Origin of the sequence: Streptomyces kurssanovii, assembly GCF_040677245.1 — a bacterium.
Taxonomy (GTDB): domain Bacteria; phylum Actinomycetota; class Actinomycetes; order Streptomycetales; family Streptomycetaceae; genus Streptomyces; species Streptomyces kurssanovii.
Window position 1 is genome coordinate 1 of record NZ_JBFAQK010000002.1, and the last position, 57541, is coordinate 57541.

The following is a 57541-nucleotide window of genomic DNA, read 5'->3' on the forward strand; positions in this document are numbered from 1 at the left end:
GGGGCTCATCGCCCGCGGCGCGCCGTTCCCGTAGGAAGAAGCCGCCCTCGTTCGAGCGAATCAGCCGCACGTCCCCCTGAGCGGCCGGGTGCGCGGCCGCGCCATGCTGCTCGAAGGCGGTGAGCGGCCTCAGAGCCACCTCCGGGGTGGCCGTGCGGAGACCGGAGACGTCGCCCCGATACCGGCGGGGAAGAGCAGCGCGAGACCCCATTTTCCCGGTTTGCACAGCACTGATCCGATCGCACCGCGATTCCATGGCTGCGCCATGAGCCTCTTGACCGGTAGGCTTTCCGTGTGATCTTCAAGCGCATCGGTAACGGGCGGCCGTATCCCGACCACGGCCGGGAAAGCACCCGGCAGTGGGCGGATGTCGCGCCGCGCCCGGTCCGCCTCGATCAGCTCGTGACCACCAAGGGACAGCTGGATCTCGAGACGCTGCTCGCAGAGGACTCGACGTTCTACGGGGACCTCTTCGCCCACGTCGTGAAGTGGCAGGGCGACCTCTATCTGGAGGACGGCCTGCACCGCGCCGTGCGCGCGGCCCTTCAGCAGCGTCAGGTCCTGCACGCCCGCGTGCTCGAGCTGGGCTGAGCCGGCCAGCGCCCCTCCCGGTCCCCGGCGACGGCCGGCGGCGCCGCGAGGGCGGTCGGCCACGGTCCGCGGCTGATCCTTTCGGGGTCCTTTCGACACCGTACGGACGCAATCAACTGATCGTTTAGTAGGCATAGCCACCGCACCGCACTACGCTGCGCCCATGAGCATGCTGACTCCCCCCGGCATGGGCGGAAAGTACCGCATCACGGGCGACAAGTACCCACGAATGCGACGCCCACGGAACCGCCGCAGGATCGTCCTCGCGGCTGTCGCCGCGGTGGTAGCGCTGGGCCTCGCCGGCTGGGGGACGCTGCAGCTCATCGACGCGTTCACGGGCGGCGGAGCGAAGACTTCCGCGAGCGGGGGCGGCACGCGGTGCAAGCCCGCCCCGTCCCCCTCCGCGGCGCCCCCGCCGCCGCTGCCCCGCCAGATCACGGTGAACGTCTACAACGCGACGCCGCGCGCCGGCCTGGCCAAGTCGACGGCCGACGAGTTGAAGAAACGTGGCTTCAAGATCGGCAAGGTCGCGAACGCGCCGGCGGACTACGACAAGAAGGTCCCCGGCACCGCCGTACTGCTCGGAGCGACCACCGCCCAGAACGGCGCCTTCCGGGTGCTCGGCACCCAGGTGCAGGGCTTCCAGGCGAAGACCGACACCCGCAGGACCACGGACGTCGACTTCATCATCGGCACCGCGTTCAAGGCCCTCGACGCGAAGGCGAGCGCGGACGTCGCCCTCGCGGCCCTTTCGCAGCCGAAGCCGGCGGCTTCGGGCAAGTGCTAGGGGGACACGGCCCAGGAACGACGGAAGGGCCGGAGTTCTCCGGCCCTTCGGGTGTCCTGCGGCGCGGTCGGCCGCATCACTGACGGGACCGCTACTCGGCCGACCCGTACATGCGGTCACCCGCGTCACCGAGGCCCGGCACGATGTACCCGTGCTCGTTCAGGCGCTCGTCCACCGAAGCGGTCACGACGGTCACCGGGGTGCCGGCCAGCTCGCGCTCCATCACCTCGACGCCCTCCGGCGCCGCCAGCAGCACGACCGCGGTCACGTCGTCCGCACCGCGCTTGATCAGTTCACGGATCGCGGCGACCAGCGTCCCGCCCGTCGCCAGCATCGGGTCCAGCACGTACACCTGGCGCCCGGAGAGGTCCTCCGGCATACGCGTCGCGTACGTCGAGGCCTCGAGCGTCTCCTCGTTGCGGATCATCCCGAGGAAGCCCACCTCGGCGGTCGGCAGCAGCCGGACCATGCCGTCGAGCATGCCCAGGCCGGCCCGCAGGATCGGCACCACCAGCGGACGCGGGTGGGACAGCTTCACGCCGGTCGTGCCCGTCACCGGGGTCTCGATGTCGACCTGCTCGGTGCGCACGTCCCGGGTGGCCTCGTAGGCGAGCAGGGTGACCAGCTCGTCGGCGAGCCGCCGGAAGGTAGGGGAGTCGGTGCGCCTGTCGCGCAGCGTTGTGAGTTTGTGCGCCACCAGCGGGTGGTCGACGACGTGGATCCGCATGGCGTCAACAGTAGCCCGCGCTCGCATCAACGACGGTTGCGGAGGGAAGGTGGAGGGGTGTCTCCCCAGGCCGCAGGGCTGAGGAAGTGCCCGCGGACAGGTCCCGGGGGGAGTACGGATACAGCCGTGGGGTGGTGTGGCCGATGCCGGAGCCCGAGCCGGAGCCGGAGCAGGAGATCGCGACCGACGGGGAGCGCCGCAGACGACGCGCCCAGTTCCTGCGCGAACTGAACGAGGCCAAAGCGCTGCGCGACCGTGTCCAGCCGCGACGCGCCCGAGCGGCCCGGATGCGGCGGCAGATGCGTATGCGGACCTTCCGCTGGTAGACCGTCTCACGAGCCCCTTAAGAACTGATGGCCGACGCAACGACGGAAGACCTCTCGCAACGCGCCTCTTTCTGCCACGATTCCGAGTGGGCGGGGCACGAACGCAGAACGCGCCGCCGGTCGTCACACCTCTGATCAGTGGGAGAGTCACGGTGTACTTCGCCGCACTGCTCGCGCGCACTCATGACGGGTGGGAAGCGAGCGACACAGAGCTCGACGATGTGGAGACCCTGTCGGATCTGACCGACCTGGCCCGCGAAGCCTCGGTGGACGAGGACACGGTCCTCGTCTTCATCGAGCAGGAGGACGCCTGGTTCGGCGTCCTCCGGGTCGAGGGCGAGGAGGACCCTCGGATCTTCGTCTCGGACGCGGCCGCTGCCGCACGCTCCTCCTATGGGGAGATCCTCACCAACGAACTGCTCGGCGGGGACGACGACGATCCTGCCGCCGACCTCGACGCGCTGGACCTCGACGGTACGGAGGACGGAGAACCGGAGGAGGACGGGACCGACACGGTGGATCTGCCCGCCCAGGCCGGCGAGTCCGTCCCGACGGGTCCGGCCGGCGACCGCGAGATCCTCGCCGATCTCGGCATGTCCGAGAAGGAGCTGCTGGCGCTGGAGACGGACGCGCTGTCGGAGATCGCGGACGCGCTCGGCGCGGGCGAGGTCCTGGAGACCGTGCGCTAGTGCCCCGCCCGGCAGACGAACAGGCACCGGCGCGCACGCCGGAACCGGTGCCGGGAAACGACCCTGTGCGCGGTCCGTGGGAGGCGTCGATGCGCCTCGCCCTCGGCGAGGCGGACCGCGCGGCGCAGGGCGGCGACGTGCCGGTCGGCGCCGTCGTCCTCGCCGGAGACGGCACGATCCTCTCCGTCGGACACAACGAGCGCGAGGCGACGGGCGATCCGACGGCGCACGCCGAGGTGCTGGCGATCCGCAGGGCCGCCGCCGTCCTCGGCGAGTGGCGGCTGACCGGCTGCACGCTCGTCGTGACGCTGGAGCCGTGCACGATGTGCGCCGGCGCGCTCGTGCAGTCGCGGGTGGCGCGCGTGGTCTACGGCGCGCGGGACGACAAGGCCGGCGCGGCGGGCTCCCTGTGGGACGTCGTACGGGACCGACGGCTCAACCACCGGCCCGAAGTCGTGAGCGGAGTGCTGGGCGAGGAGTGCTCGAAGCAGCTCACGGCGTTCTTCCGGGACCGGCCGGGCGACCGCTGAGCAGTGCCCGCCGGCACTCGGGAACGTGCTCGGCGGACGCTTGCCCATAACCGATTTCAGAGCACGGCCCACCTTGGGCTAAGCTCTCTCCCGGTAGCGTGTCCGAGCGGCCGAAGGAGCTCGCCTCGAAAGCGAGTGTGGCGCAAGTCACCGAGGGTTCAAATCCCTCCGCTACCGCTGGTAGATGAAGGGTCGGTCCCGATCGGGACCGACCCTTCGTCTCGTTCCGGCTCAGTTGGCCTTCACGAGCGCTCCGGTCGGCGCCCGAACGGCCGGGCCGGCTGCGGCTCGACCTCGAACGGGTTCGCCGGTCCGGCCGCGGGTTGCCGGGCAACCAATTCGGCCGGTCGGTGGTCGGATTGGCCGGGATGCAGCACTCTGCGTTCCGCCCGGTCTCCAGGAGGATCGTTCCTTGCTGTCACAAAGCTCCGGCCGACGACGCCGTCTTGGCGCTTCGATCGCCGCTGTTCTCGCCGCCACCCTCGGGGCCGGCGTGCTGACCTCCGCCCCTGTGTCCGCGGCAGAGGTCCCGGTCGCGGCAGAGGGGTCGGGCGCTCTGCTGCCGGCGGTGCCCGGCGCTCGGCTGGCATCCGCCGGCGTGAAAGGCTTCCTGACGTACGTCGAGCACGGCGGCGAGAGCGGGAAGCTCCGCTGGACCCCGTACGAGGGCGGCGCCACACGCGACACGCTCTTCTACACGATCGAGGGCATCGCCGAAACATCCGGGGACACGGTCGTGACGTCGAGCGACACTTTCGGGACCAAGGCGCTGGACATGTCCACCGGCACGTCGTTCCGCATGCAGCCGGTTCCCGACGCTCTGGACACCTTCTACGGCGGTACCGCGGGCCAGGCCCTGTTCGCCCACGGGGGGCGCCCGAAGCTGTGGCTGCAGACCAAGGACGCCGAGCCCCGCGCCGTGCAAGGCCTGGCGGACAACGCCTCACTCGACAGGGTGTGGCCGGGGGACGCCACGCACGCCCTGCTCAGCACCTGGACCGTGGAAGGCGAGCCGCGTGTCGGCCTCATCGACCTGAGCAGCGCCACCCTCACCTACCCCTACCCGTCCCACGCGCGGAGCTGGGTCGTCTCCGGGAACCGTCTGGCCTGGGTCGAGGACGACACCGCCGCGAACGCCCTCCGGGTGGTCGTTCGCGACCGGACCACCGGCGCCGACACGATCGTCCCGGTCCCCGGCACCACGGCAGGCAAGGGGCTGAGCATCAGCCTCCTCGGGGACTGGGTGATCTACGGCGGGACGGCCCTCCACAAGAAGACCGGCGAGACGTTCAGGTTCCTCGACCGCGTCGACGCCACCTTCGCCGCCCCTGACGGCTCGGCCCAGATCGTCCAGGGCGGCAGCGCCGCACAGGGCGAGGGCATCTTCCGCGTCACGCCCGGCGTGGACGGCCGGCCGACGGTCCGGCTCCTCGCGCACGCCGGCACCCCCACCTCCGCCCTGCACGACTTCGACAACAACGGTCTGGCCGACCTGCTGGGCCGGGACGCCTCCGGGGGACTGTGGCGCGACAGCGCCAAGGACGGACAGCAGCGGTCGCGGATCGGTGGCGGCTGGCAGATCTACGACAAGATCGAGTCCGTCGGCGACATCGCGGGAAGGCTCAGCCCCGGCTTCACCCCCGAGCTCGTCGCCCGCGACACGGACGGTGTGCTCTGGCTGTACGAGGGCCGGGAGGACGGCGGCTTCACCAAGCGGGTGCGGGTCGGCGGCGGCTGGCAGACGTACACGCGTCTCACCGGCGGCAGCGACCTCAGTGGCGACGGCCGACCCGATGTCGTCGCCGTCGACAGGTCCGGTGCCCTCTGGCTCTACCAGAGCACCGGCGACACCGCCCGCCCCTTCGATCCCCGCAAGCGCATCGGCACCGGCTGGAACATCTACGACCAGCTCGCCGCTGTCGGCAACCTCGCCGGAGGCCCCGCCGGGGACCTCGTCGCCCGCGACAAGGGGGGCGTCCTGTGGCTCTACCTCGGCAAAGGCGACGGCACCTACACCCAGCGCACGAAGATCGGCGGCGGCTGGCAGGCATACTCCCAGATCATCGGTGCCGGAGATGTCGACCACGACGGCAAGGCCGATCTGTTCGCGCACCACCCGGGTTCGAAATCCGTCTACCTGTACTCCGGCACAGGTGACCGCACCAAGCCCTTCAAGGCCCGCACGATCTCGGATGCCCACACAGGTAACACGTACAACCACATGAGCTGAAGGTTCGAATCCCTCCGCTACCGCTGGTGAATGAAGGGGTGGTCCCGATCGGGACCACCCCTTCGTCGTGCTCCGTCTCAGTTTCCGTCTCAGTTGGGCCATGGCTCCGGGTCTCGCCCTTGTCGGGTCACGAACCCGACCGTGAAGATGTTGCTTGTTCGCGGGGTGGAGGGGATGGCATTGATGCAGGTACGGCACCGCAAGTTCCTCACTTGGTCCATTTCGGGCATAGGTGCGATAGCAGTGATAGCGGTGACTCCGTTCTTGCTTCAGGTTGCGGCGCCTGCCGGCAAGGACTGGGACCACCTCAGCAACATCAGCCAGACCTACGGCGCCCTTTCCGTCCTCTTCTCCGCCGCAGCACTGCTGGGCGTCGCAGCCTCGCTGATGCACCAGTCCCGTCAGACCGAGATCGCAGCCGAGGAGGCACAGCGATCTTCACATCGTCAGCTTCTCCTGGTCTCCATTGAGGACCCCGAACTCATGGTCTGCTGGGAACCGATCCCGCTCGGGGTGACGGCGCAGGTACGGAAGCAGGTCGGATTTGCCAACCTCATCGTCAGCAACTGGTACGCCGACTATCGATTGAAGCGCGCAAACGATGACGTGGTGCGTCTGCAGATGGAGATTCATTTCCGCGGTGAGATCGCTCGCACGCACTGGCACCACTGCGCAGAGACCTGACGTCGGTATGCCGCTGCCGCTGGTGACCGCAGAGCACGACGATTCGTCTCGCTGACAGATGAGGTCTACGAACGGGCCGTGGCAGCAGGCCCGGCAATTCCTGCATCTGCCTACTTCGCGGCAACACCTGCGTGACTGCGGCGCTCGGCGTGTGGCGAGCTTCGCACTGGCTCGCCACACGGAGGCAGCCTGCGCCTTTAATGATTCTGGGCGCCGGGTGTCTCGTCTGCCCTCCAAATCGAACCGTCGACCTGCCGGGCGATGTCCGTGCGGACCGTGTCCACCATGTGTTGGTACCGCGCGGCCATAGCGGTGGACGACCAGCCCATGAGGCCCATGACCGCCCGCTCCGGGACTCCGAGGATGGGCAGCACCGTCGCGGCGGTGTGTCGCGCGTCGTGCAACCGGCCGTCGCGGATCTTCGCGGAGGCGAGCAGTTCCTTCCATTCGTCGTAGTCGACCGCCCGGCGGCCGGCGCGTGATTTCGTGTCGGCCGTCTCCGGATTGGTCCGCTTGCGCTGCGGGCAGTACCCCGCCTTGCGGCCGCACCCACGATCGGCCGGCGTGGCCCGCACACGGATCTCCAGGCACGCTGAGGCTGCCGGGATCCGGCGCCCGCCGGCGGCACGCCGAGGTAGCGGCTTCCGGTGGCCGGACACCGGTCCGGCCGGCCGCGGTCGCCGACGGGGCGGCGCGGCAAGCGCCGTCGAGCGGCTCGCGTGCCGCACGGCCGGACGCTTAAAAGGGGCACGGGCACAGTCTCTTGGCCGTGGAAAATCTGTCCGAATGCGCTCGGCTAGACTCACGCGACGCGTCGCCAGGGGCAGGACAGCAGGGGAGACAGGGGCCGATGGTGCAAGCCAAGAAGATAGCCGTGTACGTCGTGGTCGTCTTCATCCTGTACACGATCATCAACTCCCCCGACCGGGCGGCCGACCTGGTGGGGGTAGGGTTCGAGGGCATTTCGAGCGCCGCGCAGGGCGTCGGAGAGTTCATGACAGAACTCGTCAACTAGGGCCGCGCCAGGCATCGCGACCCCCGGCCAAGATCCGCCGGACAGGCCCCGGTCTGCCGGCCAACCAGGGAGTGCCCCTTGATCCGCCATCTGGTCCTCTTCAAGCTCAACGAGGGTGTCGAGCGCGACGAGCCCCGCGTCGCCGCCGGAGTGAAGGCCTTCCAGGAGCTGGACGGGGTCGTACCGGAGCTGGAGTTCTGGGAGTGCGCCTGGAACATCACGGACCGGCCGATCGCCTACGACTTCGCCATCAACTCGGCCGTGGCCGACAAGGACGCGCTGAAGCGGTACATCGAGCATCCGGCCCACCAGGCGGCCGCCGGACAGTGGCGTGAGTTCGCCACGTGGGTGATCGCCGACTACGAGTTCTGAAGGCCCCTCCACGAGCCCCTCGCCCACCAGGGCGGGGGGCTTGTCGGTTTTCCGTCCCAGCAGGACGTCAACACGGCGTTATCGGGTGCTTGCACACAGTGGACATGTCTTGTGATGCTATGACCGCTTTTGACGGATGAGTTGACCGTAAATGACCGCAAAGGGGTGGCTTGACCGTGTCGGCCAGTACTGCGCCTCAGGTGCCACCTCAGAACGAGAGGCCGGACGACACCGCCCCTGCCGCGAGGACGCAGAGGCGCGGCGCGGACACCCGGGCTCTGACCCAGGTGCTGTTCGGCCGCCTCAAGGGGCTCCAGGCGGGCACCGCGGAGCACTCCAGGGTGCGCGCCGCGCTCATCGAGGCCAACCTCCCCCTCGTGCGGTACGCCGCCGCCCGGTTCCGCAGCCGCAACGAACCGATGGAGGACGTGGTCCAGGTCGGCACGATCGGGCTGATCAACGCCATCGACCGGTTCGACCCTGACCGCGGCGTGCAGTTCCCGACGTTCGCGATGCCCACGGTCGTGGGCGAGATCAAGCGGTACTTCCGCGACAACGTGCGCACCGTGCACGTGCCGCGGCGCCTCCACGAGCTGTGGGTGCAGGTGAACGGGGCCACCGAGGACCTGACGACCGCCCACGGCCGGTCCCCCACGACCGCCGAGATCGCCGAGCGGCTGAAGATCGGCGAGGACGAGGTGCTGGCCTGCATCGAGGCCGGCCGTTCGTACCACGCGACGTCGCTGGAGGCGGCCCAGGAAGGCGACGGCATGCCGGGGCTGCTGGACCGGCTCGGCTACGAGGACCCGGCGCTGGCCGGCGTCGAACACCGCGACCTGGTGCGCCATCTCCTCGTCCAGCTGCCCGAGCGCGAACAGCGGATCCTGATGCTCCGCTACTACAGCAACCTGACACAGTCGCAGATCAGTCAGGAACTCGGCGTCTCCCAGATGCACGTGTCGCGACTGCTGGCGAGAAGTTTCGCTCGACTTCGTTCCGCAAACAGGATCGAAGCGTAGCTCGAACGGGTAGAGCACATCTGAGCCCCTGACGGGGGCTCAAAAGCCGTACACCCCCTGTTTACTGGGCATTTTTGCGCGATACTTGTCGACATGTCACTACAGCGTGTTGCCGACATGTGACATTCTGCTGGAACCGCGTTTGCCGCAGCCTCGCCGCCGGTATTCAGGTGGAGGCTGCGTTCCTCAGACGGTCGCGGCCACCGCGACCGTCCGCGACCTCAAGGGGGTGGCATGTCCGTAGAACAGGGCAGCTCGAAGGTGCTCACTCGCGCTCCAAGCGCGCCCGCACCCGTCGTGCCCGGCAGCTCGGAAGCCATCGACACCCGCACTCTCTCCCGCTCCCTGTTCCTGCGGCTTCGCGCCCTGGACAGCGAGGGCGCGGCCGACGACAGCCCGGAGCGCACCTACGTGCGCGACACCCTCATCGAGCTCAACCTCCCGCTCGTCCGGTACGCCGCGGCGCGGTTCCGCAGCCGCAACGAACCGATGGAGGACATCGTCCAGGTCGGCACGATCGGCCTGATCAAGGCGATCGACCGCTTCGACTGCGAACGGGGCGTGGAATTCCCGACCTTCGCGATGCCGACGGTCGTGGGAGAGATCAAGCGCTTCTTCCGTGACACCTCGTGGTCGGTGCGGGTCCCGCGCCGGCTCCAGGAGCTGCGCCTCGCACTCACCAAGGCGAGCGACGAGCTCGCCCAGAAGCTGGACCGTTCCCCGACCGTTCCCGAACTGGCCGCGGTGCTGGGCGTTTCGGAGGAGGACGTCGTCGACGGCCTCGCCGTGGGCAACGCCTACACGGCCTCTTCGCTCGACTCGCCCTCGCCCGAGGACGACGGCGGAGAAGGCTCGCTCGCGGACCGCCTCGGCTACGAGGACTCGGCGCTGGAGGGCGTCGAGTACCGCGAGTCCCTCAAGCCGCTGCTGGCCAAACTCCCGCCCCGGGAGCGGCAGATCATCATGCTGCGCTTCTTCGCCAACATGACCCAGTCGCAGATCGGCGAGGAGGTCGGCATCTCGCAGATGCATGTCTCTCGTCTGCTGACCCGCACGCTGGCGCAGCTGCGGGAAGGGCTGATCGCCGACTGACGATCCGGGCTTCGTCCGCTCGAGGCCCGTCTCGAAGTGAGACCGGGAGGTTCCTTCCTGACGGGCCGTCAGTCACACTGGCGCGATGCGACGGCGAACCGGTCCAGGGATCGTGGCGTTGGCGCTCTGCCTCGGCGGAGCGCTGACCGCGTGCGGCGGCAGCGGCGAGGGTGACGTGGCGCTCGGCGCCGCCGGTTCTGGACCGGACCGTGCGCCCACTGCCGCCGTGCCGCCGAAGGGCAAGGTCTCGCTCTCCCCGCTGGACGGGAGCGAAGGCCCCGTCGAGGACGGGACCACGGGCCCGGCGGGGAAGACACCCCGGCCGGACACCGGCGGACCGGCCACCGGCCCGAAGGGCGGCAGCGATCACGCGCGGAGCGGCCCCGGCGGCACGCCTGCGAGCGGCACGGGCGGCGCCGTCCCTTCCGGGAGCGGCGGACCGCAGCAGACCCCGGGCTCCGGCGGCACTCCCGGCACCTCACCCGCCCCGGCACCGTCCACGCCGGCGCCGGCCCCCTCCGTTCCGGAGCCGGGCCCGACAGGACCTGCCGTGCTTCAGCTCGGTGAGCCCGTCCGCGAGGCGCTCGATCGGCGGTGGTGCGAGAAGGTCACCGTGGAGTTCCGCAACACCGGCGGCACCGCGGCCGTGTCCGGCACCGTCACCTTCGCCACCCACATCATCGGCGCGCTCGGCGTCGACTGGGCCACGCGCGAGTCCCGTCAGGCCCTGCCCGCGCCCATCGCGCCCGGAGCCGTGCGGAAGCAGGCGTACACGGTCTGCGTGGACGCCTGGCGGGTGCCCCTGGGCATGCACATCGAGACCCAGGACGTCACCGCGACATGGAAGTGAGCGGGCCCGCCCGGCCCGGACGGGTTCCGGCGGACAGGGTCTAGCGGGCCCGGACGGGTTCCGGCGGACAGGGTCTAACCGAGGGCGAGCCAGGCGACCGCGCCGAGGATGACGACCGCCGCGACGACGCCGACGATGAGGCCGACGCGCGAGGAGGACGCCGCCGCGGGCGTCGCCGCCGCGCGGCCCTGCGGGGCGCCCTCGTCGACGAAGGCGCGGAACATCTGGGTGCTGCCCGCGGGGTCGTAGTTGCCCTCGGGGCCCTGGCCTTGGGGAGCATGGGGGTTGTGTGCCATGGGGCAGGACCCTAGCGAACGGCGTCGACGGCCCCAACCCCGGGCGGGCAGCCGATGGGCTCCGAGAAGGACATGACCCGCCCATGACTCCGCATATGCAAAGCCTTTTGGGTTCCTTTACCCGTTCAGGCCCATTTTCATTTGCCTGTAGCAACCAACGGCTTCTATCGTTGCCCTAAGCAACGAAAAGCTGGGAGGGGCCTTGGCCGAGCGGAGTCAGTACGAGGAGCTGGCCCGGCAGATAAGCGCGGTCGGGGCCGTGAAACGGAGCCTCTCGCGGATACTGCCCGCCGAGTGCCCTTCCGGGTCCGCGGCGGTGCTGTCGCTGATCGGCCGGCACGGAGAGATGCGGATGGGCCGCCTCGCCGAGCTGCTGGCCGTCGACATGTCCGTCACCAGCCGGCATGTGGCCCATGTGGTGGAGCGCGGCTGGCTGGAACGGTCGCCCGACCCGGAGGACCGGCGGTCCCGGATCCTCCGGCTCACCCCGGCGGGCAGGGACCTGCTCGACGACCTCGGCCGCCGGACCACGGACATGTTCGCCCACTACCTGGGGGACTGGTCCGACGAAGACGTCGGACAGCTGAACGCGATGCTGGCCCGCCTCCGCGAATCCGTCGGGGACTGCCGGGCCCACGCCACCCGTACACCCGTATGAAGAAAAGGAAGTTCATGGCTACGACCACACCGAACGGTGTGCGGGGCGGCCACGCCAAGCACGGCGGTGGATCCGCCTTTGACGGCGGGGCGCCGATGACGCACCGGCAGATCATGGAGGCACTGTCCGGGCTGCTGCTCGGCATGTTCGTCGCCATCCTGTCGTCGACGATCGTCTCCAACGCCCTGCCGGAGATCATCACCGACCTCGGCGGCGGGCAGAGCGCCTACACCTGGGTCGTCACCGCATCACTGCTGGCGATGACCGCGACCACGCCGCTGTGGGGCAAGCTCTCGGACCTCTTCTCCAAGAAGCTGCTGGTCCAGATATCGCTCCTCATCTACGTCCTGGGTTCGGTCGTCGCCGGACTCTCGCAGAACTCCGGCATGCTGATCGCCTGCCGTGTGATCCAGGGCATCGGCGTCGGTGGTCTGTCCGCCCTCGCGCAGATCGTGATGGCCGCGATGATCGCCCCCCGCGAGCGGGGCCGCTACAGCGGATACATCGGTGCCGTCTTCGCAGTCGCGACCGTCGGCGGCCCGCTGCTCGGCGGCGTGATCACCGACACCGACTGGCTCGGCTGGCGCTGGTGCTTCTACGTCGGCGTGCCGTTCGCGCTGATCGCCCTGTTCGTGCTGCAGAAGACCCTCAAGCTGCCCGTGGTCAAGCGGCAGGTGAAGGTCGACTGGTCGGGCGCGTTCTTCATCAGCGCCGCCGTCTCGCTGCTGCTGGTGTGGGTGACCTTCGCCGGCGACAAGTACGACTGGATCTCGTGGCAGTCCGGCGCGATGGTCGGCGGTTCCGTGCTGCTCGGCGCGCTCTTCCTCCTCGTGGAGTCGAAGGCGAGCGAACCGATCATCCCGCTGCGGCTGTTCCGCAACCGCACGATCACGCTGGCCTCGCTGGCCTCGCTCTTCGTCGGCGTCGCCATGTTCGCCGGCACGGTGTTCTTCAGCCAGTACTTCCAGCTGGCGCGGGACGAGTCGCCGACCATGTCCGGTGTGCTGACGATCCCGATGATCGGCGGTCTCTTCGTCTCGTCGACCGTCTCCGGCCAGATCATCACCAAGACCGGCCGCTGGAAGGCCTGGCTGGTCGCCGGCGGCGCCCTGGTGACGGCGGGCCTCGGTCTGCTGGGCACCATCCGCTACGACACCGAGTACTGGCACATCGCGGTCTTCATGGTCCTGATGGGCCTCGGGCTCGGCATGATGATGCAGAACCTGGTGCTCTGCACCCAGAACCAGGTCGACCCGTCGGACCTCGGCGCGGCCAGCTCGGTCGTCACCTTCTTCCGGTCCCTCGGCGGTGCGATCGGCGTCTCCGCGCTCGGCGCGATCATGGCCAACCGGGTCACCCACTACGTCAAGGACGGGCTCGCCGAGCTCGGCCCGCAGGGCGAGGCGCTGGGTCACGGCGGTACGGGCGGCGGCGGCATTCCCGACCTGGACAAGCTGCCGGTCCCCATCCGCACGGTGATGGAGACGGCGTACGGGCACGGGGTCGCCGACATCTTCCTGTACTCCGCTCCCTTCGCGCTCGTCGCCTTCCTGGTGACCCTCTTCATCAAGGAGGTCGCCCTGAAGAGCAGCTCGTCCGACGCCGAGGCGAAGACGAAGGAGGCCGTCGCCGCCTCCGAGGCACCGGAGGCGCTCGCCGCCGCCACGGCCCCCGCCCCGGCGCAGGCCGTCGCGAGCGAGCCGGTCACCTCCGTCGCCTCCGGTGTCGCGGTACGCGGAGTGGTGCGCGGCTCCGAGGGCGCCGCGGTGCCCCGGGCCGCCGTCACGCTGATCTCGCCGGCCGGCCGGCAGCTCGGCCGCTCCGTCGCCCAGGGGGACGGCAGCTACACGCTGGACGCGCCGGGCGCCGGATCGTATGTGTTGATCGCCTCGGCCGACGGCTTCCAGCCGCAGGCCTGCACGGTGAACGTCACGGACGAGCCGCTGGTGTACGACATCCTGCTCGCCGGGACGAGCGGCCTCGGCGGAGTGGTGCGGGCGGCCGACGGTGGCGGCCCCGTCGAAGGTGCCATGGTCGTCGTGACGGACGTGCGCGGTGACGTGCTCGCCACCGGAACGAGCACCGAGCAGGGCGAGTTCGCCTTCGCCGAGCTCGTCCCGGGAGCGGTGACCGTCGCGGTGAACGCCCCTGGCTACCGGCCGATCGCGCTGCCCGTGGAGATCGGCGGCCAGGGCGTGACCCGGGTCGAGGCGGAGCTCCTGTCCGGCGCCGTCGTGCGGGGCGTGGTCCGCGGGGCCGCGGGCCTGCCGCTGACCGACGCGCGCGTGATCCTCGTGGACGCCGCGGGGAACGTGGTCGCCACGGCGACCACCGGCGACGACGGGGCGTACGCCTTCGCCGACCTGGACGCGGGCGAGTACTCGGTCATCGCGACCGGATACCCGCCGGTGGCGGGCCAGTTGACCGTGACCGGTCGCGGCGTCGACGGACACGACATCGAACTCGCCCACCCGGGCGAGTAACGGACCCCCGGGCCCGGGCACCTCGTTCTCGGCGGAGACGAGGCGCCCGCCCGGCGGAGACGGGCCCCGGCGACGGGGCGGCAGGCAGGGGACGGCCGGTCGCCCCGCCCGGGGCCCGGACACTTCCTACGGCCGTGAGGGCCGGACACAGAAACGGGATCGATGGCATGGGACTTCGCGCACAGGTACGGACCCGCGACGGCTGGGCCGTCCAGCACGCGGTCGTCACCGTGACGGACATGACCGGCACCCAGGTGCTGCGGGCACAGGCCGGCGCGGACGGCGCGGTGAGCGACACGACCGACCTGCCGGCCGGGCCGTACACGGTGATCGTGACGGCCCTCGGCTACGCGCCGGTGGCGTCGACCGCGCTGGTCACGGCGAGCGGACGGGTGGACGCCGGCACGGTGGTGCTGTCCCGCCAGGGCGGGGCGGAGCTGCCGCCGCCCGGCACCTGGTCGCTCGACCCGGCGCACTCGTCGGTGGGCGCGACGGCGCAGCACCTCGGGATCTCCAGCGTGCGCGGGCGCTTCACCGAGTTCGGCGGACGGATCGAGATCGCGGAGGAAGTGGAACGTTCCCGGGTCGACGCGGTGATCGCGGCCGCGTCCATCGACACGGGCAACGGGCTGCGGGACAAGCACCTGCGGTCGCCGGACTTCCTGGACACCGAGCGCTTCCCCGACATCACCTACAGGTCCACCGCCGTGACCGCGGCCGGGCCCGACCGCTGGACGGTGCGGGGCGAGCTGTCCCTGCACGGCGTCGTCCGCGAGGTCGACCTCGACCTGAGCTACCTGGGCACCGGTCCCGACCCGTGGGGCGGGGTGCGCGCCGCCTTCCGCGCCACGGCGGAACTGCACCGGGACGACTTCGCCATGCACTACAACCAGATGGTGCAGACGGGTATCTCCGCCATCGGGACGACGCTGAAGGTGGAGCTGGACATCCAGGCGGTTCAGGGCGGCGAACTCCCGTAAGGTGCCGGCCATGGCACGACAGATCGCCACCAACACCAGGGTGGAACGCGAGCAGTTGCTGGAATTCGTACGGCCGCGACACCGCGCGATCCTGCTGACGCGCCGCGCGGACGGCTCCCCGCAGGGCTCGCCGCTCACCTGCGGGGTGGACGACTCGGGGCGGATCGTCGTCTCGACCTATCCGGAGCGGGCGAAGACACGCAACGCCGAGCGGGACGCGCGCGTCAGTGTGATCGTCCTGTCGGACGACTGGAACGGGCCGTGGGTGCAGGTCGACGGCACCGCGGAGGTGATCGACTCCCCCGCCTCTGTGGAGCCGCTCGTCGAGTACTTCCGAAACATCTCGGGTGAGCACCCGGACTGGGACGAGTACCGCGAGGCGATGCGGAAGCAGGGCAAGTCGATCATCCGCGTCACACCGGAGCGGTGGGGCCCCATCGCCACGGGCGGCTTCCCGGCGCGGCTCGGAGAGGACTGACCGGCCCGCCGGCAGCCCGGCAGCCGGCACGACCCCCTACGGTCCAGGGAAGGCGGGTTACGCCTTCGACCGCTCCACCATCGCCTCGATTCCCGCGATCAGGAGATCGAGGGCGAATCCGAAGTCCCGCTCGCGCATCTCCTCCACGGTGTCCCCGCCGCGCGCCTCCATCAGCTCGTCGGCCTGCGCGAACGTCTCGCGGTACTGGGGCCGTTCGCGGATCGTCCCCATGGCCTCGCGGAAGTACTCGTCCTGGTCGAGCCCCGCCGCCGCGCAGCGCTCGATGAAGTGGCCCTCGATGGTGCCGAATCCGTAGACGAACTGGAAGACGGCGGAGATGCCCCCCATCTGCCCGTGGGGCGGCAGGCCGGTGTTGCGCACGATCTGCTGGGCCGCCCGCGAGAAGGCCATCGAGTGCGGGCCGATGTTCAGGTACGTCCCGATCAGCGGCGACACCCACGGGTGCCGGACCAGCAGTGCCCGGTACCCGGCGGCCAGGGCGCGGAGCTGATCGCGCCAGTCGCCCGTGTCCGCGTCCGCGTCCGTGTCGGGCAGCGGTACGGTCCCGAAGACCGCGTCGAGGGCCAGCTCCAGCAGGTCGTCCTTGGTGTCGACGTACCAGTAGACGGACATCGCGGTGACATTCAGCTCGGCGGCCAGCTTCCGCATGGAGAACCGGGCCGCGCCCTCGGCGTCCAGGAGCCGGACCGTCGCGTCGATGATCTTGTCGCGGTCCAGTCCGGCCGGCTGTGCCGACCTGCGCCCCCGGTCCGCCTTGCCCTCCAGCCAGACACTCGTCCGCATGGGGCTCTTCGTGCGGTCGGTCGTACTCGCCATCGCACACCCTCTCGGTTCTTCCGGCCGGACGGGCGGTGCCGGAACGCTCCGGTCCGCCCGCCTCCGATGCTATGCCGCCGGGCTGTGCCACGGTGCTGTGCCCTGTGCGGCACAGCACCGTGCGCCCCGCGGGGTCAGGCCGCCGCCGGAGGGTCCGCCCGCTCCGCCCGCCGTAGCAGCAGCGCGGCCAGCAGACCTCCGGCCAGCACCGCCACCGCGCCCACCAGCTGGCTCGTCTCCAGCCCCGAGGCGAACGCCTCCGAGATCGAGGCACGCTCGCCGGCGTCGTCCGCCGCCGCCAGGGCGGCGGGCAGCGAGGTCGCTCCGACGGCCGCGGGCACGAGAGCGGCGAAGCGGGAGTTGAGCACGGCGCCCAGGACGGCGACGCCGAGGCCGTTGCCGAACTCGGCCAGGGTGCCGTTGATGCCCGCTCCCACGCCCGCCTTCTCCGGCGGGATGGCGCTCATGATCGCGTTGGCCATCGCGGGCATGGACAGGGCCACTCCGGCGCCCATGACGACCAGGCCGAGCAGCATCCCGTTGTAGCCGTCGGCTCCGAGGACCGCGATGGCGGCGAGGCCACCGGAGACCAGGGCCATGCCGAGGGCGATGGTGACCGGCGTCCCGAAGATCCGCAGCAGCCGGGCACCGATACCCGTCAGGTTGAGCGCGACCACCGTGAGCGCCAGCGGCGCCGTGCGAAGACCGGCGTCCAGGGCCCCGTACCCGAGCACGAACTGGAGGTGCTGGGTCAACAGGAACAGCGAGCCGGTCATGCCGAACGCCACCAGGATCGCGCCGGCGACCGCGCCGATGAAGCGCTGGTTGCGGAAGAAGTGCATGTCGAGCATCGGGTACGGGATCCGCAGCTCCCAGAACACGAACGCGCCGAGGAAGAGCGCACCGAGGGCGGCCGAGGCCAGGACCTGGGTGGAGGTCCAGCCGTGGTCCGGGCCCGAGATGATCGCGTACACGACGGCCGTCATACCGATCGTGGAGAGCACCGCGCCGAGCAGATCGGGCCGGTCGCCCTGCGGGTTCTTGGACTCGGGGACCATCACGACCACCGCCACCAGGCCGATCACGGCGACGGGAATGTTGATCAGGAAGATCGCGCCCCACCAGAAGTGCTCGAGCATCACGCCGCCGATCAGCGGTCCGGCCGCGAAGCCGAGGGAGCTGACGGTGGACCACAGGGCGATCGCCTTCACCCGCTCCGTGTCGTCGAAGACCTGCACGACGACGGCGAGGGTCGTGGTCATCAGCAGCGCCCCGCCCACGCCCATGCCGGCGCGCGCCGCGATCAACTGGCCGGAGGTCTGGGCGAGTCCGGCGGCGAGCGAGCCGATGCCGAAGAGGGCCAGGCCCGAGACGAGCATCTTCCTGCGGCCGTACCGGTCCGCCGCGTTGCCCGCGGTGAGCAGCAGGCCCGACTGGACCAGCGAATAGGCGTTGATCATCCACTGGATGTCGGCCGTCGAGGCGTGGAGCTCCCTCGTGAGGGAGGGGATCGCCACGGACAGGACGGTGTTGTCGAGCAGCACGGTGAGCTGGGCGAGACAGATGACGCCGAGGATCAGCCAGCGCTGCGGGTGACCGCCCGAGGGGGCCTTACTGGTCTCGGTCGTCGTTGCCGTCATGCAAGCTCCTTGTACGGTGTACGGGGGAAGGTCCCGTACACCGTACAAGAGTTTCCTGTACGCCGTACAGCGCTATTTCTCCGCAGTCAGGTCGCAGAAGGTGACGCGTCCACCGTGACCTCGGGGAACGTCTCGTGGACCCAGGCGGTGATCCCCGAACCCGAGCCGCCACCGGGCCCGCCGGCCGTCACGAAGTCCGGTGGCCCCATGCGGCATGTCCGGCGCTTCGCCTCCGCCCGACGCCCGCAGCGACCACGGCCGCCGCGGGGTCATCTCACTCACCGGGCTTGATCAGATATCCCGCGCCGCGCCGTGTGTGGATCATCGGCGGGCGTCCCGCGTCGATCTTCCGCCGCAGATAGGAGATGTAGAGCTCGACGATGTTGGCCTGGCCGCCGAAGTCGTAGCTCCACACCCGGTCCAGGATCTGCGCCTTGCTCAGCACCCGGCGCGGATTGCGCATCAGATAGCGCAGCAGCTCGAACTCCGTCGCGGTCAGGTGGATCGACTGCCCGCCGCGGGCCACCTCGTGGCTGTCCTCGTCGAGGGTCAGGTCCCCCACCGCGAGCAGCGACCCGCTGCGCACCGCCGCCGTGCCGGACCGCCGGATCAGGCCGCGCAGCCGTGCCACGACCTCCTCCAGCGAGAACGGCTTGGTCACGTAGTCGTCACCGCCCGCCGTGAGGCCCGCGATCCGGTCCTCGACGGCGTCCCGTGCCGTCAGGAACAGGACGGGCACGTCCGGCGCCTCACGCCGCAGCCGGCCGAGGACGGCGAGCCCGTCCATGTCCGGCAGCATGATGTCGAGCACCACGGCGTCCGGCCGGAACTCCCGCACCGTACGCACCGCCCCCGCGCCGTCGCCGGCGCTGCGCACCTCCCAGCCCTCGTACCGCAGGGCCATCGACAACAGCTCGCTCAGCGGCGCCTCGTCGTCCACGACGAGCACCCGCACGGGGCTGCCGTCCGGCCTGAGCATTTCGGTGCGCCCCTGGGGCGAGGTCGTGGTCATGTTCACCAGGCTGTGACATTGCCCTGAGAGGCTTCTTTCCCGAACCTGTGAATTCCCTGAGAAGGTGCGGCTGAGTCAACGGAAACGTCCGGGGGTCGCACAGGGAGCGGAACCGGAAGTCTGAAGGCGGTCGGCGTGGGCACGGCACACGAATCCTTCTGGCGGCTACGGCTGCGGCGGACACTCGCCGGGAACGGCGCCGCGCCCGTCCTCGTGCTGCTGGAGGGCCCCGCCGGTACGGGTAAGAGCCGCCTCGCGGAAGAGCTGACCGGACTCGCCGAGGGCACGGGAGCGGCCTGCCTGCGGTGGACGCCCGGCGAGGCCGGGACGATGCCGGAGCCGGCGGACCAGCCCGGGGACCGTCCCCTTCTGCTCGTCGTGGACGACGTGCACCGCGCGGACCATGAAGAACTGCGCAGGCTCCACCGGATCCTGGAGCAGCCGCGGCCGGGCCTGGCCGCCGTGGTCGCCTACCGTCCCGAGGAACTGGCCGCACCCGGCCTTCCGCTGGGTGCCCCGCCGCCCCGCTACCCGCCGGCCCTGGCCGTCCTGCGGCACCGGATACGGCCGTGGACGGAGGGCGAGGTCCGGCAGGCCGCGACGGCGGCACTCGGTGAGCGCTGCACGGCGGAGGCGGTGGCGCGGCTGCACGAGCGCTCCGGCGGAGTCGCGCAGGTCGTCGTCGACCTGCTCGCGGTGCTGCGCGACAGCACCCGGCAGCGGTGCACGGCCGCCGATGTGGACGCCGCGGGCGTGCCCGTGCGGCTGGCCGACCTGAGCCTCGGCCGGACGGCCGCCCTGCCGCCGGAGCACCGGCCGATCGTGTGGGCCGCCGCCGCGCTGGGCGAACCCGTGAGCCGCGACGAACTCGTCGCCGTGTCGGGACTGGGCCAGGCCCTCGGCAGGGAGGCGCTGCTCGGCGCGCTCGCCGGCGCCGCACTGACGGAGTCGGGGGAGGGCCGCTACGGACTGCCCGTCCCGCTCGCGGCCGTCGCGGTGCACGCTTCCGTGCCGGGGCCCGTACGGCAGGAACTGCACGGGCGGGCGGCCGACGTGCTGGCGCGCAGGCAACCCGTCCCGTGGACGGCCCTGGCCCGCCACCACCACGCCGGCGGACGCGTCCGGGGGTGGCTGCGCGCGGTGGAGCACGCCGCGCGGGAGGCGGCGGAGGCGAGCCGGCACCAGGACGCGATCCGCCTGCTGGAACAGACGCTGGCCTCCCCCTCCGTTCCGCCGCAGACCCGCGCGAGGCTGGCGCCGCTCCTGGCCCGCAGCGCGGTCCTCGGCCTGCGCTCCGACCAGACCGTCGAGGTGCTGGGACAGATCGTCGAGGACCAGGCGCTGCCCGCCACCGTGCGCGGCGAGCTACGGCTCGATCTGGGACTGCTGCTGTGCAACCAGGTCGGCATGAGCGGTCAGGGCTGGCGTGAGCTGGAACGTGCCGCCGCCGAACTGCGTGACGCCCGGCCCGACCTGTCCGCCCGTGCGATGTCGGCGCTCGCCATGCCCTACTGGCCCGGCTCCTCCATCGACGTGCACCGGGCATGGCTGGAAGGCGCGGCGGAGGCCGCGGCGGACAGCGGCGACGAGGCCGTCCGCACGGCCGTCGCCGCCAACCGGGCGGGCCTCGCCATGAGTTGCGGCGACCCGAAGGCCTGGGAACTGGTACGCGCGCTGCCCACGGACAACCCCGACCCGCGGACCCGCCAGCACGCGGCACGCGGCCTGTGCAACGCGGCCGACTCCGCGGTGTGGCTCGGCTACCACGAGCGGGCGGAAGAACTTCTGACCGAAGGTCTCGAACTGTCCGCGAAGAGCGGCTCCCCGTACACCCAGCACACGGCGCTCGGCGCCCGGCTGCTGCTGGAATGGTTCACCGGCCGGTGGGCCGGGCTCGCCGAGCGGTGCGAGACGTTCGTGACCGCGACCTCCGACATGCCGGTCATCTGCGCCGACGCGCGCATGGTCCGCGGGCTGCTCGCCCTGGCGCAGGGGGAGTGGGGGAACGCCCTGGCGTGGCTGTCCGGTCCCGACGGCCCCTCGCCCGAGCACGCGGCACCGCCGCTGGCCGCGGCGACGTCCGGCGCGCTGATCCGACTCGCACTGGCCCGTCAGGAGTTGCCCGCCGCCGCGGCGGAGGCCAGGAAGGCATGGGCGGGCATGGCGGCCAAGGGCGTGTGGGTGTGGGCCGCCGAGCTGGCGCCCTGGGCCGTGGAGGCCACGGCCCGCGCGGGTGACCGGGCGGCGGCACAGGCCATGGTGGACGACTTCGCCGCCGGCCTCGCCGGCCGGGACTCCCCTGCGGCATCAGCGGCGTTGACGTGGTCGCGTGCCGTGCTGGCGGAGACCGACGGCAGGGCGGCGGAAGCCGTGCCGCTCTACCGGCGGGCCGCGGCGGACTACGCGGCGCTGCCCCGGCCCTACGCCCATTCCCTGACCACCGAGTCCGCCGCCCGCTGCGCCCTGAGCGCGGGAGTGGCGCAGTCCGTCGCGGAGCGCGGCGACGGCACGGCGCCGGACGGACCGGGCAAGGCCGGTACGGACCGCGTGGACGCGTGCGGGTCTGCCGCAGCGGACGGGCAGGCGGCGGTCCCCCGGCCGCGCGACGGCAGCGGCGACGCCGACGGTTTCAAGACACAGGCCGTCGCCGAACTGACCGCCTGCGCGCAGCAGTTCTCGGACCTCGGCGCCGTATGGGACGCCGCCCGCGCCCGTGCCCTGCTCCGTTCCCATCAGCCCGCCAGGGATGTCCGGCCGCCGGGCAGGCCCTCGTACGGGGACCAGCTCTCCCCCCGGGAGCGCGAGGTCGCCGAGCTCGCGGCGACCGGGCTGACGAACCGCGAGATCGCGACGACCTTGCATCTTTCGCCGCGCACCGTGGAGCAGCACGTCGCCAGGGCCATGCGCAAACTCGGCACGCAGTCCCGGCAGGACCTCGCGGAGACGCGTGCCGTGAACTCCGCCGCCCCGATGCCGCAAACGCCGACCAATGGGACGAACCACCGGTCGGCCAGGGGTTAATCAGGTATCCGTAGCGCCCGGTACCCGTATAGGCGTGTCCGGGATCTGGCCGTAGGTTCCAGCCACTGGCCGACCGACGCGTATCCGTAGCGGGGGAGCTGCTGGGCCTCGCGTCGGCCGGCCGGTGCACGCACGGCGGGCCCCCAACCCGCCGTGCACCCGGCCGTCACCGTCAACCCCCCGCTTCCCTGTCGCGGCCACAGGCCGGCTTGTCATGACCCGAACCACCCACTCGGGTCCCCGCATGCCGGAACGAACTTGAAAGGCAGCACCTTGAACGGTTCCAGACCCTTTCGCATATCCCTCCTCGCGGTGACCACCACCGCCCTGCTGTGCGCCGGCGCCGCCACCTCCATCGCCGCGCCCCTCCCCGCTCCGGGCACGCCCGGCACGCCGGCCGCCCCCGCACCGGCCCCGGCGGCCCAGCCCGTCGAGCGCCTCATCGTCGGCTACACGTCGCAGGCCGCGGAGGCGAAGTCCGACGACGCGGCGGCCAAGGACGCCGAGGCGAAGGGCCGCAAGGCCGGCGAGTCCCTCGACTTCGACCGGCGCCTGGGCACCGGAGCCGCCCTGGTCGACCTCGGCGCCGAGCTGGACAAGGCGGACTCCGAGGACGTCATGGCCGCCTTCCGCGCCGACCCGGACGTCGCGTACGTCGTTCCGGACACGCGGATGTACGCCACGGCCGTGACGCCGAACGACTCCGAGTACAGCCGCCAGTGGGATCTCTTCGAGGCGACCGCCGGCATGAACGTCCCCGGAGCTTGGGACAAGGCGACCGGCTCCGGCGTCAAGGTCGCGGTCATCGACACCGGCTACGTCGCCCACTCCGACCTCGCCGCCAACATGATCGCCGGATACGACTTCATCTCCGACTCGTTCATGGCCAACGACGGCGGCGGCCGTGACAGCAACGCCGCCGACCCGGGCGACTGGGTCGCCCGCGGCGAGTGCGGCACCGACGCCAACGGCCAGCCCGTTCCGGCGCGCGACCAGAACAACTCCTGGCACGGCACCCACGTCGCCGGCACCATCGCCGCCACGACCCACAACGGCAAGGGCGTCGCCGGTATCGCGTACAACGCGACCGTCCAGCCCGTCCGTGTGCTCGGCAAGTGCGGTGGCACGACGGCCGACATCATCGACGCCATCACCTGGTCGTCCGGCGGTTCGGTGCAGGGCGTCCCCGCCAACCCGAACCCCGCCGACGTCATCAACATGAGCCTCGGCGGCGGCGGCGCCTGCGACGCCGGCACCCAGAACGCCATCAACGGCGCGGTGAGCCGCGGCACGACCGTCGTCGTGGCGGCCGGCAACAGCAACGCCAACGCGGCCAACTTCAACCCGGCGAGCTGCAGCAACGTCATCGCCGTCGCGGCCTCCGACCGCGAGGGCAACCGGGCGTCCTACTCCAACTACGGCACCGTCGTCGACATCACCGCCCCCGGTGGCGAGACCGCGCTCAGCTCCGCCAACGGCATCTGGTCCACGCTCAACACCGGCACCCGCAGCGTCGGCAGCGAGACCTACACGGCGTACCAGGGCACCAGCATGGCCGCCCCGCACATCGCCGGCCTCGCCGCGCTGATGAACCAGGCGAGCCCGTCGATGACGCCCGCCCAGATCGAGTCCGCGATCAAGACCAACGCCCGTACGCTGCCCGGCACCTGCTCCGGCGGCTGCGGCGCGGGCCTCGCCGACGCGGCCCGTACGCTCGGCGCGTCCGGCGGCACCGACCCGCAGCCGCCCACCGGCAGCGTGTTCACCAACGCCGCCAACGTGAGCATCCCGGACACCAACACCCCGGTCACGTCCTCCCTGGCGGTGACGGGCATCAGCGGCAACGCCCCGGCCGACCTCAAGATCGCCGTCGACATCAAGCACACCTACCGCGGTGACCTGCGCATCGAGCTCGTCGCCCCGAACGGCGCCTCCGCCCAGCTGAAGGCCGCTTCCTCCAGCGACAGCGCGGACAACGTCATCACCACCTACACCGTCGACGCCTCCGGCGTCGTGGCGAACGGCACCTGGAAGCTCCGGGTGACGGACGTCTACAGCGGTGACACCGGCTACATCGACTCCTGGGGCCTGACCTTCTGACAGGTCGCAGCCCCGGGCCGCAGCAGGGCCTGCCGATGTCGAGGAGGGCATCGGCAGGCCCTTGGCGTTCCCCGCGGTCGCGATCCCGCGGGCCAGGGCTCCTGTGGGTCCGGCTTCCCGCGGGCCAGGGCTCCTGTGGGCCGGGCCTCGCGTGAGCCGGGGCTTCCCGCGGGGCTCGGGGCGTTCCGTGAACCGGGGCCTTCCGTGAACCGGGGCCTTCCGTGTCCCCTGTTTCCCGTGAGCCACGCAATGCCCGGCGAGCCCTGCGACGCCCGCGATGCCTACGACGCCCGCGAGGGCGTTACGTGCTTCCGAGCAGCAGCCGGGCGCCGTTGTCGTGGCAGACGGCACGCAGCCAGTCGTCGCCGAGCCCGAGCCGCTCCAGCGCCCGCAGCTGGTGCGCATACGGATACGGGATGTTCGGGAAGTCCGTACCCAGCACGATCCGGTCCCCCAGCTCCGCCAGCCGCGCCCGTTCCCCCTCCGGGAAGGGCGCGAAGGCCTCGCTGAAGTCCGTGAACGCCATCGTCGTGTCCAGCCGCACCTCGGCGTAGCGCTCGGCCAGGTCCAGGAAATCGCCGTACTCGGGCATACCCATGTGCGCCACCACCAGCCGCAGCCGGGGATGGCGCGCCAGCAGCCGCCCGACCGGCTCGGGCCCGGTGTGCTTACCGGGGGCGGGGCCCGAACCGCAGTGCATCACCACCGGCACCCGCGCCTCCGCGAGCAGCCCCCAGACGGGATCCAGCAGCGGATCGCCCGGGTCGTACGCCCCCACCTGCAGATGGGACTTGAAGATCCGCGCCCCGCCGTCGACCGCCTCCCGCACATAGCGGTCCACGCCCTCCTCGGGAAAGAACGTCGCCGTGTGCACGCAGTCCGGCGTCCTCGCGGCGAAGGCCGCCGCCCAGCCGTTGAGCCAGGCCGCCATCCCGGGCTTGTGCGGGTAGAGCATCGACGTGAAGGCCCGCACGCCGAACTCCCTCAGCAGCCCGACCCGTTCCTCCTCCTCGTGCCGATAGGTGATCGGCCACTCCATGCCGGTCATCGGACCGACGGCGTCGAAGTAGGCCCACACCTTCCGCAGGACCGGCTCCGGCATGAAATGCGTGTGCACGTCCACGAGCCCGGGCACACCCAGCCGCTGCCAGAACCGCCGTACCTCAGCCGCGTCGTCCGCGGATCCGATGCTCATGGCAGCTACCTTCCGTCCCCGGTCCGCCCGGCGTCCAGATCGATCACCGAAGCACCCGACGATCGCCGGATACGCGGACGGGACCGCAGCTCCGTTGCCGGGAGAGGTTCAGAACAGGCCGCCCTGCACGCCGTCCTCCCGCACACCGGCCGTGGGCACGCTCAGCGCCTCGCCCTCGCCGGCGCCGACCAGGTCCCACCCGGTCATCAGCCGGGTGTCGACCACGACGATCCCGTCCCTCGCCGTCCGCAGATGCAGATCGGGTCCGGCCACGGCGACCAGCCGGCCCGCGACCGCCCCGCCGTCCACCAGTTCGCGCACCACCGCGTCGGCGGCCGGCAGCCCGTCGAGCCCGAACACCCCGACGTGGTCCACCGCCTCGAACGCGATCGGCTCCAGGGACTCCGCCCACCCCGGCAGCGCCAGCGCACGCCCGTGCAGCCCGGCCACTTCCGCGACCCGCTCCTCCGGCCCCGGCAACGCCGCCCGAACGGCACGCTTGCGCGCGTACGCGATCCGGTCGGGCACACCCAGCGCCGCCCGCAACAGCTCCTCCGTGCGCCGCGCCGCCATCAGCGGGCCCCGCCCCAGCCACGCGAACACCACGGCGCCCTGCTCGAGCAGCCGCGCCGGGCCCCGCTCCTCCGCGGTGATCCCGACCTTCAGCATGCCCGGCCCGAACCAGGCCAGGTATACGCGGTACGTACGGGGGTCGTCGGGCACGGCGTCGGCGGCCACCGAATGCGCCCGGTCCAGCCGCGCGCAGTCCGGGCATCGCGCCTGGGTCGCCCGGCCGGGCACCAGGGCGGCCACGGGGCACGCGTTCCCCCGCGCACCGACACAGCGGCGGGCGCCCTCCGCCCGGAAGCCGAGGCCCTTGCCGATGACGAGCGGGCTGACCCGGCCGCCCTCCCAGCGCAGCACACACACGCGCGCTCCACTCGGCCAACCGACCCCGGCGCACCGCCAGCCCATACGCACCTCCATAGCGTGAACGCCGGTCGCTCCCGCGTCCCCTGTGCGACGGCCGCCGTTTCGCACCGCCACGCGAGAGGCCCCCGGCTCTCCGGGGGCCTCTCGCCCGCTGCGCACTCGGCAGGACGTGAATCTGCGACCTTCTCGCAACCACAGGCGTGTGCGCCGTCCGATACAGGGCCCGGTGACGACCCTATCGACACCCAGTGACACGCGACCGGGCCGCACGGGCAGCCCCGACGAGCGCTGTCGATGCGGCGGCGGGGGCTTCATGTACGGAGCCGTGTCTCCCGGGCGCAACGGCCATACCGGCCGCTACGAGGCCCGGAGGGACGGCAGCGGGCCTGGAGCGGGCACCGGGGTTGCGGTATGGCGCTGCTGTACTGCTGTACTGCTGTCGCGGCCATCGACTCCGCCAGAGCCGCGACGTCCACGCAGGTGCCGATCACGGTCCCCGTCGTTCCCTCATCAGGTGCGCCACGGCCTCCCGTCCCGCCCGAGCGGCCGCGCACGCCTCGCGGGCGGACGGCGGCCCGGCACGGACGACCTCGTGCCTAGATCCCCAGCGCGCCCCGGGCCGCCGCGAGTCGGTCCCTGGCCTCGGCGAGCCAACCAGCCTTGAGATCGAGTGGCACGCGAACGCAGATCTGCGTGCTCGGCGCGTCGTGGATTTCGATCACGTACGGGTCATCGGCCACGAAGGTGAGGTACGCGGTGCGGCCCTCCCTGGGCCAGTCGCCGGCGAACAACTCGTCCTCGTCCCGCCCGGCGTCGGCGTCGTCCTCCTCGACGGCGTCGAGGAGCGAGCCCCACTCCTCGATGTCATCGTCATCGAAGCCCGTGTGCACGGTGGCGTTCACGAAGTCGCTGCGAATGACGATCTCGGCGTCGTAGTAGTCACCCTGCCGCGAGAGGATCCGCACGGCGACGCTTTGCAGGCCGTCGTCCAGCCGTATCAACTCCAACGGCTCGGCGCTCTCCACCACGGCTCCCCCTCCGGCTGACACGGCTGCTGTGCTTCGCTGCTGTACGCCCCAACGCGAGAGGCCCCCGAATCATCTCCGGGGGCCTCTCACCTGTGTGCACTCGGCAGGATCCGAACCTGCAACCCCGGTGCGGTCCCCGGCTGCTACTCCGCCGCGGGTGCCTCGGGCGTGACGCTGCTGTAGTCATCTCCCACAGGCTTCTCCATCCCCGGCGCCTCGGCGAACCGTGCGCTGTCGATGTCGCCCCGCTTGGCGACGATCCGGTAGCTGAATTCACTTCCGGCCGACGGTGTCTTCGAGCGCACGGTGAACCCCGAGCCGGTCCGGTCGCTCACGTACAGCGCGTTGTTGTCCCCGTACTCCGTGAGGAACACGTGGTACTCGTCGTTGCCCGTGACGGCCTGGAAGGTCTCGTCCAGCGCGACTTCCGCGACGCCGTTGTCGAGCCGGCCGGACCCGAAGTCCTCGAACCAACTCTCCGGGCTCTCCACCGCATAGAGAAGGCGCAGGCTTCCGTCTGCGAGCGGAACGGCAGAGGACTTGGCCCCGGTGACCGTGAGGGCTCCGTTGATACGGACGGGACCGTCGAATCGCGCCGCAAGTCCCGAGCTCGACCGGGCCCAAATGGCGAACGCCTGGGAGCCGTTATGCGCGTCCGCAACGACGGCGTTCCCGTTCAGCACGTTGGAGTTTCCATGGACACCGGCTCCGCCGGTGCCGGTTCCGAAACCGACCACCCCGTCGCCGTTGTTGCCCTGACACCTTCCGACGACGCCGGCGAGCGTGCCGTGGATCTCCGCTCCTGTGGTGATTCGTGTGGCGTGCGTTTTGAACCCGATGTCCGCGGGTCCCAAGGCAACGAATTGATTGTCCTGGCTGCTCACGCTCGACCTCCATCGCTCACACGGGCCGTTGTCGGCCAGCCCTTGGCCGTGTCGAGACTGGCACCGGTGACCTCCGGCGATCCAGCCGCCCCGCCACAGTTCCCTCGGCCGCGGATTCTTCAGCCGTATGGCTCTGACCGCACACGGGCGTGGACACCGGGCCCGGCCTGCTGTCGCGAAACCGGTGCCGAAGTCATGCTCTGCCCGCGGAGGCGCACGCGGAGGGAACTGGTGATCGTGGAAGCCGCGACAGCCGCCGACCGACCAGCCGAAGGAAACACGAGGCGCGGCACGATCACCATGACCCTCGACGCCCACGCGCACGTGATGAGACGACATTGCGTGCGGCTGCTGACCGGATGGACGACGCCCTAGGAGTGGATCACGACGGCAACGGCGAGATCTTGTGGTCGGAGGCTTTGATGAGAGCGTCCGACGCTCCGACACAGACGAAGCCCGGAACGGCAACACGAGCGTTCTTCGGCACGTTGATGTCACCTGCTGATGTCAGAAGCCCCCCGGGATGATCCCGGGGGGCTTCTGAGCTGTGTGCACTCGGCAGGATTCGAACCTGCAACCTTCTGATCCGTAGTCAGATGCTCTATCCGTTAAGCTACGAGTGCTTGTGCTTCCCGGGCTTTTCTGCCCGGTCGGCGTTGCGGGAACAACATTACATGACCTGCGCCGCGACGCGAAATCCATTAGCCGCACCCTGCCTGACCTGCGGAAACACCCGAACGGGTGTACGTGCGCGGGTCTCAGGACGACCCGAGCCCCGGCCGTTCGTGCCGGCCCCCGGGGCGACCAGCGCCCTGCCCGTGTGGGCCGGGCCCGGAACGACCGAAGCCCCGGCCGTGTGGCCGGGGCTTCGGTGATCAGCTGGCGGAGGCGGAGGGATTTGAACCCTCGATGGGCTTTAAAACCCAAACCGCATTAGCAGTGCGGCGCCATAGACCGGACTAGGCGACGCCTCCAGCACACTCACGCGGGCGCGAGTGGTGCGTGCAGATGATGACACAGCCCAGGGGCGTGTCACCAATCGCCGTCCACGGTACTAGCCCCTGGGCCCGCAGAGCAAAGCGCTTGCGGTTGCGCAACGCCGTGGCGTGAGCAGCGTTAGACATGCCGGGGGCCTGTCGTGGCCCCCGGCAGGACCCGTGAATCTTCAGGAGCCCCCATGCTGCGCCGCCTTGTCTTCACCGCAACCGTGTCCGCCGCCGCCCTGGCCGCGGCCGTACCGACCGCCGGGGCGGTCGTCCTCTCGCCGCCGCCGCTGCCCCTGCCGCTGCTGGAGAGACCCGCCCCGGAGCAGCCCGACCGGCTGACAGTGATCGTCTCCGCGACCGGGAACACCCGGACGGACGGCAGGTACGAGCTCGAGTGCGGACCGGCCGGCGGGACGCACCCCTCCGCCGAGTCGGCCTGCAGCCGCCTCGAGGAGCTCGCGCGGGACCAGCAGGACCCCTTCGCCCCGGTGGCCGAGGACCAGATGTGCACCCAGCAGTTCGGCGGGCCGGCCACGGCGCGGGTCACCGGTACGTGGCAGGGGCGACGGGTGGACGCCACCTTCGACCGGAGCAACGGCTGCGAGATCTCGCGGTGGCAGACACTCGAGCCGGTGCTGCCGAACACCAGGTCATAGGCCGACGGCGTACGTCATGTGCACACAACCTTGGTGAGAGCTCCCCCTCATCCGCCGTCCGAGCCCCGGTCGGTGCCCTTAGACTCCCTTCAGTGACAGGCCGAGGCCCGAGGGGCACTATGGGACCGGCCGTCCGCAATACGCAGTAGGTCAGGGAGGAACCGTCGTCGTGAGCAGCAGGCCATCCCGAGGCGCTGCTCGCCTCGCAGCCATACTCGACGCCCTTCCGGACGGGCTCGTGCTCGTCAACGCCAACGGCACGGTCGTCAACGCCAACACCATCGCCCTCGAGCTTTTCGAGACGCCGGGGACCGCTCTGGTCGGACGGGGTCTTCTCGATCTGCTGCCCGAGTTCGACTCGCGGCTGATTCCCGGGTCGATGCGCCGGCCCGACTCCGCCGACCAGCGGGGGCGCACCAAGCCCACCCGCATGATCGCGCGGCGTACGGACGGCGGCGAGTTCCCCGTCGAGGTGACCAGCGCGAGCCTGGAGGACGGGCGCGAGGCGTACGACTCCTTCAACGCGTACACCGGCGACGAGCTGCTGATGCTCGTGGTCCGCGATCTGTCCGGCACCGTCGACACCGAGGCGGAACTGGCGCGCTCGCAGCGGCAGACCGAGATGATCCTCCGGGCGGCCTCCGAGGGCGTCGTGGGCACCGACACCGACGGACGGGTCGTGCTGGTCAACCCGGCCGCCGCCCAGATCCTCGGGTTCCGCGCCAGCGACCTCGGCGGCCAGGAGCTGCACCCGCTGATCCTGCACTCGCGCGCGGACGGCGAGCCGTTCCCGTACGAGGAGTCACCGCTCGCCGACACCCTCAAGTCCGGGCGCAAGCACCGGGTGCGCGGCCAGGTGCTGTGGGCGAAGAACGGCTCCAAGGTCGCCGTCGACCTGACGACCGCGCCGGTGCGCGACGGAGACCAGCTGGTCGGCGCGGTGATGACGTTCACCGACCGGCGGCCGTACGAGGAGCAGGCCGAGAAGCACGCCGCCGAGCTGGCGGAGACGACGGAGCGGCTCACGGCGGAACTCGCCGCCACCACCGAGCGGTACGAGGCCGAGCTGGCGGAAAAGGTCGAGCGCTACGAGGCCGAGCTCGCGGACAAGGCCGACCGCTACACGGCCGAGCTGGAAGCCGGCTCCGAGCGGTACGCGGAGCTGACCGCCCGGCACGCGCAGCTGACCGCGGTGCTCGGGGAGTCGCTGCGCGGCCCGCTGGAGGAACTGCGCACCGAACTGGGCACGCTGGCGGCCGACCCGGCCGGGCAGCTGTGGCCGGAGGCGAACCAGATCCTGCACCACCTGGCCGCCGGCTACGCCCGGATGACGACGCTCGTCGACAGTGTCCTCGGCTACCAGCGGCTCGACACCGGCGCGGAACAGCTGGCGAAGGCCAACGTCCTGCTCGACGCCGTCGTCGCGGCCGGCGTCGAGGGGGCGATCGAGCTCATCGGTCCCGGACGCGCCCAGTTCGCGGTGCACGCGCCGCCGATAGAGGCGGAGGTCGACGGGGCACGGCTGGCCACGGCGCTCGCGCACCTGGTGGCGGACGTGGCGGGCGTCGACTCGACCGGCAAGGCCAAGCTGCCGCCCGGTGGCGGCTACGTCGACTCGACGGTCGTCGTCGCGGCCGCCCAGCGCGGTGACGTCGTACGGATCGAGGTGCGCGGGCCGTTCGCCGGGGGAGACCCGGTGCACGAGCCGATCGTGCGCGGGATCGTACGGGCGCACGGCGGTGTGCTGCAGACGCACGAGGTGCCGGGGATGAGCGGCAGCGCGTACGTGCTCGAGGTACCGCTGGGCGAGGGCGCGGGAACGGTCGCCCCGCCCGCCCCTGCCGTGGCTCAGCTGCCAGCGCTGCCGGCGCAGCAGTCGTCCGGGCCGTCCGGGCCCGTCATGGCGTCGGCGAACACGACGACCGGGGGCGGCGGACGCCGACGGGCCCGGCGGGCCTCTACGGACGCTTTCCTGGAGAGCCCCGTGGCCATGGAGGACCCGGTGGCCGCGACGCAGCCGACCGGGCGACGCCGGGCGACGCAGCCGGACGCCGAACTCATCCCCGCGCAGGACACGGGTGAGGGACCTGCCCGGACCAGCGTCGACGCCCCGGCCGAGGGACAGGGCGGCAGCGGGGGCACCGGGCGGCGGCGTGGCCGCCCCAGCCCCGCCGAGAACGCGGCCGTGGCCGTGCGGCCCTCGGAAGGCTCCGTGGTGACCGCCGCCGAAGGCGCGGGCGGACGTGCCGCGCTCGGGGAGACCGTGCCGCCGCAGGGGGTACCGGTCGACGCCCACGGCATGCAGGCGGCGCCCTCGGGGCGGCGCGCGCGGAGGGCCGTCGAGAGCGGCCTGCCCTCACCGGCGGGCGCCGAACAGACCCGGCAGGCGTCGCAGCCCAGCGGCCGGCGCGCCAGGCGGGCGCTGGCGGCGGCGCCGGCCGAGGCCGAGAGCGCGGCACCGCGGAGCGCGTTCGCACTGCCGCCGGCCGAAGCGGACCGGATCCCCGCCGGAGCGGTCAGGCCCGAGGGCCCGACGGCTGAACGGCACGACGCCGTGGCGGCGGCGCCGGACACCACGCACCACACACCTCCGCAGCAGCACCCGGCGCCGACCGGGCGCAGGCGGGCCCGCAACGAGGGGCAGCGGACCCCGCCGCCGCAGGCCCAGGTTCCCGGCGAGGTTCCTGCCGGGCCCACGGCGGCCGGTCAGGCCGCGTGGGGACAGGAAGCCGCTCTCCCCAGCGGTCCTGCCGACACTCCTGCCGGCGGCAGCCCTTCCGCCGGCAGTCCCTCCGTCGGCAGTCCCTCCGTCGGCGGCACGGACGGCATCGGCACGGACGGTGCCTCTGCCGCCGCCGAACCGCCCGCCGCAGCCGGGCACCAGTCGGCCGGCCAGGGCTTCGCCGCGCCCGTTCCGGTGTCCGACACCGGTTCCGTGTCACTGCCCCTGCCCCCCGCCGCACCGGCTCAGCCGCAGGAAGAAGCGGGGCAGGACCAGGAGGGGAACGCCCCGCAGGCCGGAGCGATGCCGCCTGCCCAGGCGCCTCGGCCTGCGGCCTCGCGGGTCGCCCAGCCCCTCCCGGAGGAGCAGCCGGTACCCGCCGACTCCACGCAGGGGCGTGCGTTCAGCGTGCGCACGCTGGGTCAGGGCGTGCCGTTCGCCCAGCACCTCACCCAGCAGCAGAACCAGACGCTCGGATCCGGCCGGCGCAGGAAGCTCGGCACTCGTCCCGACAGCGAGCAGCCCGAACTGGCCGCCCGGCCCCATCCCCAGCCCACCGCCGCACCCGTGCCCGCCCCCGTCCCCCCCGTCGTGCCGCAGCCGGGGCCCCGGCTCGCCGCCGACCGCGCGGACAGTCGCTCCGAGGGGCGGTCCTACGCGATAGGGGCGCCCGACGAAGGCGCGGAGGGGCCCGAGCCGCTGGACGGGCCCGGAGGTGCGGTCGAGGTCGCCAACCAGCCGCAGCCGCAGCCTGTCGACGACGAGCTGCCTCCGGAGCCGCTGGACAATCCCCGTCGGCTGCTGGTGTGGCCGGCACCCGACGTCTCCACCCAGCAGGCACTGAGCGACCGTGGCTACCGGCCCGTCGTCGTGCACTCGCGCGAGGAGGTCGACGCGCAGATCGCGGCGTTCCCGGCCGCCCTGTTCGTGGACCCCCTCACCGGGCCGATCACCCGGACCGCGCTGCAGTCGCTGCGCCAGGCCGCGGTGGCCGCCGAGGTTCCGGTGCTGGTGACGGCGGGTCTCGGGCAGGCGACGCGGGAGGCCGCGTACGGTGCCGATCCCGCCGTACTGCTCAAGGCACTGGCGCCCAGGGACAGCGAACAGCACCCGTCGCGAGTGCTGCTGATCGAGGAGCACGAGGAGATCGCCCTCGCGCTGACGTCCACGCTGGAGCGGCGCGGCATGCAGGTGGCACGCGCCGGCGCGGACGCGGACGCCGTCACCCTCGCCACACAGATGCGGCCGAACCTGGTGGTGATGGACCTGATGCAGGTGCGACGCCGTCGTGCCGGGATCATCGACTGGTTGCGCGCGAACGGCCAGTTGAACCGCACCCCGCTGGTCGTCTACACCTCGGCCGGCCTCGACCCGGCGGAGCTGCCGCGGCTGTCCTCCGGGGAGACGGTGCTCTTCCTCGCGGAACGCTCGACGAGCAACGAGGTCCAGGCGCGCATCGTGGACCTGCTGGCGAAGATCGGCACCAACTGACGCGAAGGGGCCGGCGGTCCCGACCGCCGGCCCCATCTGCTCCCGCTGTTCACCGTGCTCCCGGAGCGGCTGTAGCCCCGTGCCTTGAGCTCTGAGTCCTACAGCTGCCTGTCCTACAGCTGCGTGACGTCGAGCTCGCCGTCCGCGAACTGCCTGCGGATGACCTTCTTGTCGAACTTGCCCACGCTCGTCTTCGGTACCGCGGGAACGACCGCCCAGCGCTCCGGGAGCTGCCACTTGGCGATCTTCCCGGCCAGGAAGGTCTTGAGCGTCTCGTAGTCCGCGGTCGACCCCTCCTTCAGCACCACGGTCGCCAGCGGCCGCTCGCCCCACTTGTCGTCGGGTACGGCGACGACCGCCGCCTCCGCCACCTCGGGGTGTGCCATGAGTGCGTTCTCGAGCTCGACGCTGGAGATCCACTCGCCGCCCGACTTGATGACGTCCTTGGCCCGGTCGGTCAGGGTCAGGAAGCCGTCGGGGGTGATCACACCGACGTCGCCGGTCTTCAGCCAGCCGTCCTCGCTGAACTTGTCCTCGGGCCGGAAGTCCTCGCCGCCCGCACCGCCGTAGTACGCACCCGCGATCCAGGCGCCGCGCACCTCCAGCTCACCGGCCGACTCGCCGTCCCACGGCAGGATGTCGCCGCCGGGGCCGACCAGCCGCCCCTCGACGCCTGCCGGGAAGCGGCCCTGCGTGATGCGGTACGGCCACTCCTCCTCGGCCGTCAGACCGGCCGGCGGGTGGGCCATGGTGCCGAGCGGGGAGGTCTCGGTCATGCCCCAGGCCTGACAGAGCCGGACGCCGAGCTTGTCGTACGCCTCCATGAGGGAGGGCGGGCAGGCGGCACCGCCGATGGTGACCTGCGTCATGGAGCTCAGGTCGCGGGGGTTCGCGGTCACCTCCGCGAGCAGGCCCTGCCAGATCGTCGGGACCGCCGCGGCGTGCTGGGGCTTCTCACGCTCGATCATCTCGGCCAGCGGGGCGGGCTGGAGGAAACGGTCCGGCATCAGCATGTTTATGCCGGTCATGAACGTGGCGTGCGGGAGCCCCCAGGCGTTCACATGGAACTGCGGGACGACCACCAGGGTGGTGTCCTTGTCGGTCAGGCCCATCGACTCGGCCATGTTGACCTGCATGGAGTGCAGGTAGATCGAGCGGTGGGAGTAGACGACGCCCTTGGGGTCGCCCGTGGTGCCGGAGGTGTAACACATGGCGGCGGCGGAGCGCTCGTCCAGCTCGGGCCAGTCGTACGTGGTCGGGCGGCCGGCGATCAGCTCCTCGTACTCGTGGACCTGCGCCTCCGTGTCGGCGAGGAGGGAACGGTCGCCCGGGCCGGAGACGACGATGTGCTCGATCGTCGGCAGATGCGGCAGCAGCGGCGCCAGAAGCGGCAGGAGCGAACCGTTGACGATCACGGCGCGGTCCGCCGCGTGATTGACGATCCAGACCAGCTGCTCGGCGGGCAGCCGCAGGTTGAGCGTGTGGAGCACGGCGCCCATGGAGGGGATCGCGAAGTACGCCTCCACATGCTCGGCGTTGTTCCACATGAGGGTGGCGACTCTCTGGTCACCGTCGATGCCGAGCTCGTCGCGCAGGGCGTTGGCCAGCTGGGTGGCCCGGCGGCCTGCCTCCGCGAAACTGCGCCGCTGCGGCTCGGACTCTCCGGTCCAGGTGGTGATCTGCGATTTCCCATGGATCGTCATCCCATGCTGGAGGATGCGGGTCACAGTCAGCGGTACGTCCTGCATGGTGCTCAGCACGGCGTCCTCCCGGTGGGCGCGTTGCGCTACGTGGCAGAAAAGGTGGGAAGATTCTGCGCACATACCACGCGGTATGTCACTACCCGGAGGTAATGAATCGTCGTACATCACCGCGCAGCACCGCACAGCACCGCACACGAACCGGCCGACCGCGGGCGGCCGGCATGCGGGAGGCGCCCCCGGGCAACTGCCGACGCGTGCCGCCGCGTGCCGGATGGTGCGGCCGGGAAGGGATCGTCGGAGGCCGGTCGGCAGGGGCTGATGGCTGATCTCAGCGGACCGGTGACAGCTCCGGATCCTCGCGGAGCTTCCCCAGCGCCCGGGACACGGCGCTCTTCACCGTACCGATCGACACCCCGAGCACCTCCGCCGTCTGGGCCTCGCTCAGATCCTCGTAGTAGCGGAGCACGACCATCGCTCGCTGACGGTCCGGCAGCTTCATCACCGCGCGCCACATCGCGTCGTGCAGCACCTGCTGCTCGGCCGGGTCGGTGGGCGGAACCGTTGCCGGCTCGGGCAGCTCGTCGCAGACGAACTCGTCCACCTTGCGCTTGCGCCACTGCGACGTCCGCGTGTTCAGCAGTGCCCGGCGGACGTAGCCGTCGAGCGCCCGGTGGTCCTCGATCCGCTCCCAGGCGACATACGTCTTGGTCAGCGCCGTCTGCAGCAGATCCTCCGCGTCGCTCACGTTCGACGTCAGCGAACGGGCGGTGCGCAGCAGCACGGGTCCCCGCGCCTGGACGTACGACGAGAACGAGGCGTAGGGCGTGTACGACGGCATCGGCGCGGCGGCCTTGGAAGCGCTCGTACAGACTGGCGTGGTCATGGCTCAACGCTAGGAGCGCACCCCGCCGTCGCGGATCGGCCCCAGGTCCCGAAGCGTTGTCCCCCTCAGGTTGTAGGGGCGCCTCGGGCTCCACCTCCTGAAGGTGGAGGACACCCTCAGGGGCTACTCACCGTCGGCCCCGAGAACCAGCCCCGAGGTGGGTACGCCCGTGCCCGCGGTGACCAGAGCCCTGGCCGCACCGGGTATCTGGTTCACCGCCGTGCCGCGAAGCTGTCTGACCGCCTCGGCGATGCCGTTCATCCCGTGCAGATACGCCTCTCCCAGCTGCCCTCCATGAGTGTTGAGCGGCAGGACGTCCGAGGCCACGAACGCGGCTCCCTCCCCCGGCTTGCAGAAGCCGAACTCCTCGAGCTGCATGAGCACGAACGGCGTGAAGTGGTCGTAGACGATCCCCACGTCGATGTCCCTCGGGCCGAGCCCCGAGGTCCGCCACAACTGCCGGGCGACGACTCCCATCTCGGGGAGGCCGGTGAGGTCGTCGCGGTAGAAGCTGGTCATCTGCTCCTGGGCCCTGCCCGCTCCCTGGGCGGCGGCGAGGATCACGGCGGGCGGGCGCCGCAGGTCGCGTGCCCGCTCGAGGCCGGTGACGACGACCGCCTGGCCGCCATCGGTCTCCTGGCAGCAGTCCAGCAGCCGCAGCGGCTCGACCGTCCAGCGGGAGGCAGCGTGATCCTCCAGGGTGATGGGGCGGCCGTAGAAGTACGCGGCGGGGTTGGTGGCCGCGTGACGCCGCCCGGTGACCGCGACATGGCCGAACGCCTCCGGTGACAGTCCGTAGGCGTACAGGTAGCGCTGGGCGGCCATAGCCACCCACGATGCGGGCGTGAGCAGCCCGAACGGGAGATTCCAGCCGAGCGCGGTGCCTTCCGCGGACGGCTCCCTGTGCTGAACGCCGGAACCGAAGCGCCGACCGGACCGCTCGTTGAACGCCCGGTAGCAGACGACGACCTCCGCGATGCCCGCGGCGACCGCCAGTGCCGCCTGCTGCACGGTCGCACAGGCCGCGCCGCCGCCGTAATGGACGCGCGAGAAGAACGACAGCTCTCCGATGCCGGCGGCCTGTGCGACCGTGATCTCCGGGTTGGTGTCCATCGTGAAAGTCACCATGCCGTCGACGTCCGCGGGGGAGAGGCCCGCGTCGTCCAGCGCGGCACGCACAGCCTCGGCCGCGAGCCTCAGCTCGCTGCGGCCGGAGTTCTTCGAGAACTCGGTCGCCCCGATACCGACGACGGCCGCCCTCCCGCCGAGGGCGTCCTTCTCACGGATGCTCATACGGCGGCCTCCGGAATCGTCACCGTCACCGTGCCGGTGACGTGGTTGCCGAGACTGTTGGCGCCGACGACCCGCACCTCGGCGGTCGTTCCCTCCAGCGCGCCGATCGTGCCGCTCAACACCATCGTGTCTCCCGGGTGGTTGGGGGCGCCGAGCCGTATGGACACCTTGCGCAGGACGGCGTGTTCCCCGAAGAAGTCGGTGATGTACCGACCGACCAGACCGTTGGTCGTCAGGATGTTCATGAAGATGTCCGGCGACCCCTTCTCCTTGGCGATCTCCGCGTCGTGGTGCACATCCTGGAAGTCGCGTGAGGCGATGGCTCCCGCGACGATCAACGTGCGCGTGACGGGGACAGCCAGCGAAGGCAGGGCCGCTCCGACGCGCAGGGCGGAGGACGGATCCGGGCGGAGGCCGTGTCCGGGGGCCGGATCGGGGCGGAGGCCGTGTCCGGGGGCCGGATCGGGGCCGGCTACCGGGCCAGATGCCCTGGCCTGAGCCACGTCGGGCTTCGAGAAGTCCGTGTCGGCCGACGCGCCTGACACTCCCCGGAAGACGGGAAGCTCGTACTCCCCGCCCACACCGAGGAATTCGAGCTCGACCGGCATACCGATGCGCACCTTGTCGGGCGGCACACCCACGATGTTGCTGACCATCCGCACACCCTCGGCCAGCTCGATCAGCCCCACCGCGAACGGCGGGTCGAACGCCGGGAACGGCGGGTGGTGCATGACCACGTAGGAGAAGACGGTTCCCGAGCCGCTCGCCTCCAGCGTGTCCCATTGAGGCGAGCCACAGGCTCCGCATCCCGGCAGCCAGGGAAACCGTGGCTTCCCGCATCCGCCGCAGCGCTGAATGAGCAGTCGGTGCTCGGCCACGCCCTCCCAGAAGCCGGCGTTGTCCCTGTTGATCACCGGACGCGGTCGGCCGTCCTTCGGTTTCCGGTTCCTGGGTGCGTACTTCAGGACCCGGAAGCGGTGCCTCCCTGCCGGCTCCCCACCTGCCCGCACGTCCGTCCGCGTGGTGATGAAGTAGCCGGTCCCGAGCTTGGTCGTCTTACGCTCGGACACGGACTCGATCACCGAATCGAAGGTGATCCGGTCGCCCGGACGTAACGGCCGGAGATACTCCTGCTCGCAGTCCGTCGCCACCACCGAGGTGCACCCGGCAGCGTCGAGCAGCTCGAACAGCTCGTCCTGGGCCACACTGCGGCCGGCGTGACCCGACAGACCGCCCATCGTCCATGCCTGGAGCATCGTCGGCGGAGCGACGGCGCCCGGCCCGGCATAGGCGGGGTGCGTGTCCCCCATCGCCTCGCACCAGTGCCTGATCATCGGCTCGTTGACCAGGTCCTTGCCCACGCCGGAGAGTGTGGTGCCCCGCCCCTCGTACGTCCTCAGCCGTGCGTACAGACCGTCGGTCACCTCTCCCCCTTCTTCACGCGCGTCGCATCGCACGCCACGGTCCTCCGCTGCAATCACTCACCCTTCCCCGAGGTGTTGATCCGCGCGGCCTCCGATGGCCCCTGCCTCCTTACGCTCCGCCGGGCTTTCGCCATGTACGTGAACCGACCGGATCTGACTGTCCGTCAGCTCTTTGTCTCTGTCAAGGTCATGCGGACGGACGGCCCGGACACGCCCCCACGCTCGCGGGCCGCCACGCCACACCTCGAGCCCGTCTGCGCGACGGCGCCCCCAAGCGCCGCCGCCCAGACCGTCGTCGTCCCCCAGCTCACGCTCCCCTCGGGCCGGCCGTCACCAAAGTGGTGAGAAGTCCACGGTGACGTTGTCCTGGTCGATGACCGTGAAGCCCAACCCGTTGACGCCGGCGGTATTGCTTTGATTACTCGCCCCCGATCCGGTCGCGACCTGTTGAGTGGTGGACGAGTTGCCGAAGTTGGCGCCACCGACGCCGCTGCCGGTCATGGTCGCCACCGACACGTTCGACCCGTCGCTCCCGAAGCCGCCGTTGTCGGCGTGGGCCACCCCGCCGAGGAGCGCGACCGTGAGAGGCAGGGCGGCCGCAGCGGCGAGAACGCGGGCGGAACGGATGCTTGCCATGTCATTTCCTCCATGAACCGGAACTGCACAAGTGCTTCGGATTCCGGGGCGGTTGGCCTGCCGCCCCGACTCGATCACGACGTCGCAAGATCAGATTTGCCCACGCGATCCACCACCAATCGCCCCGGTAGGCGCGGTTCGCTCGCAAGCGTGAGGACTTGTCGATAAACCATCTTCCTGCCCGAAGATCGACCGATTGGCACCACTGCTTCCGGGACGGGCGCCGCAAGAGGCGATACGATTCGGCAACTTTTGCGCCATATCTCCACCTTCCCTTCGTCGAACGTCTGTACGAAAATGGATTCATGGCCATCACCGACCGGCAGACCGCCACCCTGGCCCTCGCCCACGCCCTCTCCGCCGCTGAGCGTGGGCTCCCCGTCATCCCCCTGTCCGCGACGAAGCTCCCCGCCCTGCGCTCCCCCCATCGCGACGACCCGCAACCCGTCCTGTGCCGGGGCGAATGCGGTCTCCCCGGCCACGGGGTCCACGACGCCACCACCGACCCCGCCGCTGTACGCGCCCTCTTCGCGGCCGCGCCCTGGGCCACGGGCTACGGCATCGCCTGCGGCCGTCCGCCGCACCACCTCATCGGCATCGATCTCGACACCAAGTCCTCGACCGACTCGATGGCGGAACTGCAGCATCTGGCGCTGCGCCACCTGTTCACCATCCCGGAGACGGTCACCGTCCTCACGCCGAGCGGCGGCCGCCACCTCTGGCTGACCGGGCCGCCCGACACCGTCGTCCCCAACTCGGCGAGCCGGCTCGCCCCCGGCATAGACGTCCGCGGCACCGGCGGATACCTCGTCGGCCCCGGCTCGGTCACCGCCAACGGCGCGTACCGCATCGCCCCCGGCACGGCCCACCTCGCGCCGGCGCCCTGCCCCCGCGCGCTCCTGCGCCTGATCACGCCCCCTGCGCGCACCCGTTCCCACGCCGGTTCACCACACGGCCATGGGCACGGCCTGGTCCAGTTCGTCCTCGCGGCGCAGGAGGGACAGCGGAACACCCGGCTGTTCTGGGCGGCATGCCGTGCCTACGAGAACGGCCTCGGCGACTCCCTGACGGAAGCCCTCACCGACGCGGCGGTCCGCGCCGGCCTCACTGAGCGCGAGGCCCGCGCCACGATCGCCTCCGCCGACCGCCTCACGTCGAACCGCGGCATCCGCTGACCGCGGCCTGTCCGGAACCGTCCCGGCATTGCGTGGCCTGCCGGCGATGGCGGTACCCCTTCAACCGCCGCCACCGGCCGGTTCAACCGGCTCAGGGCGCAACGATGAACGCGGAGGGCGCGGCTCCGAACCGGAGCCGCGCCCTCTGACCTGCTACTTCTCTGACCTGCAAGCGGTGGGTGTGGGATTTGAACCCACGGTGACTCTCGCCACGACGGTTTTCAAGACCGTTCCCTTAGGCCGCTCGGGCAACCCACCCACGCCCCGCCTCACCTGCTGCGGAGCGGGCTACAGACTACCGGGCCCGCGTCGTCGGGCGCAGCAGCGTTCCGGGGACGGGTGAGAGGTTCGGGGAGAGCGGGGTCAGCTGTCGCCCTTGCGTTCGCCCAGGACGAGCTCCACCTTGTGGGACTCTCCGTCGCGTTCGTAGGTCATCGTGACCTTGTCGCCCGGCTTCTTGGTCCAGATCTCGCTGATCAGCGAGGGCCCACTGTCGATCGGCTTGCCGTTGAACGTGGTGATGACGTCACCCGGCTTGAGCCCGGCCTTCGCCGCCGGTCCGTCCGGAGTCACCGCCGGGGTGCCGCCGGAGCCCTCGTCGGTGATCCGGGCGCCCGAGCCCTGGGCCGACATGTCGACCGTCGCGCCGATGACCGGGTAGACCGGCTGGCCCGTCTTGATGAGCTGCTCGGCGACCGTCTTGGCCTGGTTGATCGGGATGGCGAACCCGAGGCCGATGGAGCCGGCCTGGGTCTGGCCGAAGCCGCCGTTGCCCGCCGACTGGATGGCCGAATTGATGCCGATGACCGCCCCACGCGAGTCCAGCAAAGGGCCACCGGAGTTGCCCGGGTTGATCGAGGCGTCGGTCTGCAGCGCGCTCATGTAGGAATTGTTGCCGCTGGACCCGTCGCCGGAGGCGACCGGCCGGTTCTTGGCGCTGATGATTCCGGTGGTGACGGTGTTCGACAGCCCGAAGGGTGCGCCGATGGCGATGGTCGAGTCGCCGACCGCCACCTTCTCCGAGTCGCCGAGGGCCAGCGGATCGACGCCGGAAGGGGCGTTCTTCAGCTTGAGGACGGCCACGTCGTAGCCTTGGGCCCGGCCGACGACCTCGGCGTCGTACTTCTTGCCGTTGGAGAAGATCACCGACAGAGTGCCGCCCTCCGCGGCGGAGGCGACCACATGGTTGTTGGTGAGGATGTGGCCCTCCTTGTCGTAGACGAAGCCGGTGCCCGTTCCGCCCTCGCCCTCACCTTCGGAGCCTTCGATGCCGCCGCCGCCCGACTTGGCTTCGATGGTGACCACGCTGGGCAGCGCGTTCGCGGCGACCGCGGCGACCGTGCCCGGGTCACGCTTGAGGTCCTGCGGGCTGGCCGCGGAGACCGTGGTCGAGCTGGAGCTGTCGTCGGCGCGCTCGGCCGCCCAGTAGCCGATGCCGCCGCCGACACCGCCCGCGACGAGCGCCGCGGCGAGCACGGTGGCCGCCAGCCCGCCCGCGCGCCGGCGCCGGGGTTCGTGCGCCGGGACAGGCGCACCCCAGGCGGGTCCGCCGCCGCTGCCGCCTCCGTAAGAGGGGAGCGTGGGCGGCGGCGGGGGCCAGTCCGCGCCGGCGTGCTGCGCACCCGCGGGAGCGGCGGCCGGAGGTGCCGGTGCCTCGCCTCCGTGGCCGGGGACCGGCGCCGCGGCAGGTTCGGGCCGCGGGGCGTGGCCGGGCTGCTCCGCCGAGGCCGCCGGCTCATGGGCCGGCGGCGCGGGGTGGGAGGGGACAGAAGCAGAGGGGGAACCGGCGGACGCGTCCTGCGGCCCCTCTCCGGGCCCGGGAGACGTCGATCCCTCGGGAGCGGCGCCCGGCACAGGAGGTACGGACGGGGCGGCAGGGACCGCGTTGCCCTCGTTCTCGGTGCTCACAGCTCTTTCTCCTCAGGTTCCACGTCGGTCTCCGGCGAGCGGCGGGGTCCGCACGGTCCGGCAGTACGTCACGTCATGACTTCCGCTGTGCAAGTGTCCGCGGCCAGCTTTTCCCACTGCACGTCAGGCCACTGTAAGCAGGACCTGTGTGTATTCCGGCAATCCTTTACTTCCGACAATAAGGGCGCACTTCCACGGCGCCCTCCGGGGTCGTTCCGTCGGGTCATTCCCAGCGGCTCCTCCCCGACGGAACGGCTCTCCTCACTGACCGCGTCCACACCGGTGCCAGACGTTTCTCCGGCACCCTGTACGCCGCCTACCCCGCGGCGATGACACCATGACGCGGTGACCCAAGCACGGCAGCACAGCATCCAGGTCGTCGCCCACCGCGGCGCCTCCGAAGACGCCCCCGAGCACACCCTGGCCGCCTACCGGAAGGCGATCGAGGACGGCGCGGACGCCCTCGAATGCGATGTACGGCTCACCGCCGACGGTCATCTGGTGTGCGTCCACGACCGCAGGGTGAACCGCACGTCCAACGGGCGGGGCGCGGTCTCGGCCCTGGAGCTCGCGGATCTCGCGGCCCTCGACTTCGGTTCGTGGAAGGACGCGGCAGAGAGCCCCGACTGGAAGGACCCCTCCCTCACCTCCGTGCTCACGCTGGAGCGGCTGCTGGAGCTGGTGGCCGACGCGGGACGCCGTGTCGAGCTGGCCATCGAGACCAAGCACCCCACACGCTGGGCGGGACAGGTGGAGGAGCGGCTGCTCCAGCTGCTGGGACGGTTCGGGCTGGCCGCGCCGGAGTCGCCCACCGACTCCGCGGTCCGGGTCATGAGCTTCTCCGCCCGCTCCCTCAGCCGGATCTCCGCGGCCGCGCCGACGCTCCCCACCGTGTACCTGATGCAGTTCATGACGCCGCGGATGCGGGACGGACGGCTGCCCGCCGGTGCGCGGATCGCCGGTCCGGGCATCCGGGTCGTACGCAACCACCCGGGCTACGTCGCCAGGCTGCACCGCGCGGGCCACCGCGTCCATGTCTGGACCGTGAACGAGCCGGAGGACGTCGAGCTCTGTGCGCGACTCGGCGTGGAGGCCATCATCACCAACCGCCCCAAACAGGTGCTCGAACAGCTGGGCCGCCTCTGATCCGGCCCGCTGGGCCTTCCGCCCGCGGGCGGCTCCGGGGCTCCTCGCGGGGAGTGCACCGGCGCGTTCAGCGCGTACGCGATCGTGTCGAGTACGTCACTGCTCCACCCTTGGCCGGTTTCCGGTCCAGTCCATTGGGGCATTCACACCGTGGCGTGGGGCAAAGGAGGTCTCGGGGGTGGCGTTTGTGGTGGCACAGGAGGTGCCCACGTCGTCGAGCATGGCCGTACCCCATGGCCCTGCGGGCGTGGGTGAGGCGCGACACAGGATGCGCGAACAGCTGAACCGCAGTGGTGTCCCGGAAACGGTCGTCGACGACGCAGTGCTGATCCTTTCCGAGCTGCTCAGCAACGCCTGCCGGCACGGCAGGCCGTTGGGGAACGGGGACGCGGGGGACGGTGACGTACGGGCCGCGTGGCGAGTCGACAAAGCGGGGCGGCTCACGGTCGAGGTGACGGACGGAGGCGGTCCCACCCGCCCGGTTCCGGCCACGCCCTCGGTCACCGCACGAGGCGGCCGTGGGCTCAACATCATCACGGCGCTGGCGCAGGAGTGGGGAGTGCGTGACAGCGCGGCCGGGGAGGTCACCGTCTGGGTGATCGTCACGGAAGGGCACCGCCGCGAGGACTTCGCTACGCGCGTCGGCGGTCCCGCGTTCGACTTCGCGGACGCTTTCGACGATCTCGACTGACGTCTGCCCGTAGGGCATTCGACAGGTCCGCGCGGAGGCCCGGATCGGACCGGGGGAGGACCACGGCCTGTGCCGGAGCGGACTTGCCGCGCCGGTTCGGCCGAACGGTTCGGGCGGCCTCAGGGGGCTTCAGCGGTTCCGGTGACTTCAGCGATTCCGGCGGCCTCCGGTGGTCTCAGCGGTGCCGGCCCGCTCCGGTGGCCGACGCCGCCGACAGCCTCAGCGCCATCGGAGTCCGCGGCGACTTCAGGCGCCACCGGCAGCTTCGACGACCTCGGCGGCGTGGACTTCCGGGGCGGCTCGCCCCGCTGCTCCCCCACGGAGGCGGCGTACGGCTAGGCTCGCGCCCGACACAGCACCGCCGCAATCGGGAGAAAGCCACACCATGGCCAAGAAGCGCCCCCAGACGAAGGCGACGAAGCCTCAGCTCAGGAACGGGGCCCGCACCGCAGGCGTCGACGAGCCGGTCCCGGTGGTGGGAGCCCGCGAGCCCTGCCCCTGCGGCTCCGGCCGTCGCTACAAGGCATGTCACGGCCGGGCGGCGTCCCACGCCGTGACGGAGCTGGTCCAGCGCCCCTTCGAGGGGCTGCCGGGCGAGTGCGACTGGGTGGCCCTGCGCGAGCTGGTGCCCGCCGCGACCGTCGAACTCACCCTGAAGGGCGGCCTTCCCGAGGGTGTGCCCTCCGTGACGCTCGCGACGGTACTGCCGATGGCATGGCCCGCCCTGCGGCGCGACGACGGCTCCGTCCTCCTCGGCCTGCAGAACGACACCCCCTCCGGTGATCTCAGCCGCGACCTCGCCGGAACGCTGCAGCGTGCGCTCACCGCCGAGCCCGGCACCCCGGTCACGGCCGCCGCCGCCCCGGCCGAGGGCGTGCGGCTCCAGGACCTGCTCGACCCGGACGCCGCTTTCGAGCCGACCGTCCACTCCGGTTTCGAGTTCTGGGTCCCGGCTTCGGCCGACCAGGCCTCCCCCGAGGTGGCCGCCTCCCTCGAGCGCGCCAACGCGGCGGCGATCCCGACGGTGAAGCTCTCCGGCGTCGACGCCGCCTACTGGTGCGAGACGCCGGACAAGAACCACCTCCGCTGGGTCATGCCGCACCCCGAGGAGCAGTTGCTCGACGCGCTGGCGAGGCTGCACGCGGCGGGCACCTCTTCGCTCGGCGAAGGGACCCGTCTGGTGGGCTCCTTCCGTGCGCACGGGCTGATGGTCCCGGTGTGGGACCTGCCGACCACGATGGGCGCCGAGGAGTGCGAGAAGCCCGCCGCCGAGTTCGCCGAGCGGCTGACCACCGCGCTGGAGAGCGACGCCCCGCTCACCGCCGAGGAACGCCGGTCACGCGGTGGTCTCACGAACCGCCAGGTGACGCTCAGCTGAGCGTGACGATTACCGGCGCGAGACGGGTGACACCTGTCACAACTCGCTCATTCGGAAGGTAAATCCCTGTCCGAATACGAGAGATCGAATTTGCGAACCGCAGATCTCTTGTTACCGTTCTAGAAGCCCGGTCGCTGGTGCATCCCCCGTCGCCAGCGATCGGGCGTTTCCATTTCCCGGAGGCCTCCGGCGCTTCAACGGCCCGTGAACTCTTGGGAGTTGCTCCCGGAGCGGAGCAGCAGCGGCCCGTCTCCCGTTCCGTCGTGAACGGCGAACTCGGCGATCGCCCTGTAGTCGGAAGCACTGCCGGCCGAAGGCTCACGAGGAGTTTCGCAAGCGCGTGGCTCATCGTCCGCCTCGACCTTGCAGTTGGTCTGCACAGTGCGTCCGTCCGGTGCCATCAGAGCGAGTACGGACGTCAATTCCTCACCGGTCGCATTGCGGTAATAGGTGCGGGCCCAGGTCCGGTCGCCCCGGGTGAGCACACAGGTCTGCGCCTCGATGCCGTCGGCAGAGGCGAGTTCCGGCCCACATCGGGAGTCCGTCCGCGGGACGGCGTCCCCGTCGCCGCCGGCCTCTTCGCGTCCCGCGACCTCGCCAGGCTCGTCCCGGGCGCCGGCGGCGCCGGCCGCTTTCACGTCGTCGCCCTCGGACGCCTCGAGCCCCGGCAGCAGACCGGGTCCGGTCGTTCGGGGGCCCTTCGCGTCGTCGGCGGCGGTGGTTCCCGTTCCGGTCGCCGGTCGCGGCCCGGCCGCCGGTCCGGCCGACGCGACGATCGGTACCAGCGTGGCCGTCACCACGACGGCGGCGAGCCCGATCATGCGGAGATTCATGGGCCACCTGCCGACTGCGGGGTTCGGACACGACTGCCCGAAGATATCGGCGGACCGTGGCCCCACGGCCGCCGCGCGCCCATGTCCCTGCCGACTCGGCCGACCTGTACCCGTACGAGTGAAGAGCCGGGCCCGGCGTGGCAGCCGTGACGGCCGCCCGCGCGGCAGTTCACGACCGCGCCGGCGGGCCGGTGTTCAGTGCGTGAGCGAGCCGGTGTTCAGTACGTGAGCCGGCCGGTGTTCAGTAGCCGGCCGGTGTTCAGTACGTGAGCCGGCTGCCCTCTCCCGCCTCCGGCGGATAGAGCCCGCTGCCGGGCGCACTGCTCGCGCTCGCCTCGACAAGAGCGTCCACGACCGCCTCGACGTCGGGCAGCCACGGTGCCGCGGAACCGGGCAGCGGCGCCCGCTCCCACCGCACCTGACCGGTTCCGGTCTCCGAAGGGGGCAGCACCAGATAGCCGCCGCTGCCGTGGAAGCGCAGCGAACTGGGCACGCAGTCCTTGACGAAGAGCAGCTCGCCGAGCTGCTCCAGGGTGTACGGGGCCACCAGCAGCGACCAGCGGGTGGGGGTGGCGACCACCGGTCCGAGGCGCATGTCCATCCGGTCCAGCACCGACAGCGCACGCGAGGCGGCCACCGCGGGCAGGCTCACGGCACACGGCGCACGGCCTTCGCCGGAGCCGGTGGCCCGGGACGGGCCACCGGTGGCCAGCATGATCGGGGCGGTGGGCCGGTTGGTCCACCACCAGCGGATCATCCGCTCGTCGGTGGTCGCGGCGAGGAGGCCGGGATCGAAGGGGTGGGCGCCGGGGACGACGCACTCGGGGTCGGGGCAGGCGCACCCGCGGTCGCCGCGGCTTCTGCCGCGGCCCTCGGACCGGTCACCACCGGCCGATTTCAGTCCTGCACCGGGGAGCACGGGCCATTGCCACTCGACGGCGAAGGTCAGCGCCGCTTCAAGCTGAACAGGCCCCTTCTTGCGCCGGTACCGGAGCCTGCGTCGCCTTCCGAGGATCTCGCGCATGAGCGCTCGTTCCTTTCCGTTGAACGCCGGGGTCCACATCACATCAGGTGTGCAGCTCATTACTGTGCGTACAAGTGCGCGTACTGATCGGCGTCATCGCCCCTTGCCGCCGGCATGGGCGGGCCCCCGGTTTCGCCGGCGACAGGATCGTCGCCCGAGGGCCGAACGTGGGCTGTGGTCCATTAAACGTGTGGCGAGGGGTGGCGCGCGCCTGGCGCTTGCTGTCCCGCTGTACTTCTTCCCCGCCACTCGGGGATGAGGCGCGGCCTCCGGCTGTTAGGACGCCGGGGCCCGCGGCCAGGTTCCGGGGCGGTTCCAACTGCCCCTGGTCATCACCGTTTACGTACCCAGCACGCTTGCAATGACGCTTTCCCCCCGGGCCTTCGCCCTGGAGGACCCCCCTGCCGAACGCCCTCAGTCGACCCCAATCGACCGCCATCAGGTGCATTTTTCGGCCAAGTTAACGGGTACCCCCATATACCCCGGACACCACCAATCCCACCGGGACAGTGCTGGACATCACCTTATGTGTGCGTGTAGATGTGGATGCACTGATAGCGGCGCAGAATGACATGGGGGTTTGCGATGCTATTGAGCGAAACGCACCTGCCGGAAAGCCGGCTGCCATGAGCGCCCCTCACCTGCCGAAAGTGGCTGGAATCGACTCAACGGTTCCTGCCCCCGCGCACACTCCCTCAACCCTGCCCCCCGTCCCCGCCGCGCCCCCCGCGGCCGGAGCGGTGCTTCAGGACCGCCTGGCCGGCTGGGTCTCGGACCTCACCACGCTCCATGAACTCACCGAGCGGCTGATCAGAACCGGCACCCTCGACGACGCCCTCGAGGAGTTGCTCGGCGCGGGCGCCGCACTCGTCGGTGCCCGCCGCGGCCTGGTCGTCCTCGAACCGCCCCGGGACGCCGCCCGCGACAGTCCGCTCGAGGACGACCGCGGGCCCGGCATGGCCAAGGGCCTCGGCCTCACCCGCTCCGACCTCGGCCATATCGAGACGGTTCCGCGCGGCGCGACGGCGTACGGCCGCATCCTCGAAGGCGGCCGCTCCGGCGTACCAGGAGCCGTCGCCCATCCCGACCTGCTCGGCGACGACTCGCTCCACCCCCTGCACCGCGAGGTCGCCGTCCGCCTCGGCTATTCGGCCAGTTACACGGTGCCGCTGGCCACAGAGGACTCCGGCACACTCGGCGCGGCCGTGTGGCTCTACGACGAACCGGCCGCACCCGTCGAGCGCCAGTGCCACCTGGTCGGCCTCTACATGCGCTCAGCCACCGAACACCTCGCCCGCCTGCTCGAACTGGAGCAGGCGCGCGCGACCGTCGCGACCGTCGCCGAGGAGTTGCTGCCCAGCCGGCTGCCCCGGGTGCCCGGCGTCCAGCTCGCCGCCAGGCATCACAGCGGCCCTCGCGGCGGCGGTGACTGGTACGACGCGCTGCCGCTGCCGGAGGGAGCCCTCGGACTCGCGGTCGGCTCGGTCAGTGGGTGCGGCCCCAGCGCGCTCGCCGCGATGGGCAGACTGCGGGCCTCTCTGCGGGCGTACGCGGTGATGGAAGGGGAGGATCCGGTCGCGGTCCTGTCCGACCTCGAACTGCTGCTGCGTCTCACCGAGCCCGCGCGCACGGCGACCGCGCTCTTCGCCTACGCCGAACCCGCCGAGCGCAAGATCGTGCTGGCCGGCGCCGGCCACACGCCACCGCTGGTGATCGGCGACCAGCGCACCGAGTTCGTCGAGACGTCGCTGTCGGCTCCGCTGGGGATGCTCGCCTGCTGGGAGGCGCCGAGCGTCGAACTCCGCCCCCGGCCGGGAGAAACGGTGCTGCTCTACACGGACGGACTGCTGCGGCGCACCGGCGACCCCATGGACCGTGCCTTCACCCGGCTCCACGCCGCTGCGGCGGGCGTTCCGCGCGCGCTGCGTGGCGACCCTGCGGCGATCGCCGACCACGTCCTTGGGACCATGCTCCCCGACGGACCGGAGGGCACCGGCGACGGGGAGGACATCGTCCTGCTCGCTGCCCGATTTGACTGATTCCTCACATGCTTTCCGGGCTCTTCCGGTCGCACATACGATGGAAGCGTCCCCTCGCCGACCCGGCGGAGGGGGCAAGGTGTCGTAACGGTCAAGGCCGACAAGCCCAGGAGGCAGACGTGGCTGAGGAGCTCACCCCGGCGGAAACCGATCTTGCTGCGGACGCAGCAGGCGCGGAGGGCGAGGAGCAGCCGATCAAGCAGCGCAAGAACGGCCTGTACCCGGGCGTGTCCGACGAGCTGGCCGAGAACATGACCACCGGCTGGGCCGACACGGAGCTGCACGGTCTCGAGCCCATCGCACAGGCCGCGCACACCGCGGCCCGCCGGGCCGCACTCTCGGCGCGCTTCCCCGGCGAGCGACTGGTCGTCCCCGCCGGCAACCTGAAGACCCGCTCGAACGACACCGAGTACAGCTTCCGCGCCTCGACCGAGTACGCGTACCTGACCGGCGACCAGACCGAGGACGGCGTCCTCGTGCTGGAGCCCAGGGGCGAGGGTCACGTCGCCACCATCTACCTCCTGCCGCGCTCCAACCGAGAGAACGGCGAGTTCTGGCTGTCGGGCCAGGGAGAGCTGTGGGTCGGCCGCCGCCACTCCCTCGCGGAGGCCGAGCAGCTGCTGGGCATTCCCGCCCAGGACGTCCGGGAGCTGGCCGGCAAGCTGAGCGAGGCCACCGGCCCGGTACGGGTCGTCCGCGGCCACGACGCCTCCATCGAGGCCGCGCTCACCGACAAGGTCACCAAGGAGCGCGACGAGGAGCTTCGCGTCTTCCTCTCGGAAGCCCGCGCCGTGAAGGACGAGTTCGAGATCGGCGAGCTGCAGAAGGCGTGCGACTCCACCGCCCGCGGCTTCGAAGACGTCGTCAAGGTCCTCGACAAGGCGCAGGCCACCAGCGAGCGCTACATCGAGGGCACGTTCTTCCTGCGCGCCCGGGTCGAGGGCAACGACGTCGGCTACGGCTCCATCTGCGCCGCCGGCCCGCACGCGACCACCTTGCACTGGGTGCGCAACGACGGCCCCGTCCGCTCCGGCGACCTGCTGCTGCTCGACGCCGGTGTGGAGACCCACACGCTCTACACCGCGGACGTCACCCGCACGCTGCCCATCAGCGGCCGGTACACCGAGATCCAGCGCAAGATCTACGACGCCGTGTACGAGGCCCAGGAGGCCGGTATCGCGGCCGTCAGGCCCGGCGCCAAGTACCGCGACTTCCACGACGCCTCGCAGCGGGTGCTCGCCGAGAAGCTCGTCGAGTGGGGCCTGGTCGAAGGTCCCGTCGAGCGGGTGATCGAACTGGGCCTGCAGCGCCGTTGGACGCTCCACGGCACCGGCCACATGCTCGGCATGGACGTCCACGACTGCGCCGCCGCACGCACGGAGGCGTACGTCGACGGCACCCTCGAGCCGGGCATGTGCCTGACGGTCGAGCCCGGTCTGTACTTCCAGGCCGACGACCTGACCGTGCCCGAGGAGTACCGCGGCATCGGCGTCCGCATCGAGGACGACATCCTCGTCACCGAGGACGGCAACAGGAACCTCTCCGCCGCGCTGCCGCGCCAGGCCGACGAGGTCGAGGCCTGGATGGCCTCGCTCCAGCAGAGCTGATCCGACGGGACACGCCCCGGGTGAGGGCGCGCTGCTCACGACACGTCGAGCAGCGCGCCCTCACGCCATTTGAGGATCTTGTCGAAGCTGACCACGGCACCGCGCCCGGGCCTGTTGCGGACGTGGACATGATCGGCGAGCTGCTCGATCAGGCACAGACCCCGGCCGCTCTCGGCATGGTCGGGGGCCGGGGCGGCGCTGTGGCCGCGCAGGGTGGCGCCCCCGACGGGGAAGCCGGGGCCCGAATCGGCCACCTCGATGCGGCACTTCTCGCCGTCCAGGTAGGCGGTCACGCGGTAGTCCCTGGACGCTTCGTCGGTGTCCCGGCAGCCGCCGTGCTCGACGGCGTTGGCGCACGCCTCGGTCAGCGCGACCGACAGGTCGTAGGAGATGTCCGGATCGACGCCCGCGGTCTCCATGGTGCCCAGCAACAGACGCCGTGCGAGCGGCACGCTCGCAGCCTCGCGCCGCAAATGGAGGGACCACCAGATGCTCATGCTCCAGCCTCCTGGCCGCGGCTCGACATACCGATACGTATTGCCCCAAGGCACGCTGCGTAAGCGCATCATCGCGCTGACGGCCCTCGTTCGGCGGATGCGCGTTCCGCGCCCACCGGTGTATGTCGGCAAAGGGGATCTTCCGGACCTGCCGTACGGCCGCCCGTACCGCAGTGCGATGATGAGCCGGCCATGTCGTCCGTACACCAAGCACGCGCCGGAGCCGGTCTGCGGCTGTTGAGGGCCGCGGTGTTCACCGCGGTCTGCGTCGTGCTGTCCGGGACGGGACATGTGCTCGCCGCCTGCCGGGCGGTCCCCCTGTGGACTTTGGCCCTCGGCCTCCTCGGGGTCTTCGTCATCGTCCTTCCGTTCACCGGCAGGGAGCGTTCGCTGCCCGCGATCGCCGGAGTGCTCACCGCCGGGCAGCTCGCCCTGCACACGCTCTTCGCCACCGGCCAGGGTCACCTGCGGCTGGCGCCGACGGCCGACGACGCCCTGATCAGACTGGCGGCGAAGCTGGTGTGCGGAGCAGGGGCCTCCGCCATGAGCCCGACGGAAGCCCGCCGCATCGTCACCATGGCGGGCATCGATCCGGCCGCCCACACGGCACACACGCACACCGCCCAGGCGGTGGCCACGCCGGAACTGCTGCCCTCGCTGCCCATGCTGCTCGGGCACCTGCTGGCGGCCGTCGCGACCGGACTGCTGATGCGCCGCGGCGACGCCGCGCTGTCACGGCTGATCCGGCTGTCGGCCGAATCGGCCCACGAGATCGTGCAGACCGCGTGGTTGCGTCCGTTGCGGGCCGCGCTGGTCCTGGTGCGCGCCCTGCGGGCCGGCCTTCAGCAGACGCCGGACGGCGGGCCGGGCCTCGCGCCGCCGGTGGACGGGCCTCCTCTGCCAGGAGGGGTTCAGGAACTTCAGCACACGGTGATCAGGCGCGGGCCGCCGCCCGTATTCGTCCTCAGCGCCTGACGCGGCCCGCTCGACGGGAGTGGTGCCGCGGTGCCCGCGCACACCTGTGTGGTGCCGGCACACCTCACTTCTCCTCCACCGTGGAGCTTTCTGTCATGAACGTTTCCCGTATCGCCGCCGCGTCCGCCGTCGCCGCCGCCTCGGTGCTGATGCTCTCCGGCGCCGCCTTCGCGCACGTCGGAGTCCAGCCGCAGGGCGAGGCCGCCAAGGGCGGTTACGCGGTCGTCAACGTCAAGGTGCCGAACGAGCGCGACAACGCCTCGACCGTCAAGGTCGAGGTCAACCTGCCGGCAGAGCACCCCCTGTCGTCCGTGATGCCGCAGCCCGTGCAGGGCTGGAAGGTCACCGTCGACAAGTCCGAGCTGGACAAGCCCCTCGAGGTCCACGGCAAGCAGATCACCGAAGCGGTCACCAAGGTCACCTGGACCGCGGACGGCGGCAAGATCGGGCCGGGCCAGTTCCAGCAGTTCCCGCTCTCCCTCGGCCCGCTGCCCGAGGACGCCGACCAGATGGTGTTCAAGGCCATCCAGACGTACGACAACAAGGAGGTCGTGCGCTGGATCGAGGAGCCCGTGGAGGGTGGCGAGGAGCCCGAGGCCCCCGCTCCCGTCCTCAAGCTGTCGGCCGCCGGCGACGACCACCACGGCGCGGGCGCGACCGGTGCCGCCGCCGGGGACGACGCCAAGGCCTCGGACCACAAGGAGACGGACGCCACGTCGTCCGCTTCCACCTCCGCCGACAGCAGTGACTCCACCGCCCGCATCCTTGGTGTCGTCGGCATTCTCGTCGGCGCCGCGGGCGTGGCCTTCGGCGTGCTCGCCGGACGCCGCCGCTCGGCCTGACCGGCCCCGTACCGAACCGCTTTGAAAGAGAACCCCATGCACAACCCCAAGAGCGACGGGGAGCCCCGCCGCAGCCGGCGAGCGCCGCTGGTCGCGGCGCTCGCCGTCACGGCAGCGTTCGCCGTGGCGGCGGGCTTCGCCGTCACCCAGAACGACTCCGGTGACGACAGCCCCGTCAGTCAGGTCTCCGCGGAGGCGAAGACGACGGCCGCGACGGTGCTCACACAGCCGTACACCAAGCCGGATCTCGTGCTGACCGACACCAGCGGCAAGAAGTTCGACCTGCGCGAGCGGACCAAGGGCCGGCCGACGCTGATCTACTTCGGCTACACGCACTGCCCGGACGTCTGCCCCCTGACGATGAGCAACCTCTCCATCGCCAGGAAGCAGCTGCCCAAGGCCGACCAGGACAAGCTCCAGGTCGTCTTCGTCACCACCGACCCCGAGCGGGACACCGCGGCCGAGCTCGCCAAGTGGCTGCCCAGCGCGGGTGACCCGTCCTTCATCGGACTGACCGGCGACTTCCCGACCATCCAGGCGGGCGCGCGGCAGATCGGCATCGGCATCGACGCCCCGAAGAAGGAGAAGAACGGCACCGTCACGTCCATGCACGGCGCCCAGGTCGTGGCCTTCTCCCCGAAGACGGACCAGGGCTACGTCCTGTACGGCGAGGACACCACGGCGGACGAATGGGCCGCGGACCTGCCGAAGCTGATCAAGGGCGAGAAGCCGTGACCCGACGCGTCCGTACCGCCGTCGCCGCCGTCGCGCTGGGCGTGGGCCTGGCCCTCGGCGGCTGCTCGTCCGACAGCGGACCCGAGTTGAAGGTCAGCGGCGGCTTCGTGCCGCAGCCCGTCGGCGACATGGCCGCCGGGTTCCTGACCGTCGAGAACGACGGCGGCAGCGCGGACAAGCTCACCTCGGTCACCAGCACGATCTCCGACGACGTCACGATCCACGAGACGAAGGACCAGAAGATGCGGGAGGTGACGTCCTTCGACATCCCGGCCGGCGGCGAGCTCGACCTCGAACGTGGTGGCAGCCACATCATGTTCATGGCCCTCAAGCAGCAGCCGAAGCAGGGCGAGAAGGTCTCCGTCGAACTGCACTTCGAGAAGTCGGACCCGATCAAGGTCGAGCTCCCCGTGAAGGAGACCACCCACAACCCGCAGAAGCACTGAGCATCGAGGGACTGATCAGATGATGACAGCCACCGCCCCGCGCTTCGGACGGTTCCCGGTCCGGGTGCTGCTCGCCGTGACCGTGCTGGTGGGCACACTCCTCGGCGCGCTGCTGGCCGGCGCGAGCCCCGCGGCGGCCCACGCCGCGCTGACCGGGAGCAACCCGAAGGACGGGGCGGTGGTGGCCACCGCGCCCAAGGAGGTCACCCTGACCTTCTCCGAGCAGATCGCCATGGGCGACGACTCGATCCGGGTCCTGGAGCCGAGCGGCAAGCGCGCCGACACCGCCAAGGTCCGCGACCTCGGCACCGGAGGCACCGTCGCCTACGGTGTCGATCTCCACGCCGGCCTGCCCGACGGCACGTACACCGTCGCCTGGAAGGCCGTCTCCGCCGACAGCCATCCGGTATCCGGGGCCTTCACCTTCTCCATCGGCGCCCCTTCCAGCACCACGGTCGCCCTGCCGGAGGAGCAGGCCGGGGGCGGGATCGTCGGCTTCCTGTACGGCGTCGCGCGCTACGTCGCGTACGCCGGTTTCGTCCTGCTCGTCGGTGGTGCGGCGTTCGTGCTGCTGTGCTGGCAGCGAGGTGCGGCGGTACGGCCGGTGCAGCGCCTGGTCGTGCACGGATGGGTCGCCATGACGGCGTCCACCCTCGCCATGCTGCTGCTGCGAGGGCCTTACACCTCCTCCGGCAGCCTCGGCGACGTCCTCGACCTCGGGGCGCTGCCCGCGGTTCTCGAGACCAAGACGGGGGCGGCTCTCGTCTCACGGCTGCTGCTCCTCGGGGCCGCCGCGCTGTTCGTGGCCGTCCTGTTCGGCGCCTTCGCGAAACGCGAGGAGGGGGCCGAGAAGAAGGACCTGAGCTTCGGGCTCGCCATCGGCGGCACGGTCGTGGCGGCCGGGATCGCCGCGACCTGGGCACTGTCCGAGCACGCCTCCACGGGCATCCAGTCGGCCGTCGCGATGCCCGTCGACGTGCTGCACCTGCTGGCCGTCGCCGTCTGGCTCGGCGGCCTCGCCACGCTGCTGACCGCTCTCTACCGGTCGGCGGCGGTCGAACGCCGCGCGGTCCGGCGGTTCTCCACCGTCGCCTTCACCAGCGTCGTGGTGCTGGCCGCGACCGGGCTGTACCAGTCATGGCGGCAGGTCGGCTCCTGGTCGGCGCTGACCGGGACGACGTACGGTCGACTGCTCCTGCTCAAGGTGGGGCTCGTCGCCGTCATGGTCGGCGTCGCATGGATCTCCCGGCGCTGGACGGCGCAGCTCGCCGAGGTCGCGGAAGCCGAAGAGGTGACCGAGACCGCGGAGACCGAAGACGCAGCGGAGAAGGACAACGACGCGGGCGCCTCCACCGATCCCGCGCGCGAGGCCCAGCTCGCCCGTCAGAAGGCCGCCGTGGCGACGGCCGAGCGGAAGCGGAACCGGGACGCGGACCACGAGCGTTCGGGACTGCGCCGTTCCGTGCTGGCGGAGACAGGCGTCGCGGTTGTCCTGCTCGCCGTGACGACCGTGCTCACCTCCACCGAGCCGGGCCGTACGGAAGAGACCGCCAAAGCCGGTAACGCACAGGCCGCGCCCGCCGCTCCGGCGGGGCCGACGGAGATCAGGATGCCGTTCGACACGGGCGGCCCGAGCGGCAAGGGAACGGTGCGGCTCAGCCTGGACCCGGCGCTCTCCGGCGCCAACGACATGCACGTATGGATCGAGTCGCCGGACGGCAAGGCGCTGGACGCCCCGGAGGTGAAGGTCTCCTTCACCCTCAAGGCCAAGGAGATCGGCCCGCTGCCCATCACCCCGGACCGCATCACCGCGGGACACTGGACCGCGAGCGCCGTCCAGATCCCGATGCCGGGCGACTGGCAGGTCAAGGTGACCGTGCGGACCTCGGACATCGACCAGACGACCATCGACAAGAACATCAAGATCGGCTGAACCAGCGTGACACCCCTGACTCCCGCGAGCGGCGCCTCCTCCGGCCACGACGGCATCTCCA

Annotated in this window: 49 protein-coding genes, 4 tRNA genes and 2 pseudogenes (1 of these 55 cut by a window edge); 33 read left to right on the forward strand and 22 right to left on the reverse strand. The window is 71.2% G+C overall.

The window, feature by feature from the left end; translation table 11 throughout:
* Positions 1-294 precede the first annotated feature (294 nt).
* Positions 295-591 carry a type II toxin-antitoxin system VapB family antitoxin gene (locus tag AB0K36_RS02035; protein WP_003955420.1) on the forward strand — a complete coding sequence of 99 codons (297 nt, stop codon included), beginning with the start codon at positions 295-297 and terminating at the stop codon, positions 589-591.
* Between the two features lie 163 nt (positions 592-754).
* Complete coding sequence (locus tag AB0K36_RS02040) at positions 755-1378, forward strand: LytR C-terminal domain-containing protein (RefSeq protein WP_364587008.1); 624 nt, start codon at positions 755-757, stop codon at positions 1376-1378.
* Positions 1379-1469: 91 nt separating this feature from the next.
* Here AB0K36_RS02040 and upp read toward each other — a convergent pair whose 3' ends face one another.
* Positions 1470-2105: a uracil phosphoribosyltransferase gene (gene upp, locus AB0K36_RS02045; protein WP_005315292.1), complete on the reverse strand. Its 636-nt coding sequence runs from the start codon at positions 2103-2105 to the stop codon at positions 1470-1472.
* 143 nt (positions 2106-2248) lie between these two features.
* On the opposite strand from upp, the gene AB0K36_RS02050 reads away from it, so the two are divergent.
* The 6 genes from AB0K36_RS02050 to AB0K36_RS02075 all read left to right on the forward strand — a co-directional run bounded on the left by AB0K36_RS02050 (position 2249) and on the right by AB0K36_RS02075 (position 6564).
* Positions 2249-2431 (forward strand): hypothetical protein, encoded by a 183-nt coding sequence (locus AB0K36_RS02050; RefSeq protein ID WP_189474166.1) that lies wholly within the window; start codon positions 2249-2251, stop codon positions 2429-2431.
* Between the two features lie 152 nt (positions 2432-2583).
* On the forward strand, positions 2584-3120 hold the full coding sequence (locus AB0K36_RS02055; protein ID WP_189474168.1) for a tRNA adenosine deaminase-associated protein: 537 nt from the start codon (positions 2584-2586) through the stop codon (positions 3118-3120).
* Between the two features lie 89 nt (positions 3121-3209).
* On the forward strand, positions 3210-3650 hold the full coding sequence (gene tadA, locus AB0K36_RS02060) for a tRNA adenosine(34) deaminase TadA (protein WP_364587013.1): 441 nt from the start codon (positions 3210-3212) through the stop codon (positions 3648-3650).
* A 92-nt stretch (positions 3651-3742) separates the two neighbouring features.
* Positions 3743-3827 (forward strand) — tRNA-Ser (locus tag AB0K36_RS02065).
* A 235-nt stretch (positions 3828-4062) separates the two neighbouring features.
* Positions 4063-5880 carry an FG-GAP repeat domain-containing protein gene (locus AB0K36_RS02070; protein ID WP_364587016.1) on the forward strand — a complete coding sequence of 606 codons (1818 nt, stop codon included), beginning with the start codon at positions 4063-4065 and terminating at the stop codon, positions 5878-5880.
* Positions 5881-6027: 147 nt separating this feature from the next.
* Positions 6028-6564, forward strand: a complete 537-nt coding sequence (locus AB0K36_RS02075) for a DUF6082 family protein (protein ID WP_364587707.1) — start codon at positions 6028-6030, stop codon at positions 6562-6564.
* A gap of 197 nt (positions 6565-6761) precedes the next feature.
* On the opposite strand, the pseudogene AB0K36_RS02080 reads toward AB0K36_RS02075, so the two are convergent.
* A pseudogene (locus AB0K36_RS02080) lies at positions 6762-7112 on the reverse strand (tyrosine-type recombinase/integrase); the annotation flags it as partial.
* A gap of 302 nt (positions 7113-7414) precedes the next feature.
* Here AB0K36_RS02080 and AB0K36_RS02085 point away from each other — a divergent pair.
* From AB0K36_RS02085 to AB0K36_RS02105, 5 genes are all read left to right on the forward strand, one after another.
* Positions 7415-7579 carry a hypothetical protein gene (locus AB0K36_RS02085; protein ID WP_167306839.1) on the forward strand — a complete coding sequence of 55 codons (165 nt, stop codon included), beginning with the start codon at positions 7415-7417 and terminating at the stop codon, positions 7577-7579.
* Positions 7580-7657: 78 nt separating this feature from the next.
* On the forward strand, positions 7658-7951 hold the full coding sequence (locus tag AB0K36_RS02090) for a Dabb family protein (protein WP_159690095.1): 294 nt from the start codon (positions 7658-7660) through the stop codon (positions 7949-7951).
* 176 nt (positions 7952-8127) lie between these two features.
* Complete coding sequence (locus tag AB0K36_RS02095; protein WP_364587019.1) at positions 8128-8970, forward strand: RNA polymerase sigma factor SigF; 843 nt, start codon at positions 8128-8130, stop codon at positions 8968-8970.
* A gap of 234 nt (positions 8971-9204) precedes the next feature.
* Positions 9205-10062 carry an RNA polymerase sigma factor SigF gene (locus tag AB0K36_RS02100; RefSeq protein ID WP_037774269.1) on the forward strand — a complete coding sequence of 286 codons (858 nt, stop codon included), beginning with the start codon at positions 9205-9207 and terminating at the stop codon, positions 10060-10062.
* 85 nt (positions 10063-10147) lie between these two features.
* Positions 10148-10912 (forward strand): hypothetical protein, encoded by a 765-nt coding sequence (locus tag AB0K36_RS02105; protein ID WP_364587022.1) that lies wholly within the window; start codon positions 10148-10150, stop codon positions 10910-10912.
* A gap of 74 nt (positions 10913-10986) precedes the next feature.
* Here AB0K36_RS02105 and AB0K36_RS02110 read toward each other — a convergent pair whose 3' ends face one another.
* Positions 10987-11208 carry a hypothetical protein gene (locus AB0K36_RS02110; protein ID WP_364587025.1) on the reverse strand — a complete coding sequence of 74 codons (222 nt, stop codon included), beginning with the start codon at positions 11206-11208 and terminating at the stop codon, positions 10987-10989.
* 202 nt (positions 11209-11410) lie between these two features.
* Between AB0K36_RS02110 and AB0K36_RS02115 the strand changes: the two genes are divergently transcribed.
* From AB0K36_RS02115 to AB0K36_RS02130, 4 genes are all read left to right on the forward strand, one after another.
* On the forward strand, positions 11411-11866 hold the full coding sequence (locus AB0K36_RS02115) for a MarR family winged helix-turn-helix transcriptional regulator (protein ID WP_364587027.1): 456 nt from the start codon (positions 11411-11413) through the stop codon (positions 11864-11866).
* A 95-nt stretch (positions 11867-11961) separates the two neighbouring features.
* Positions 11962-14349 (forward strand): MFS transporter, encoded by a 2388-nt coding sequence (locus tag AB0K36_RS02120; RefSeq protein WP_494517645.1) that lies wholly within the window; start codon positions 11962-11964, stop codon positions 14347-14349.
* Between the two features lie 167 nt (positions 14350-14516).
* Positions 14517-15329 carry a YceI family protein gene (locus AB0K36_RS02125; RefSeq protein ID WP_364587033.1) on the forward strand — a complete coding sequence of 271 codons (813 nt, stop codon included), beginning with the start codon at positions 14517-14519 and terminating at the stop codon, positions 15327-15329.
* 10 nt (positions 15330-15339) lie between these two features.
* The gene (locus AB0K36_RS02130; RefSeq protein WP_364587036.1) at positions 15340-15807 is read left to right on the forward strand and encodes a PPOX class F420-dependent oxidoreductase; all 468 of its coding nucleotides are present in this window, start codon (positions 15340-15342) and stop codon (positions 15805-15807) included.
* 57 nt (positions 15808-15864) lie between these two features.
* Here AB0K36_RS02130 and AB0K36_RS02135 read toward each other — a convergent pair whose 3' ends face one another.
* The 3 genes from AB0K36_RS02135 to AB0K36_RS02145 form a co-directional block, all read right to left on the reverse strand.
* Positions 15865-16644 (reverse strand): TetR/AcrR family transcriptional regulator, encoded by a 780-nt coding sequence (locus tag AB0K36_RS02135; protein WP_364587038.1) that lies wholly within the window; start codon positions 16642-16644, stop codon positions 15865-15867.
* 134 nt (positions 16645-16778) lie between these two features.
* Positions 16779-18284: an MFS transporter gene (locus AB0K36_RS02140; RefSeq protein WP_364587040.1), complete on the reverse strand. Its 1506-nt coding sequence runs from the start codon at positions 18282-18284 to the stop codon at positions 16779-16781.
* Positions 18285-18558: 274 nt separating this feature from the next.
* A complete protein-coding gene (locus AB0K36_RS02145) occupies positions 18559-19296 on the reverse strand; it encodes a response regulator transcription factor (protein ID WP_364587041.1) in 738 nt (245 codons plus the stop codon).
* Positions 19297-19431: 135 nt separating this feature from the next.
* Here AB0K36_RS02145 and AB0K36_RS02150 point away from each other — a divergent pair, with 135 nt between their 5' ends.
* Both AB0K36_RS02150 and AB0K36_RS02155 read left to right on the forward strand, forming a co-directional pair.
* A complete protein-coding gene (locus tag AB0K36_RS02150) occupies positions 19432-22317 on the forward strand; it encodes a helix-turn-helix transcriptional regulator (protein WP_364587043.1) in 2886 nt (961 codons plus the stop codon).
* Positions 22318-22629: 312 nt separating this feature from the next.
* Positions 22630-24417: a S8 family serine peptidase gene (locus AB0K36_RS02155; protein ID WP_364587045.1), complete on the forward strand. Its 1788-nt coding sequence runs from the start codon at positions 22630-22632 to the stop codon at positions 24415-24417.
* A 301-nt stretch (positions 24418-24718) separates the two neighbouring features.
* On the opposite strand, the gene AB0K36_RS02160 is transcribed toward AB0K36_RS02155, so the two are convergent.
* From AB0K36_RS02160 to AB0K36_RS02185, 6 genes are all read right to left on the reverse strand, one after another.
* Positions 24719-25612, reverse strand: a complete 894-nt coding sequence (locus AB0K36_RS02160; protein WP_364587047.1) for an amidohydrolase family protein — start codon at positions 25610-25612, stop codon at positions 24719-24721.
* A 108-nt stretch (positions 25613-25720) separates the two neighbouring features.
* Positions 25721-26587, reverse strand: a complete 867-nt coding sequence (locus AB0K36_RS02165) for a DUF2797 domain-containing protein (RefSeq protein ID WP_364587050.1) — start codon at positions 26585-26587, stop codon at positions 25721-25723.
* A gap of 554 nt (positions 26588-27141) precedes the next feature.
* On the reverse strand, positions 27142-27573 hold the full coding sequence (locus tag AB0K36_RS02170) for a DUF5959 family protein (protein WP_364587053.1): 432 nt from the start codon (positions 27571-27573) through the stop codon (positions 27142-27144).
* Positions 27574-27716: 143 nt separating this feature from the next.
* Complete coding sequence (locus tag AB0K36_RS02175) at positions 27717-28457, reverse strand: hypothetical protein (RefSeq protein WP_364587056.1); 741 nt, start codon at positions 28455-28457, stop codon at positions 27717-27719.
* Positions 28458-29007: 550 nt separating this feature from the next.
* Positions 29008-29080 (reverse strand) — tRNA-Arg (locus tag AB0K36_RS02180).
* Between the two features lie 257 nt (positions 29081-29337).
* Positions 29338-29431 (reverse strand) — tRNA-Ser (locus tag AB0K36_RS02185).
* 203 nt (positions 29432-29634) lie between these two features.
* Between AB0K36_RS02185 and AB0K36_RS02190 the strand changes: the two genes are divergently transcribed.
* Both AB0K36_RS02190 and AB0K36_RS02195 read left to right on the forward strand, forming a co-directional pair.
* Positions 29635-30099 (forward strand): SSI family serine proteinase inhibitor, encoded by a 465-nt coding sequence (locus AB0K36_RS02190; protein WP_364587059.1) that lies wholly within the window; start codon positions 29635-29637, stop codon positions 30097-30099.
* 169 nt (positions 30100-30268) lie between these two features.
* Positions 30269-34312, forward strand: a complete 4044-nt coding sequence (locus AB0K36_RS02195; protein WP_364587062.1) for a PAS domain-containing protein — start codon at positions 30269-30271, stop codon at positions 34310-34312.
* Between the two features lie 113 nt (positions 34313-34425).
* On the opposite strand, the gene AB0K36_RS02200 is transcribed toward AB0K36_RS02195, so the two are convergent.
* From AB0K36_RS02200 to AB0K36_RS02220, 5 genes and pseudogenes are all read right to left on the reverse strand, one after another.
* The gene (locus tag AB0K36_RS02200; RefSeq protein ID WP_364587065.1) at positions 34426-36072 is read right to left on the reverse strand and encodes a long-chain fatty acid--CoA ligase; all 1647 of its coding nucleotides are present in this window, start codon (positions 36070-36072) and stop codon (positions 34426-34428) included.
* A gap of 271 nt (positions 36073-36343) precedes the next feature.
* Entirely contained in the window at positions 36344-36898 is a 555-nt protein-coding gene (locus AB0K36_RS02205) for a SigE family RNA polymerase sigma factor (protein WP_189474233.1), read from the reverse strand.
* 123 nt (positions 36899-37021) lie between these two features.
* Positions 37022-38191: a lipid-transfer protein gene (locus AB0K36_RS02210; protein WP_364587068.1), complete on the reverse strand. Its 1170-nt coding sequence runs from the start codon at positions 38189-38191 to the stop codon at positions 37022-37024.
* A 539-nt stretch (positions 38192-38730) separates the two neighbouring features.
* Positions 38731-39615 (reverse strand): annotated as a pseudogene (locus AB0K36_RS02215) (bifunctional MaoC family dehydratase N-terminal/OB-fold nucleic acid binding domain-containing protein); the annotation flags it as partial.
* Between the two features lie 330 nt (positions 39616-39945).
* Entirely contained in the window at positions 39946-40251 is a 306-nt protein-coding gene (locus tag AB0K36_RS02220; RefSeq protein WP_364587071.1) for a hypothetical protein, read from the reverse strand.
* A gap of 305 nt (positions 40252-40556) precedes the next feature.
* On the opposite strand from AB0K36_RS02220, the gene AB0K36_RS02225 reads away from it, so the two are divergent.
* A complete protein-coding gene (locus AB0K36_RS02225; protein WP_364587074.1) occupies positions 40557-41426 on the forward strand; it encodes a bifunctional DNA primase/polymerase in 870 nt (289 codons plus the stop codon).
* Between the two features lie 173 nt (positions 41427-41599).
* Here the strand turns inward: AB0K36_RS02225 and AB0K36_RS02230 are convergent.
* Both AB0K36_RS02230 and AB0K36_RS02235 read right to left on the reverse strand, forming a co-directional pair.
* Positions 41600-41684, reverse strand: a tRNA-Ser gene (locus tag AB0K36_RS02230).
* A gap of 105 nt (positions 41685-41789) precedes the next feature.
* On the reverse strand, positions 41790-43334 hold the full coding sequence (locus AB0K36_RS02235; RefSeq protein ID WP_364587076.1) for a S1C family serine protease: 1545 nt from the start codon (positions 43332-43334) through the stop codon (positions 41790-41792).
* A gap of 345 nt (positions 43335-43679) precedes the next feature.
* Here AB0K36_RS02235 and AB0K36_RS02240 point away from each other — a divergent pair, with 345 nt between their 5' ends.
* The 3 genes from AB0K36_RS02240 to AB0K36_RS02250 all read left to right on the forward strand — a co-directional run bounded on the left by AB0K36_RS02240 (position 43680) and on the right by AB0K36_RS02250 (position 46549).
* On the forward strand, positions 43680-44480 hold the full coding sequence (locus AB0K36_RS02240) for a glycerophosphodiester phosphodiesterase (RefSeq protein WP_364587079.1): 801 nt from the start codon (positions 43680-43682) through the stop codon (positions 44478-44480).
* A 133-nt stretch (positions 44481-44613) separates the two neighbouring features.
* Entirely contained in the window at positions 44614-45171 is a 558-nt protein-coding gene (locus tag AB0K36_RS02245; protein ID WP_189474335.1) for an ATP-binding protein, read from the forward strand.
* Positions 45172-45556: 385 nt separating this feature from the next.
* Positions 45557-46549: a DUF5926 family protein gene (locus AB0K36_RS02250; RefSeq protein WP_364587082.1), complete on the forward strand. Its 993-nt coding sequence runs from the start codon at positions 45557-45559 to the stop codon at positions 46547-46549.
* 194 nt (positions 46550-46743) lie between these two features.
* Here the strand turns inward: AB0K36_RS02250 and AB0K36_RS02255 are convergent, their stop codons facing one another.
* A complete protein-coding gene (locus tag AB0K36_RS02255) occupies positions 46744-47382 on the reverse strand; it encodes a hypothetical protein (RefSeq protein ID WP_364587085.1) in 639 nt (212 codons plus the stop codon).
* Positions 47383-47641: 259 nt separating this feature from the next.
* Positions 47642-48406, reverse strand: coding sequence for a bifunctional DNA primase/polymerase (locus AB0K36_RS02260; protein ID WP_189474260.1), 765 nt, complete (start codon positions 48404-48406; stop codon positions 47642-47644).
* Between the two features lie 509 nt (positions 48407-48915).
* Between AB0K36_RS02260 and AB0K36_RS02265 the strand changes: the two genes are divergently transcribed.
* Both AB0K36_RS02265 and AB0K36_RS02270 read left to right on the forward strand, forming a co-directional pair.
* Positions 48916-50445, forward strand: coding sequence for a PP2C family protein-serine/threonine phosphatase (locus AB0K36_RS02265; protein ID WP_364587089.1), 1530 nt, complete (start codon positions 48916-48918; stop codon positions 50443-50445).
* Between the two features lie 119 nt (positions 50446-50564).
* On the forward strand, positions 50565-52052 hold the full coding sequence (locus AB0K36_RS02270; protein ID WP_435877757.1) for an aminopeptidase P family protein: 1488 nt from the start codon (positions 50565-50567) through the stop codon (positions 52050-52052).
* Positions 52053-52087: 35 nt separating this feature from the next.
* Here the strand turns inward: AB0K36_RS02270 and AB0K36_RS02275 are convergent, their stop codons facing one another.
* Positions 52088-52549 (reverse strand): ATP-binding protein, encoded by a 462-nt coding sequence (locus tag AB0K36_RS02275; RefSeq protein ID WP_364587092.1) that lies wholly within the window; start codon positions 52547-52549, stop codon positions 52088-52090.
* A 192-nt stretch (positions 52550-52741) separates the two neighbouring features.
* On the opposite strand from AB0K36_RS02275, the gene AB0K36_RS02280 reads away from it, so the two are divergent.
* From AB0K36_RS02280 to efeB, 6 genes are all read left to right on the forward strand, one after another.
* Complete coding sequence (locus tag AB0K36_RS02280; RefSeq protein ID WP_364587094.1) at positions 52742-53524, forward strand: hypothetical protein; 783 nt, start codon at positions 52742-52744, stop codon at positions 53522-53524.
* 95 nt (positions 53525-53619) lie between these two features.
* Positions 53620-54366: a YcnI family copper-binding membrane protein gene (locus tag AB0K36_RS02285; protein ID WP_364587097.1), complete on the forward strand. Its 747-nt coding sequence runs from the start codon at positions 53620-53622 to the stop codon at positions 54364-54366.
* Positions 54367-54402: 36 nt separating this feature from the next.
* Entirely contained in the window at positions 54403-55101 is a 699-nt protein-coding gene (locus AB0K36_RS02290) for an SCO family protein (protein WP_364587100.1), read from the forward strand.
* Positions 55056-55547 (forward strand): copper chaperone PCu(A)C, encoded by a 492-nt coding sequence (locus AB0K36_RS02295; RefSeq protein ID WP_364587103.1) that lies wholly within the window; start codon positions 55056-55058, stop codon positions 55545-55547. Before AB0K36_RS02290 ends, AB0K36_RS02295 begins: the two co-directional genes overlap by 46 nt.
* Positions 55548-55569: 22 nt before the next feature.
* Complete coding sequence (locus tag AB0K36_RS02300) at positions 55570-57480, forward strand: copper resistance CopC/CopD family protein (protein ID WP_364587713.1); 1911 nt, start codon at positions 55570-55572, stop codon at positions 57478-57480.
* Positions 57481-57486: 6 nt separating this feature from the next.
* Positions 57487-57541: the start of an iron uptake transporter deferrochelatase/peroxidase subunit gene (efeB, locus tag AB0K36_RS02305; protein WP_364587106.1), read on the forward strand. Its footprint extends 1211 nt past the window's final position; the window shows 55 of its 1266 coding nt (coding positions 1-55); the start codon lies at positions 57487-57489; its stop codon lies beyond the right edge, outside the window.

Bases quoted from the DNA above. Each gene is read 5' to 3' on its own strand.
- AB0K36_RS02040 (WP_364587008.1), top strand. From the start codon at position 755: ATGAGCATGCTGACTCCCCCCGGCATGGGCGGAAAGTACCGCATCACG.
- upp (WP_005315292.1), bottom strand. From the start codon at position 2,105: ATGCGGATCCACGTCGTCGACCACCCGCTGGTGGCGCACAAACTCACA.
- AB0K36_RS02050 (WP_189474166.1), top strand. From the start codon at position 2,249: ATGCCGGAGCCCGAGCCGGAGCCGGAGCAGGAGATCGCGACCGACGGG.
- tadA (WP_364587013.1), top strand. From the start codon at position 3,210: ATGCGCCTCGCCCTCGGCGAGGCGGACCGCGCGGCGCAGGGCGGCGAC.
- AB0K36_RS02075 (WP_364587707.1), top strand. From the start codon at position 6,028: ATGTTGCTTGTTCGCGGGGTGGAGGGGATGGCATTGATGCAGGTACGG.
- AB0K36_RS02085 (WP_167306839.1), top strand. From the start codon at position 7,415: ATGGTGCAAGCCAAGAAGATAGCCGTGTACGTCGTGGTCGTCTTCATC.
- AB0K36_RS02100 (WP_037774269.1), top strand. From the start codon at position 9,205: ATGTCCGTAGAACAGGGCAGCTCGAAGGTGCTCACTCGCGCTCCAAGC.
- AB0K36_RS02105 (WP_364587022.1), top strand. From the start codon at position 10,148: ATGCGACGGCGAACCGGTCCAGGGATCGTGGCGTTGGCGCTCTGCCTC.
- AB0K36_RS02110 (WP_364587025.1), bottom strand. From the start codon at position 11,208: ATGGCACACAACCCCCATGCTCCCCAAGGCCAGGGCCCCGAGGGCAAC.
- AB0K36_RS02120 (WP_494517645.1), top strand. From the start codon at position 11,962: ATGACGCACCGGCAGATCATGGAGGCACTGTCCGGGCTGCTGCTCGGC.
- AB0K36_RS02125 (WP_364587033.1), top strand. From the start codon at position 14,517: ATGGGACTTCGCGCACAGGTACGGACCCGCGACGGCTGGGCCGTCCAG.
- AB0K36_RS02130 (WP_364587036.1), top strand. From the start codon at position 15,340: ATGGCACGACAGATCGCCACCAACACCAGGGTGGAACGCGAGCAGTTG.
- AB0K36_RS02135 (WP_364587038.1), bottom strand. From the start codon at position 16,644: ATGGCGAGTACGACCGACCGCACGAAGAGCCCCATGCGGACGAGTGTC.
- AB0K36_RS02140 (WP_364587040.1), bottom strand. From the start codon at position 18,284: ATGACGGCAACGACGACCGAGACCAGTAAGGCCCCCTCGGGCGGTCAC.
- AB0K36_RS02145 (WP_364587041.1), bottom strand. From the start codon at position 19,296: ATGACCACGACCTCGCCCCAGGGGCGCACCGAAATGCTCAGGCCGGAC.
- AB0K36_RS02160 (WP_364587047.1), bottom strand. From the start codon at position 25,612: ATGAGCATCGGATCCGCGGACGACGCGGCTGAGGTACGGCGGTTCTGG.
- AB0K36_RS02165 (WP_364587050.1), bottom strand. From the start codon at position 26,587: ATGGGCTGGCGGTGCGCCGGGGTCGGTTGGCCGAGTGGAGCGCGCGTG.
- AB0K36_RS02190 (WP_364587059.1), top strand. From the start codon at position 29,635: ATGCTGCGCCGCCTTGTCTTCACCGCAACCGTGTCCGCCGCCGCCCTG.
- AB0K36_RS02205 (WP_189474233.1), bottom strand. From the start codon at position 36,898: ATGACCACGCCAGTCTGTACGAGCGCTTCCAAGGCCGCCGCGCCGATG.
- AB0K36_RS02210 (WP_364587068.1), bottom strand. From the start codon at position 38,191: ATGAGCATCCGTGAGAAGGACGCCCTCGGCGGGAGGGCGGCCGTCGTC.
- AB0K36_RS02220 (WP_364587071.1), bottom strand. From the start codon at position 40,251: ATGGCAAGCATCCGTTCCGCCCGCGTTCTCGCCGCTGCGGCCGCCCTG.
- AB0K36_RS02225 (WP_364587074.1), top strand. From the start codon at position 40,557: ATGGCCATCACCGACCGGCAGACCGCCACCCTGGCCCTCGCCCACGCC.
- AB0K36_RS02250 (WP_364587082.1), top strand. From the start codon at position 45,557: ATGGCCAAGAAGCGCCCCCAGACGAAGGCGACGAAGCCTCAGCTCAGG.
- AB0K36_RS02255 (WP_364587085.1), bottom strand. From the start codon at position 47,382: ATGAATCTCCGCATGATCGGGCTCGCCGCCGTCGTGGTGACGGCCACG.
- AB0K36_RS02260 (WP_189474260.1), bottom strand. From the start codon at position 48,406: ATGCGCGAGATCCTCGGAAGGCGACGCAGGCTCCGGTACCGGCGCAAG.
- AB0K36_RS02275 (WP_364587092.1), bottom strand. From the start codon at position 52,549: ATGAGCATCTGGTGGTCCCTCCATTTGCGGCGCGAGGCTGCGAGCGTG.
- AB0K36_RS02280 (WP_364587094.1), top strand. From the start codon at position 52,742: ATGTCGTCCGTACACCAAGCACGCGCCGGAGCCGGTCTGCGGCTGTTG.
- AB0K36_RS02285 (WP_364587097.1), top strand. From the start codon at position 53,620: ATGAACGTTTCCCGTATCGCCGCCGCGTCCGCCGTCGCCGCCGCCTCG.
- AB0K36_RS02290 (WP_364587100.1), top strand. From the start codon at position 54,403: ATGCACAACCCCAAGAGCGACGGGGAGCCCCGCCGCAGCCGGCGAGCG.
- AB0K36_RS02295 (WP_364587103.1), top strand. From the start codon at position 55,056: ATGGGCCGCGGACCTGCCGAAGCTGATCAAGGGCGAGAAGCCGTGACC.
- AB0K36_RS02300 (WP_364587713.1), top strand. From the start codon at position 55,570: ATGACAGCCACCGCCCCGCGCTTCGGACGGTTCCCGGTCCGGGTGCTG.